The organism is Lysinibacillus sp. A4, assembly GCF_024919535.1.
Classification (GTDB): Bacteria; Bacillota; Bacilli; order Bacillales_A; family Planococcaceae; genus Lysinibacillus; species Lysinibacillus capsici.
In genome coordinates, this window is the sequence record NZ_JANWTB010000002.1 from 173015 (window position 1) to 229731 (window position 56717).

Sequence of the window (56717 nt, forward strand, 5' to 3'; positions counted from 1 at the left end):
TACTGCAATGATGGAAGCGTGATAAAAAATAGACACCGTACGAGACATAAACATGCTCCTTTTCTATCAAGGTTTGTACAGCTTATGCTCGTCCGTCTCTATTATGCTAAAAGATTATTTTCTAAATTTGCAGCTAGCCATAGCACTGCGAATGCTGTTTTAGCATCATATATACGCTGGTCAGCCACCATTACTTGTGCTTCTTCCAACGAAACTTCTAATAGTTCGACAAATTCATCCTCATCTAAATCTGCTTTATTGTCTATTGTATATAATCCCTTCGCCACAAACAAATGAATAACTTCATCCGCAAAGCCTGGTGATGTTGCAAATGTTTGTAAAAAAGTAAGTTGATGTGCGCCATAACCTGTCTCTTCCTCTAATTCTCGACGTGCTGTCATCACTGGCTCCTCACCTGGCTCAAGCTTTCCAGCCGGAATTTCAATAATAGAACGCTCCAGCGCTTTGCGATATTGCTCTACTAACACTAGTTTACCCTCGTCCGTAACAGCAATCACTGCTACTGCACCTGGATGCTTTATTATTTCACGTTTTGCAACCTGTCCATTTGGTAAAGTGACATCATCAATTTGTAGTTTTATTATTCTACCGTCATAGATCGGTGTCGTTTTCGTTGTTTTTTCCTCAAACTTTTTCATTGACGATAACCTCGCTTGTTCTTCAGATATGTTCATTGTACCATTACAAGTAGAGAAATCGAAGGAGGTCATTCGTATGAAAAAAAGACAGCTTGGTACAAGTGAATTGTTTATTTCAGAGATTAGTTTAGGAGGCATGTCTCTTTCGACAGATAAAACACAAGCAGCTGCCATTGTCGATATGGCATTAGATGCTGGCATTAACTATATTGATACAGCGGATTTATATGATTATGGTGCAAATGAAGAGATTATCGGCGCAACATTAAGTAAGCGTCGTCATGATATCATTCTAGCAACAAAGGTAGGTAATCGGTGGGCAGAAGGGATAGATGGCTGGCATTGGGATGCATCACCATCCTATATAAAAGAAGCTGTCCATGCTAGCTTACGACGTTTAGGAACAGACTACATTGATGTATATCAATTACACGGTGGCACAATCGAAGATGATTGGGACGGGATAATTCACACATTTGAAGGACTGAAAAAAGAAGGGCTTATTCGTGAATATGGTATATCCTCCATACGTCCTAATGTATTGCAGCGATTTTTACCTGCAAGCTCCGCTAGAAGCGTCATGATGCAATACAGTGCCCTCGATCGCCGCCCTGAAGAATGGTTTAACTTTATTGCGAAACAGGGTGCATCTGTTGTCACACGTGGCACAGTGGCAAAGGGCTTATTAACGAATAGCTGGCAACAACGTTTACAACATGTAAATGGTTTTAACACCTATACTGCTGAGGAGTTAACATCAACGTTAACAGACTTAGCTTTACACTATGATGATTTGCATGCTTTGGCTATCGCTTTTAATCTGAAAGAGCCAACAATCGCTTCTACGGTCATTGGTGCAAGCTCACAACAACAACTAGCACAAACGCTTGCTTCCTACGAGAAAATTAATTCAATAACAGATTTCAAGGTAGCTAATGAGCTAACAAAAAATGAGTACTATCAAGAACATCGATGAAAAAATGGCTAATTTTACTTATTTGTCTAGTTGTACTAGTAATCTCCTCTAGTATGACCTATGAGCAACAGAGTATACTACCAGAATTAGAAGATTTGCTCGCCAATAAACCTTTTGAAGAACAACTATCTATTTTAAAAATTCCCTATTGGGGAATCATCGTTTCAGTGGAAGAACGAGGTTATTTTCCATTTGTAGAGTTTTTAATTCGTAAATTGACACACTTCATGGGATTTGGATGCATCGCACTTGGCCTTTACTTTGCCTGGGGAAAAAGACGTTTTGCAGCAAGTATTGCTATCGGTGGAACAGCTATAATTGCGGTGCTTGATGAATTTCGTCAAAGCTTTACGCCAGGTCGTACAATGAGTGCTCAAGATGTGCTTGTCGATACAGCTGGAGCCATTGTTTTTGTTAGTCTCGTTGTTGCAGTAAGAAAAATACTCAAAAATAAAAGACAAAAGGCTCAATTATAGCCTTTTGTCTTTTATTTTAAAGGTGGAACCGCCAAAAATAGAGGGACTTCGTTTCTTTAAACAAGACAGCCCCTGCTTTCTCCAAAACTCGATGGGAAGCCATATTTTCTTTTTCCGTGTCAGCGATAACGTATTTTACATTTGGCTGATGGAGTAACCAGTCTTTAAGAGCTATGATTGATTCTGTCATATAGCCCTGCCCCCAATAAGGAGGCAAAGTATAATACCCGATCACAACTTCCTCTTGCTCATTTGGCGTACCTTTTAGCATTATGCCACCAACAGCACAATTTTTTTCTTTTAACACAAGTAACCAATTCGTGTGCCACAGTTAATTTTGCTCATATTCTAATACTTTGGAAAGTCTAAAATACAACGCTTGTTTAAGCTCTTCATCTAAACTCCCTACACCCTTACTTAATGACAACTTCGCCGCCATTTGCTCCTCATGCTCTATTAGTAAATTAAGATACTTAGCGTTTAAAGGAATTAATCTTATTCTTTCTGTTTGTAATTCTACCATGTTGGTCTCCTAACATAATTTAATTGATACTAAACTACAATTAGGTATATGTTATTGGCAGCGTCTCCCGTTCCATTAATTTCAAAAATCTCTCCTTATATATCGACCACAACCATATAAATGTTATGCTGTAAATATAAAACAGTGAACCCACCTATGTGAATTCACTGTTCTCTCTTAATATTTAGTACCTTTATCGCCGTATTCGTTCAAAAGTTCTTCAAACGATTTGTTTTTTTCTCGTTGTTTACGTTCAAAGGCCAGTTTTGCTTGACGTTCTTCTTCTGCCGCCTGCTCTTTGGCAGTTAAATCTTGCTTCGCTGCTTTTAATTTTGCTAGCACATCGCCACCTAGCTGATCTGCTAATGTAACGGCCTCTTGCTTAGGTAGACTAGCTGTTACACTATTGTCCATATGTTGTTGCTGTTTTCGTTTCTTTCCCATTTCTATTCACCTTCTTATTGACATCAAGGGCGCTTCACAACTGTTGCTACGCCTTGTCCACCGCCGATACATAATGTAGCTAAGCCCGTTTTCACATCACGCTTTTCCATCTCATGTAATAGCGTTACCAAAATCCGAGCCCCACTAGCACCGATTGGGTGACCAAGAGCAATGGCACCCCCGTTAACATTTAGTTTATCATGATTAAAGCTTAATTCACGATCTACAGCAATTGATTGTGCTGCAAATGCTTCATTTGCTTCAATTAAATCGATATCGTTTAAAGTAATCTCAGCCTTTGTCAGCGCTTTTTGTACTGCTTTTACAGGACCTGTACCCATAATGGCAGGATCTACACCAGCACTAGCATTCGCTGTAATGATCGCCATTGGTTGAATGCCTAGCTCTTGTGCTTTTTCCATTGCCATCACCACTACCGCTGCCGCACCATCATTAATACCAGACGCGTTCGCTGCTGTGACAGAGCCATCCTTTTTAAATGCTGGTCGTAGCTTACCTAATGATTCTGCTGTCACACCTGCTCGTGGAAATTCATCTTTATTGAAAAGCAGTGGCTCTCCCTTGCGCTGTGGAATCTCGACAGCAACGATTTCATTTTCAAACTTGCCCGCTGCAATTGCTGCCTCTGCGCGTTGCTGAGAACGGGCTGCAAAAGCATCCTGCTCTTCTCGAGAAATTTGATACATATCACATAAATTTTCAGCTGTAATGCCCATATGATAATCGTTAAAAGCACACCATAGGCCATCATGAATCATTGTATCTACTACCTTTTGGTCGCCCATTCGGAAGCCTTCTCGTGCATTTTTTAATACGTATGGAGCCTGGCTCATATTTTCAAATCCACCTGCAACAACAATCTCTGCATCTCCCGCTAAAATCGCCTGTGTTGCTAAATGAACAGCCTTTAAACCCGATCCACATACTTTATTAATTGTTAAGGCTGATACCTCTTGTGGTAACCCCGCTTTAATTGCCGCTTGTCGCGCTGGATTTTGTCCAAGTCCAGCCGATAAAACATTCCCCATAATGACCTCATCAACCTGTTCTCCTGCTACGCCAGCACGCGCTAATGCTTCTTTAATGACAATGCTACCTAACGTTGTCGCTGGTACATCTTTTAATGTCCCCTGAAATGAGCCGATTGCAGTACGCATCGCACTCACGATTACTACCTCGTTTGTCATAATCTTTCTCCCCTTTTCCCCGTTCAAGAATCAACACTGCATGCATATGCTACTAGCAGATATGTATATTTTAACAAATATTATGACGATTTTCGATAATAGAAATAATCGCAGTTTTGCCAAAGATATTGTAAAATGTTGACGTGTTTTAAACAATCTTAGTTGGGAACATTACAAATAAGAAACAGCATGTGGAGGTGTTTTATGATGAAAAAGAAGATGCTTTTATTCTCTGGTATTACAACAACGCTAGCCGCCGCTGCAACAGGTCTGTTCGGCTTCGCGCTTTCCAATAAATTAATGTATATCCAACAAAAAGACCCTGAATTTATACGGGAACGAGAAACGACCGCAAAACGCTTTGATGAGGCTTGGTACAATAAAAACTTGAAATGTGAACTGAATATTGATTCTCCAAATGGCTATACAATTCGAGGCATTATGTTTCAGCCATTGCAAACAAATAACACGATCATCATTTGCCACGGTGTCACCGAAAATAAAATAAATTCCGTGAAATATGCTCGCCTTTTTGAAAGACTTGGCTATAATTCTGTTATATTTGACCACCGTCGCCATGGTGAATCTGGAGGCAAGACTACAAGCTATGGCTACTATGAGAAAAACGATCTTGATGCCGTGGTGAAAACAGTCAAAGCAATGATTGGAGAGGATGCTATACTTGGCATTCACGGTGAATCGATGGGTGCTGCAACCATGCTCCTCTATGCAGGAACAGTCGAGGATGGCGCTGATTTTTATATCTCAGATTGCGCGTTCTCCGACTTTTCTATGTTACTCAAACAAATTGCGAAAACTGAATTTAAATATGGCTCCATTATTCCTATTCGTTTTGCTGACTTTTTTGTTCGTCTTAGAGATGGTTACTCATTTAAAAGTGTAACACCTGCCGAAGCCGTCACACATATTGAAAAACCTGTGCTCTTTATCCATAGTATTCCAGATACGTTTATTCCAGCTTCCATGTCACTCGATCTCTACAATAAAAAAACCGGTCCAAAAAAATTAAAACTTTTTGATACGGGGGCACATGCACAATCCTTTAATGAAAATATGGATGAATATGAGGATTTAATTCATGATTTTTTAGACAATTTTATTTATCAAAAAATCAATCGGGATTCTTCTTCTTCGAATGTCATTCCATTCCATTTTTAGGGCAATGAAAAACCTTGCGTTATTTTACTCGCAAGGTTTTTATTTTATTTAATCTTCAAAAATAATATGCCATTCATCACGTTTCGCTAAAAACTCTTTCGCTAATGCTTGGGCCCCTTCTAAACTATGGCTAGCAGCCCAGCCACATTGCACTTCATTGCATGCAGGCACTGTGGTTGCCTTTGTCACATCTGTAAATGTGTTCTCTAAAATAGCTAATAAATCCTCATAGTCATTATGATTGATCAAGGACACATAGAAGCCTGTTTGACAACCCATTGGACTGAAATCAACAATATGATCAGAGTAATTACGGATAATGTCAGCAGATAAATGCTCCAAAGAATGCAATGCAGGCATTTCCATATGCTCCTTATTTGGCTGTTTAAAGCGAATATCGTATTTATATACCTCATCGCCATTTTTGCCCGTTTTCACACCTGCTAAACGAACATAAGGTGCCTTTACTTTTGTATGATCTAGATCAAAACTTTCTACATTTGTTTTTTCTTTTTGCAATATACACAACTCCCTTCCGTATAGTAACTCCATTATACATAGTTTCCCGATAGAGTTGTATGATTTTTAAGAATTATTTAAATACTATTAAAAATAAAAAAACAACTAGTTAAGCTTGAACTAGTTGCTCGGAACATTCCAAATTACTTCTGGAATTTATTCATTTGCGCCATCATTTGACGTACTTGCTTTTCAGACGGCGTACGACCCATTTGCGCCATCATCATACGAATCATTTGCTCATTAATAGGTGGGTTTTCTTTCAAATATTTCATCATAGCTTGACGAGCGAAATAGAAACCAAGTGCTGCGCCCGCTGCTAATGCGATAATTACGATAATAATCCAGCCCCATGTAGGCATACAACCAACCTCCTCCACTACAATATACCGAGAAAAACTCTCCACGCTCCATTATACACCAAATAATAGCGTGTTACTATATATTGTAGTGAATTTTCCTAGTGCATTGTATACTTCATCGGCTTTAACCACCCACACTCATTATCCTGTTTATTAAAAGCAATAAAACGTTCACTCATTTTAGCAAGCATTTGAAATAAATCTAAATCTAGCATTCGCGAACCTTCACAGTAAACACAAATTTTACGATCTACTAAATAAATAGCCATTTTACCTTTGATCGGATGTTCTAAAAACAAAGCATTTCGAGCTCTTTCTAGGTGTGCATATTTGGAATCAAGTTGATGCTCTAACATGGCTGCAATCTCCTCAAAACGAACGGATTCACATATATATGCAAGCTCTTTTAAGGATTTCTCATTGGCATCTTCACAACCTTGCATCATCTCTAACAACTTACGCTCTCTGCCAAAAATAAACGTTAAATGCTCTTCTTTTATCTTATATATAGAATAGGTTCTCACCAGAAATCCTCCTTCGCTCAGTTTCTTTTTCATAAGTATAGCTCATTCAATCTTGTTTATTTGTCAAACGAAGGAGGGATCTCTCTTCTATTTTTGTCGAAAAAATTCTAGTTTCGGGTCTATAAATGACTTTATGACAAATGGTATTTTCAACCAAAAATAATTAATATTTTTCCAAAAACAAGCAAAAAGCTTGTTAAACATGGCCAAAAACCTTCTATTATGGCTGCTTAGATGAATCTCAGCCTCAAGACCTAGTTCAAAATCAATTTCGAGTCCGTTTTAGACAATCTTGTAAATAGGTATCATAAAGGTACAAACGAAAGGAGCTAAAACAAATGAAAAAATTTCTTTTATTAACTGGAGGCGTCATTGCAGCATGTGTTGCACTAGCGTTAATTGGACCACTGGCGGGGTTATTATTCTCTGGATTATTTGTAGCACTGGGCATGCACTTCTACATTGCTAGTAAGTCATCTTTCGGTAAAATTTTCTGGTTTACAGTTGGTCTAATCGGTGTCCTATCAGCAGTGTCTAACATTCCAGCAATGGTAGGTCTTGCTGCAATCGCCATTATCTATGTTATCTATAAAAAATGGAATGGCGAAGATGTAAAAATCCCTACAATTGAAGGAAAAAAAGAAGAAGATCCGTTTACAAACTTTGAAAAAGAATGGTCAAATTTAACAAAATAAAAGGAGCGAATTTAAATGAACTTATTTCAACGTTTTAGATATACAGTAGAGGCAGACTTACACCAATTATTTGATAAGAAGGAACAAAAAAATCCGATTGCGATGTTAAATCAATACATTCGTGAAGCAGAAAAACAAACAGAACAAACAGGCAAATTATTAGAGCGACAAGGGCAATTAAAAGAAAAGCTAGAGCAAGAATATAAAGAAAACGCAGATTTACTAGCGAAACGTGAATCTCAATTAGCATTAGCAAAATCTAGCGGAGAGCAGGACTTAATTGATTTCGCTACGGATGAAGTAACAGCTTATTCAGCTCGTAACCTTACATTACAAGCTAGTATTGAAGCAAGTACTCGTGAATACTTCGAGCTCGAGCGTAAATTTGAAACAATGAAGCATAAAATTAAAGATATGAAAGTGCGTCAATTACAGCTGATGGGGAAAGAAAATGTAACTCGTGCCCATCATCAAATGGATGGAATGATTGCCAAAAATAATAAAACAAACTTTGAAGATTTAGAAGCATATATCGATAAATTAGCTTATCAAATCGATAAAGACCATGAGCTTACAACTTTTGAGGCAAGACTGGCAGAATTAGAAAAAAAAGCAGTAGAAGAAAGCTCACCACTGCTAATTGAAAATAAATAACATGGTATAATATAAAGAGATAAGGGATGCCTCTATTTAGGAAGCATCCCATTTCTTTGAAGAAAAACAGTATAGTTTATAGAGTTTATAGGAGCTTTTCTCTTCCAAATCCTTAATATGTGATTTTACTTGCGATTAATACTGGAAAAGGAATTAACTAAGATGAAAATTAAAAAGTGGGTCCATTATATGATTAAAATCTGCCTTTTTGTTTTAATTTTTCTCCTCGTACTTTCAATCTGTTTATTGTGTTATCGTTCCATTGTTCAACAGCAGATAAAGCAACAAAGCACGGCCATTATTGAAAATGGTGGTATTAGTGAACTAAAAGAAATAACTGTCAATGGAGATAAACAATTTATACTAGTAGAGGGGCAAGATAAAGAAAGACCATTTTGTTTATTCCTTCATGGTGGCCCTGGCTCCCCATTTCCATATGGGGTAAGTGCTAGAACGCTGTTTCCTGAGATTACCGAGAACTGCGTAGCTGTATTTTATGATCAACGAGGGTCTGGTAAAAGTTATAATAAAAACTTATCATTAAACACAATGAACTTAGCTCAATTCACAGAAGATGCTAATAGTATTGTGGATTTTATAAGAGTACATTACAAACAGGAAAAGATCTTTATCATTGGGCAATCTTTTGGAACAGTAATCGGAACACAATTAATAGCTAAATATCCCGAAAAGTTTCACGCTTATTTAGGCATTTCTCAATTAACGAATCCAACAAAGGGACAGGAACTTGGTTATGAGTGGCTAAAGAACGAAGCCCAAGCAATTGGCGATGAGAAAACTCTTAGAATTTTGGAGAGTTTTGATAAAAAACCCTATCTTGAAGAAGATGAAGACCAGTTTAGTGAACTTATCAATCAATATAAAGGAATGAATTATTCTGATGATACCATAGAAAAGGTGAACCTTTTTAATTTAATCAAAGGGGCTTTCACTTCACCTGACTATTCTTTACAAGATATTTATCATGCATTTATTTCTGGTCCCCAATTTAGTCTTATCGAAAGCAAGGAATTAAAAAAAGAAATTATCCTTACTAATTTTTTTGAAACTGTTAAAACTATAGAAATCCCTGTTTATCTTATTCATGGAATATATGATAAACAGGCAAATTATGAATTATCTAAACAATATTACGAGGTTTTAGATGCACCAAATGGCAAGGAGTTTATCACATTACAACACTCTGCTCACTATCCAAACAAACTTGATGTCACACTAATAAATGACACATTGAAAAAAATGCTTGAAAGGTATTAAAGCATGTAGAGAAGTTCAGCTTCTCACATCAATTTCTAGAAGGAAGGGTGACCCTCATGCAAAATTTCACAACAAATAAGCTCACATTTTGGGTTCTTTGCTTCTTTTTACTCGTCTTTGTGGAGCTAACTATATTTAATAATGGTGGTGCCTTCTGTTTATTGATTGGGGCTGTACTTCTTTATTTAAGTTTTTCCAAAAAAGTTCGATTTTTTAAATGGACAGGAATTTTCTTTATTGCCATTGCTTTGTTCACGATGTGGAGCTTACGTTTATTTATCGTCATCATGCTCTTATATATGCTCTATCAATACTTGCAAAGAGAAAACGAGCCAAAAGTAGTTGGTGCAGAGCTTTTTGAAAAGCTTCCTGCAATTAAAAATGACCTAATTGGCACAATGCCAGCGCCTACAGAAGCTTATAAATGGCAAGATGTACAAATTCAGCGCCTTGCAGGAGATATTACCATTGATACAACGCAAACGATTTTACCAGCTGGCACTAGTCTTATTACAATTCGACAAGGTATCGGTAAAGTTCAAATCTATGTTCCTTATGAAATTCCATTCCGTTTACAGTATACGACTTTATTTGGTGAGCTCTCCTGCTTACACGTAGGGCCGCAACGTATAGTAAATGAAAGTATTACTTTCTCAGACGGCAACCCTGAGGATGCTAAACGTGTACTGATTATTCATGTCGCAACCTGGCTTGGAGATTTGGAGGTGCTACGAAAATGATAGCCTTTATCTCAAGATTATTTACATTATTTTTTATTTTAATGAGTGCTGTTTTCGGTCTTCTTGTTGCACTATGGGGCAATCCTGATGAAAAAACATGGGAGCCCTTATGGCAGCAGAATTACGATAATATCCCTCTAGGTGGCATCATCATAGTTAGCCTGTTTATACTTAGCTTCCTGTTTGCCAGCTGGATCAGTATGACTGCAAGGGCACGAGAAGCGCAGGCAACACGAATAGTGAAACAATTAATCGAGCCTGATTTTGTTTTTCCTAAAAAACAAGCTCTTCCGAAATCGTTAAAAAAGGCACTTGTCCAAACGAGTGAATTAATCGATACGCAACGTAAAAGTTTACAGCGTTTGTCCAATGAACGGGCTGAGGCCAATGATAAAATTATTCAGGAGCGTATTATTGCTGAACGCCAACGACTAGCTAGAGAACTCCATGATTCTGTGTCACAGCAACTATTTGCTGCCTCTATGTTACTATCTGCATTAACTGAAAATGACGAACATGCTACTAGCTTAAAACAGGTGGAGAAAATCGTTCAGCAGGCACAGCTAGAAATGCGTGCATTACTGCTACACTTACGGCCTGTTGCTTTACACAATAAAACATTGGCACAAGGCTTAGAGGAATTGATTATTGAACTTCAGCAAAAAGTTTATTTCCATATAGAATATGAATTAGAAGAAATGGCCTTAACTAAAGCAGAGGAAGATCATTTATTTCGTATTGCACAGGAGGCACTCTCCAATACGCTGCGTCATGCCAAAGCAAGTGAGGTGGAATTACTTCTTGTGGCACGAGACGACTTAGCTATTTTAAGAATTCAAGATAATGGTTTAGGCTTTGATGTGGAAGAAAATAAATCCACATCATACGGTTTACAAAATATAGCTGAACGAGCAGTTGAAATTGGCTGCACCTATAAAATTGTATCAGTGCCTGGTGAAGGAACAATTGTAGAGGTTAAAATTCCTTTACAAAAGGAGGAGGTCAATGTCGATGATACAAGTGCTCATAGTGGATGATCATGAAATGGTACGGATTGGTGTGTCAGCCTATCTTTCAGCACAGCCGGATATTACGGTTGTAGGTGAGGCTGAGAACGGTAAAGAGGCAGTGGAACGTGCCCTAACGCTAAGGCCTGATATTATTTTAATGGATAATGTGATGCCTGTTATGACAGGAGCAGAGGCAACAGTGGAAATATTAGCAGCATGGCCTGAGGCAAAAATCATGATGGTGACTAGCTTTTTAGATGATGATAAAGTATATCCTGCCTTAGAGGCTGGCGCGGTAAGCTATATTTTAAAAACATCTAATGCCAAACAAATTGCAGATGCTATTCGAAAAACGATGGGTGGCGAAACGGTATTAGAGCCAGAGGTCACTTCCAAAATGATGCACCGCATGCGCCACGGCAATAGTACGCCACTATACGAACAATTGACTGAACGTGAAATGGAAGTATTATTGCTAATGGCCCAGGGTAAAGCCAATCAGGAAATCGCTGATGAGCTATATATTGCCTTGAAAACAGTAAAAACACATGTTAGTAATATTTTAGCAAAGCTAGAAGTTCAAGATCGTACTCAAGCCGTCGTCTACGCCTTCCAAAATGGGCTAGCGAAATAACCATCTATCCATTACGCTTTGAGGACATGGCGATCTTTCAACAGAAATCTTACCAACTAATCATCCATTTATTTTAGTATGAGCCAAAATAAATGGATGATCCTGCGTAGAAAACGTCCTTGCAACAGACACCCATTGATTTATCTTATCCTATACTCCCCCCAAGATGAAAAGGGATTAAAGCAGTAGGTCTTTGCGCTTCAATACTTCTAAACTTACTATATAGAGAACAAGACGAATCCCAAGTGGTCAGACTAGCAACTAAATCGTACTCTCCTCACCACCAATAAATTTGATCGCAATACTCGTAAAATTTTTTAGGCTTCTTACCATATACTAGTTTTACCATGCCTATATATATTCGATGAGATTTAGCAAAATTGATACTATGAAATGAGAAGTCAAAATAATCTTGATAGTACGTTTTGTTAGATAGAACTTTTTATCGTTTGGTACGTTAGTATTTATAAAAGGGGAGCTTTCATGGATAGTCGTTTTACGTATCAGCACTTTATTAAAAATAATGCTTTTGCATTATTGGACCCTGTTTTTATTGTATTGCTGCTGTTCTCCATTGTACTGCTTATCATCGTTTTGCTGAAAAAAGTGCCTGTTTGGGTATGTACTCTTTTTGGTACTTTAACTAGTATTGTAGCCGCACAGCTTCTTTGGTTTTCTGGCATTATTGCTGATGAGCTAGGGATTGGTGGTAGTGCAAAAAGCTTTAATCTTTTTATTAGTATCGTGATAGTGCAGTGTCTTAGTTTATGGGTAACTAGCAAGAAAAACAATAAAAAAATACCGCAACATAGCAGCGTGATGTAAAGTCACGCTGTGTTGCGGTATTTTTATGTAGCTTATAGTGCTTTTACTTTTGCTACAACGTTTTCGACTGTAAAGCCATATTTCTCGATGACTAATTCACCTGGTGCGGATGCGCCGAATTTATTGATTAACTATACAGCTTCTTATGGACTGCACCCTGCTTTTCAACAGGAGATACTATGTAAGCTCCCCCTTCGCTACACCCTTATATACGATTTCAATAGAAGCGTGATTGCTAATTAGCCGTTACTAAAATCTCATTTTCTTCATGTTTTGCTTCAACAAACTGTCTATGATTTGGGGCAACAACTAAACTATATGAATGCATTATCGCTTGCTGTTGCATAACCCCCTTTAAAATAAAGCCATCCGTGACACCTGTTGCAGTAAATAAACAATCATCTGTTTGAACAAGTTCATCCAATGTCCAAATTTGATGAGGGTCTTTGATACCCATTTTGACACAGCGGGCATATTCCTCCTCTGTCTCTGGCATCAATTGACCTAAAAAGTCACCACCAAATCCTTTTTGTGCCGCTGCAGCAATAACCCCTTCTGGTGCACCACCAATACCAATAAACAAATCAACGTCACATTGCTCTAATGATGTTGCTAAAACGCCTGTAATATCGACTTCTGCAAAAAGCTTGACCTTAGCTCCTTCCTCTAATACATCCTCAATCCATTGCTGATGACGTGGACGATCTTGAATCATCACCGTTAATGCACGTACAGGCTTATGTAATGCCTTTGCTACACGATGCATATTTTCTTTTAAAGAATCCGTTAAACAAATCGCCCCTTTCGCTTGAGGTCCGCAAGCCATTTTTTTCATATACATATCAGGTGCATGAAGTAATGTTCCTTGTGGTGCTACAGCCATCACTGCCATTGCATCATTCATACCTTTTGCTACTAATGTAGTGCCTTCAATTGGATCTACTGCAATATCAACATGCAAAGCTTCTCCTGTTCCAAGCTTTTCTCCAATATAAAGCATCGGTGCTTCATCCATTTCACCTTCACCAATGACAACTGTAATATCCAATGGTAATTGGTTCAGTTCATTTCGCATCGCATTTGTTCCTGCACCATCAGCCGCTATCTTATTGCCACGTCCAATCCACGGATAGGCGTTCAGCGCTGCCATCTGTGTTACTTTCATAAAATCATTTGCAAAATGCTTAATTTGTACAGTCATTTTCATCATTCCTTTCAAAAAAGGCAATAAAAAACACTCACCCTAAAAAAGGCATGTCCGAAAACATCATTTAAAGCCGATGAGTGCTATTTTTAGTTATACACGCATCGTATTTTGTGCGATGTATAAAAATTGCTCCATAATTAATGCTGCTGATGTAGCACCAGGATCTTGAACGCCAATGGAACGTTCACCTAAGCGGCTTGAACGACCTCGTTTTGACAATAAATCTTTCGTTGATTCAGCACCTTCTTTAGCAGCAGCAACAGCTTTTTCAAAGGCTACAGGAAAATCTCCATCCTTATTAAATTCAGCAATTAATGTTTCACGCGCTGGAATAAGTGCATCCATCATCGTTTTATCGCCTAACTCTGCTTGCCCACGCTCCTGTACTCCATCTACAAAGGCAACCCAAAAATCTTTCCATGCTTCATCATTTAACATATCTTTACCTTTTATGGCTTTCGCCCCACGCATAAAGCCTGTTGCATATAATGGACCAACGGATGAACCAACCGCACTTAAAAATGTACGACCAGCAGTTGAACTTACTTTGACACAGTCCTCTTCCTCAGCTAAAGGCCCTTCTAGTTGTTCTTTAACAGCTTGCCAGCCAATAGACATTGTGACACCATGATCACCATCACCTAATTTACGGTCAAGCTCACATAAATAATCTTTTTGTTCTTCAATCATATCCACTATTTTCAATAAAAACTGTTTAAATTGTGTTACCGTGACTTCCATCTCGCTTCCTCCCTATCGCTGTACATACATTGGACAATCTGCTGCAAAATCAATGACTTCCATCAGCTCGTCATCTAATTGTGCAATGGATATAGATGCACCACCCATTTCTAAAGATGTGCTATAATTTCCCACAAATGAACGATGAATGTGAATATTTTTTGCTGTTAAAATTTGTTCAACACGACGGAATAAAATATATAGTTCCATATTCGTTGTTGAGCCTAAACCATTTACTAATACAGCTACTTTGTTACCGCTTTCAATTGGCATATCTTCTAAAATAGCATCTACCAATCTATCTACAACCTCGTCAGCCGTTTGAAGTTTACCTTTTTCAATACCTGGTTCTCCATGATGTCCTAAACCAATTTCCATCTCATCCGCTTCTAATTCAAAGCTTGGCTGACCTGTTTGTGGTAGTGAACACGGTGAAAGACCAACACCCATTGTACGTGTCACATCGTTCATTTTATTCGCAACACGCACAACCTCTTCTATACTATAGCCCTTTTCAGAGGCAGCCCCAGCAGCTTTCGTCACGAAAAACTCACCTGCAATACCTCGACGTTTGTGCTGTTCTTCCTTTGGTGCGGATGCAACATCATCTGTTACAATGACACATTCTACAGTAATATCTTCCTCTAAATCGGCAAGCTCTGCTGCCATTCCGAAATTCATTAAATCACCTGCATAATTTCCATAAATATAGACAACACCTTGTCCATTATCAATTTTTTTCGTTACCTCAACAATTGGATCTGGGGAAGGAGAAGCAAAAATATTCCCTACAGCTACACCATCTGCCATCCCATATCCTACATAACCCATAAAAGCAGGCTCATGACCTGAGCCACCACCAATTAAAACACCCACTTTTTGGCTTTCTTCACGAACAGCAACTAAAGCACGTTTATTTTCTGCTAATTGCTGTACATAATTTGGAAAGGCTTTTACATAGCCTTCAATCATTTCATCCACAACATTTGCAGGATCATTCATTAATTTTTTCATTATCTATGTACACCCCCATCAATATAACTTTGTTCTTGGTTCATAATTTGTTGTACTTTACGCGCGGAATTACCACCTGGAAAAGCCGAATTCAAATAGATTTCTACTACTTTTTTTGCTGCTTCTATGCCAATTACTTTTTCACCTAAAGTAATAATTTGTGCGTCGTTACTTTTACAAGCTCGTTCCGCTGAATAAACATCATGTGTTGTTGCTGCACGAATCCCTGGTACTTTACATGCCGCAATCGCCATACCTAGCCCTGTACCACACACTAAAATACCTCGATCTAATTGATTGTTCATAATAGCTGTGCCTACTGTGAACGCAACACCTGGGTAATCAATTTCTGTACAATTGTCTTTTGAACCATAATCAATCACTTCATGACCTAATTCTTCGGTAATATATTGTTGCAAAACTTGTTTCAAATGATGTGCATTATGGTCTGAACCTAAACCAATTTTCATTATACAATTTCCTCCTACTTGTCATCTATATATATTTGGTATTTTCTGATAAATATAATATTATTCTCACACACAGATTTTCGTTTGTCAATTTTTATTTTCGTTCATTTTCGTTTATTTTCGTTTTTAATTATATAAAAAGGATATTCTTTTCGAATATCCTTTTTATCAATGTCCTGTTACTACCTCTTTCGGTATATCGGTTTGTTTAGAGCCTTTTGGCAGACGAACAAATATCATCAACCCAGCACTTATAATATGCATAGTAACATATGCCCAAATAACACCAACAGCACCAAAACCACCGATTAAAGCACCTGCAACTGCTGGACCGAGAAATGTGCTTAAACCAGCACCCAAGTTAAGAATAGACATTGCTGCTCCACGGTTTTCTGGTGCTAATGATGGCACTAATGCAGAAAGTGGGACATACGCCGCTAAACAGGAGCCGAAGCACATAGCCACAATAATTGTCATCAGATAGTTAGCACCAAGGAAATACGGCACATAATAAAGACCTGCCATAAACACTGCACAACCTAAACCACCGATCCACATAACAGTACGCTGCCAGCCAATTTTATCGGCCACTGCACCCCAAATTAAATTGAAAATAACATTGCTTGCCCATAGAGCCCCATAAATTTGTAGCCATTGTGACATCGTAAATCCAGCATCAATCATATAGGCAGGCAAAAAGACTACTAATCCATATGCACCAGATGTATTAATAGCACGAACAATGCCACCAAGACCTACACGTGGCTTTTCAAATGCAATCGTGATGCCTTTTGTCATTTGCTTCATTGCTTCTTTAATTGTTAAATTTGTTTTTTGTACTTCAGGTTTGCAAAGGATAATACCAAAAACTGCACCGATTGCTGTAAAAATCAATGCACTCCAAAGCGTCATCATCTCGCCTAAAAATGGTAGTGCAAAACTTGAATAATAGGCCCCTAGCATATTTAGACCACCTGCAAATGATACCCAGAACCAACCAACTGCTGTTCCTAATCGCTCAATTGGCGCATAGTACGTAATCCATACTAAAAATGAATACGCAAATAATGGATAGCCTAGCCCACGTAATGCATATGTAGGAAGCATAATAGATAAATTCATCGTTGTAATACCTATTAATAAGAAAATCAACGTTCCTAAAACAAATAAACTCAATCCTATAATCATCATTTTTCTAGGACCATAAATTTCTGCTAACACACCTGAAAGCCAAGAAGCTATAGCTACAGCAATACCATAAAAACTAAGTAATGTAGCGACCTCCTGTACAGTCATTCCATTTTGGGTTAAATAGGTTGAAAGCCAACCTTGTTCTAAACCATCCCCAATCATAAATATCAGGACGCCTAAATAACCCATAAACATTTTTTTATCCATTCCTAGCTTACCAACTGATGTCGCCTGTAAATTTGATTGCATAATATCCCCCCTTGTCTAGCGTTTATCGGCCTATAAATTTGGGTTTAGTACTACTTTTAATGATTCCCGTCCATTTTTCACTAGCTCAAACCCTTTTTCAAACTCTTCAAGAGGTAGCATATGTGTAACAACGCCCTCTGTTGGTAAATCTCCATTCATAATTCCTTTGATAACAGGCTCATAGCAGTACGGCCCTAAATGTGAACCTAATACATCCAACTCTTTACGGTCTGAAATAATAGACCAATCCACTGTTACTGGGTCTTTAAACACACTAAATTCAACGAAACGCCCTAATTTACGAATTAATTTTAAACCCTGCTCGACAGATTTTTGTGCACCTGTTGCTTCAATATATACATCACAACCATAGCCATCGGTTAATTCATCAATAATGCCATAAACATCATCTTTCGCAGGATTTAGTACTATATCTGCACCAAATTGTTTTGCTAATGCTAAACGATCCTCAAATAAATCAAGAACAATTAATTTTCCTGGACCTGATTTTTTTATCGCACCAATCATGCCAAGCCCTAATGTTCCAGCACCTGCTAATACAACAACATCTTCTAATTCAATTTGTGCACGTTGAACAGCATGATATGAACAGGCATATGGCTCAATAAGAATGGCTTTTTCAATTGGTAACTCATTTGGAACATGGTAATTAATACCCTCCTTTGTAAATTTCATATACTCAGCCATACCACCATTAACATTGTTTTGGAAACCATATAGATCATGCTTTTGACACATCCAATATTGACCACGCTTACAAAAGCGACATTTCTCACAAGGAACTATTTGTTCTGAAATTACACGATCACCGAGTTCAAAATCACCATCTACATTTTCACCAATTGCTACAATATGACCGATAAACTCATGACCAGGAATCATTGGTGCTTTAATGTATGCGGGCTGATCTTCATCGCCCCAAAAGCTTGGCGCACCGTCAAATGCTTTTACATCACCTGCACAAATGCCACATGCTTCTACCTTTATTAAAATTTCACCTTCCCCAATCTTTGGAACAGCTACTTCCTCTAAACGATAATCACCAGGTTCATAGGCAACAACTGCTTTCATTTTTGTTGGGATATTGTCAATAGATTTTGTCACTTTGTCTACTACTTGATTTGAACACATGTATTTCATCCTCCCATTATAAAAAAGCGTTTTCATTTTTCAGATTGTTTTTGTTTTTCTGTTTTTATCGTACCACCCAAACTTTCGAATTTCAATTTTTATTTTTATTTAATTTCGTTATCTATTTTTTACTTTCATTTCATTTATTTTTACGCTACTATGTAAAAGCAATATTTTTTCTGACTTTCTTAATTATCATATTGCTTGTAATTGTAATTTTCTAAATCCTATTGTTTTTACACTATCTAGGTATGATATGATAGTGAAAATAACGAAAAACAATAACAATATGCTCATCACTAAAAGATATGGTTGATATTTTTTTAAATAGTAATTAAAAGATAAGATCCTGGTCACAAAGGCGTTGCTACTATCGCATAGATATAATGTCATAGAACAACCTGATGTGCTTAGCGTGTGTTGCAAGCAAACACTTTCTTTTAGAGCCTTTACTTGTTCAGTGGCGTGGAGGGTACGACTTCAGCGGAAAGCGTCTCCCGCAACGGAAATGGACAAGGTTTTCGTATCATCTGTAAAATAAAGGCTAATCAACACACCTGAGTTCAAAGGAAACTTTACTCTATGTAAAAGAAGCAGCACTTACAAAGTATGCTAGCAGGGTGGCAGTCAACCCCACTTTATGGTGAAAAGCAAAAAATAATATTATAGAAAATTTATAGGTGATGTGATGAAAAAAATGTTTGCACAGGAACGTCAAAAAATAATTTTGGATAAATTAGTTCAACAGAATAGTATTACGATTAAGGAATTGGCTACTTCTTTAAATGTGTCGGAAGCTACTTTACGCACTGATTTAACAAAGCTTGAACAACAAAATCTGTTACGCCGAACGCATGGTGGTGCTATTTTAGTCGATACAGATGAACATGAAACAAGCTTTTCTACGCGTCAGCTCAAAAATAAAACTGAAAAAAATGCGATTGCACGTGCAGCTTTGCAAACGATTTCAGATAATCAATCTATCATGCTTGATGCCAGTTCAACTGCTTTGGAACTAGCCCACTGTTTAAAGGACTTTAATCATCGTCTAACAGTTGTGACAAGTGGCTTAAAAGTGGCAATGGAATTAAGTGATTCTCCTAATATTACTGTTATTTTAATCGGTGGAATCGTGAAGCAAGGTTCAAATTCATTAGAGGGAACACTTGGCGCAGAGATTTTAGATAAGATTCATGTAGATCGCTTATTTACATCTGCCAATGGTTTTAGTAAAGATGCAGGATTTACGGATTTTAGTGTTTATGAAGTTGAACTGAAAAAGCGCATGGTTCAAGCAGCTAAAAAAGTGACAGCCTTGCTCGATCATACAAAAATAAACCGTAGTTCTATTGCAGCCTTTGCCTCCATTGCAGATATTGATACATTCATTACAGATGAACCAGTTTCTGAAGACTATTTCGACCTTTTCCAAACGTATAATGTTGAACTGATTGTGGCAAAAAAATAACAAAAGGTGGGATTCACTTGAAGTTCAAAGGTTTTGATACAAATTTCGGCATTGAAAATAAAGTGGCAGTAATTACAGGCGGTGCAAACGGGATTGGCTATGCTATCGCTCAGCTATTTATTGAAAAAGGGGCATCTGTTGCACTTTTTGATTTAAAAGAAGATGTAGCAGCTATTGCAAAGGAGTTGCACCAGGAGCGAGCAATTGGTGTTCTATGTAATGTAACAGATAATGCAAGTATGGATGATGCCATCAAACAAGCCCATACTCATTATGGAAAAATTGATATTTTGGTAAACTGTGCAGGCATTGCTCTACTCGATGATGCTGAAAATATTTCTGATGACTATTGGCAAAAAACCATGGATATTAATGTAACAGGTACATTTAAAATGGCACAGAAGGTTGGCAATATTTTCATCGAACAAGGCACTGGAGGCAAAATTATTAACTTAGCCTCTCAAGCAGCCATTATTGCACTGGATAATCATGTTGCCTATTGTGCAAGTAAAGCGGCTGTGCTTGGTATTACACGTTCTCTTGCATTGGAGTGGGCACAATTTGATATTAACGTCAATGCAATTTCACCAACCGTTATTTTAACAGAGCTTGGAAAAAAAGCTTGGGCTGGTGAAGTGGGCGAACAAGCTATGAAAGAAATTCCACTTGGACGCTTCGGCTATCCAGAGGAAGTTGCAGCCATTGCTCTTTTCCTTGCATGTGATGCTTCCAATTTAATCACAGGTGAAAATATTGTGATTGATGGTGGAAATACCATTAAATAAAATTGCATAAAAAATACCTCTATCGTTAATTTAAATGAGGCAGTGGGAAGCTCGAATATATCGAGCTTCCCACTGCCTTTTTACTTTATAATGAAGATGTTTTTGCTTGTCTTCTTAATATTATTTGTTTAATGCTTTCACTTTTGCTACTACGTTTTCAACAGTGAAGCCGTATTTTTCCATTACTAATTCACCTGGAGCAGATGCACCGAACTTATCAATTGCTAGAACATCGCCTTCAAAGCCAGTATATTTATGCCAGCCGAAAGATGCCCCCATTTCAATTGCAAGACGTTTTGTAACAGCTTTTGGTAGAACAGATTCTTTGTAAGCGGCGTCTTGTTTTTCGAAGCGATCCATAGATGGCATAGAAACAACTGCTACATCTATACCGTCTGCTTTTAATGCTTTTTGTGCTTCGACAGCAAGCGAAACCTCAGAGCCTGTTGCAATTAAAATAGCATCTGCCACTTCTTTTGCAGCTGGAGACACTGTGTAAGCACCCTTTGCTACGCCCTCACGTACTGTTTCAATAGAAGCGTCAAGAACAGGTAAGTTTTGACGAGATAATACAAGAACAGTTGGTGTTTTTTCTGCTGCTACTGCAAGCTCCCACGCAACTGCTGATTCATTTGCATCCGCAGGGCGAATAACAGATAGGTTTGGCATTGCACGTAATGATGCAAGGTGTTCGATTGGTTCATGTGTTGGACCATCTTCCCCTACTGCAATCGAATCATGTGTGAATACATATGTTACAGGAAGACCCATTAATGCAGATAGACGAATTGCAGGACGAACGTAATCAGAGAATACGAAGAATGTACCACCGAATACATTTAAACCACCGTGAAGAGCCATTCCGTTCATAGCAGCACCCATTGCAAATTCACGAACACCGAACCAGATGTTACGTCCAGCATAGTCGTCTGCTGAGAAATCTCCTGCACCCTTCATCGTTGTTTTATTGGAGCCAGCAAGGTCAGCTGAACCACCAAAGAATGAAGGTGTTTTCTTCGCAATAGCATTAATTGCATCGCCTGAAGAAGAACGAGTTGCTACAGATTTACCAGCTTCATATACAGGTAACTCAGAAGCAAAGTCTTCTGGTAATTCACCATTCATCGCTTTCTCGAATTGAGCTGCTAACGCTGGGAATTCTTCTTTGTATGCAGCAAATTTTGCATTCCAAGCTTCCTCTGGTTGTGCGCCTTGCACTTCAGCAGCCGCATTAAATGTATCGTAAACTTCTGCAGGAATTTGGAATGGTTCATGTGCCCACTCATAGGCAGCCTTCGTTAAGACAACTTCATCTGTACCAAGTGGTGCACCGTGAGAATCTGCTTTACCAGATTTATTTGGAGAACCAAAACCAATCACTGTTTTCACTTCAATTAATGTTGGCTTGCCAGTAGATTTTTTGGCTTCTTCAATGGCTGCATTAATAGCATCTACATCTGTACCATCTGCCACTTTTAAATAATTCCAACCATAAGATTCAAAGCGTTTTTGAACGTTTTCTGAAAATGACTTTTCTAAGTCACCATCTAAAGAAATATCATTAGAATCGTAAAGTACGATTAATTTTTCAAGTTTTAAGTGACCAGCTAATGAAATCGCCTCTGCTGCTACACCTTCCATTAAGTCCCCATCGCCACATAACGCAAATGTGTAGTGGTCAACAATGTCATGACCTGGTTTATTGTAAGTAGCGGCTAAATGGCGCTCAGCCATTGCCATACCAACAGTCATAGCGATTCCTTGTCCAAGAGGACCAGTTGTTGCCTCTACCCCTACTGTATGACCATATTCAGGATGTCCTGGTGTTAATGAATCCCATTGGCGGAAGTTTTGAATTTCTTCCATTGGTAAACCATAGCCTCCAAGGTGAAGTAAGCTGTATAAAAGCATTGAACCATGACCTGCTGATAGTACAAAACGATCACGGTTAAACCATTTTGGATTTGCTGGATTATGGCGTAATTGTTTTGTCCAAAGCGTATAAGCCATTGGCGCTGCTCCCATTGGTAAACCTGGGTGACCAGAATTTGCTTTTTCAATAGCATCGATTGACAAAGTTCGGATAGCATTAATTGCTAAAAGATCCGCGTGTTGAGTCATTATATTGTGACATCCTTTCTCGTCCTATATATTGTTCTTTTACAGTTTAGTCAACATTGCTTTAGAAAACAATGCTTTTTGTTATACTATTTGCGTTTTCATACATACTTTATTGAATTGTGTCACATTAATTTAGAAATTTATTTTTTTGTGCTTGTTTTACCTTCTCAGGAGTTACATCATTTCCTTCTGCATCTACCACTTTAACGTTTTCAATCGTATCTCGCATAGTTGCTCTAAACGTATCTAAATACTCCTTGCGAAGCGCTGTTCGCTCCTTTGCTTCTTCCTCTGTTAATTGTCCGCTTTTTGCTTTAGCAGATAATTCATTAATTCGGTTAATTTTTTCCTTTGATAACATGGTTACACACCTTTCAGTACCTAGCTTAATGACCTCAGTATGCAAAGTATAGCATGGTTTCCCTTAAAATGCAGTTATACCAACCCTTAAAAACACTTCTTAGCCATTATTTACATGACTTCCAGAAGTTAGAGGTGTATAACTAATAATAAAAGGAAAAATTTGATAGATATTAGGAGGAGCTATCATGAACATCACAACACCTAGATTACTTATTCGAACATTTGAAGCCTCAGATTGGCAGGCCGTTTATAGCTATATGTCCGACAAAACGGTCATGCACTATATGCCAGAGGGTGTGTTGAATGAAGATCAGGTTCAAAATTTCATAACAGAGAATAGCAACGAGCAAGTAAAACATTTCGCCATTGTTTTACGTGAACAACAGCGAGTCATTGGTCATCTTGTTTTCCACAAATACTTTGGCGATCATACGTATGAAATTGGATGGGTTATGAATCCTGCCTATCATTATCATGGCTATGCTTCTGAAGCTGCTCAGGCCCTATTAGATCACGGCTTTAATAAAATGAAACTTCATCGAATTATTGCCACATGCCAGCCAGAAAATATCGCTTCTTACCGAGTCATGGAAAAAATCGGGATGCGCCAGGAAGGATTTTTTAAAAAATGCATACCTCATGGAGAGACTTGGTGGGATGAATACTATTACGCTATTTTAGAGGAAGAATGGAACGATTTAAAGGTAAGAGGTGTATGAAATGAAGAAAACTGCGGTGTTATTATACCCACAATTTAGTGAATATGAATTGAGTGTTGCTTTGTCCATATTAATGCAAGGCGGTAAACCCATCATCACACTAGGATCGAATACCAAACCTATCAGAGGAGAATCTGGTTTAAATTGTATAGCTGATTTATCCGTGAATGAAGTAGAGCTTGACGATATTGATAGTCTACTATTACCAGGCTGTATGGATATTTCTACATTACAACTTGAAGAGAGCTTACTAGATTTCATTCGCCATCTATCTGCAAAAGGAGGAATGATTGCCAGTATTTCTAGCTCCCCTTACCTCTTGGCAAAAGCAGGTGTCTTAAAAAACAAAAAATATACAGTAGGACTACCTTTTGATGGCATGAAGCAGTTAGGGTGCTTTGAGCTTCATAACTATTCAGATGAACTAGTGGTACAAGATGGAAATATCATTACAGCAAGAGGAAGAGGTTTTATTCCTTTCGGTATTTGTTTCGGGCATGCGTTAAAGCTAAATTTTGATGAAAATTGGTATTAAGTGATGATTTAAAACCCAAATGTCCAATTAATCGGGCATTTCATGTTGTTGAAAAAGATGATGTCATTAGTAGAATGAGAATTTTTAACAAGGCTGTGGGGTGATTTCCGTTCCGTCAGTGTGCTACAAGAAAGCAAGCAGCCTGCAATGGAAATCCATTTCTCCCCTTCAATTGACTGTTTTGTTTTTCACACCAAAAAATGTCCAATTAGTTGGATATTTTTTAATTCTTATCTTACGATATATGTCTAATACTTTGGACAAAATGGAGGGATAATTCTGAAGAACATCATCAAAATTTTAAGAAAAAAATTAGGCATAACACAAGCTGCTCTTGCAAAAGAGTGTGGAGTTGTGAGACAGACCATTAATAGTATTGAAAATGATAAATATGATCCGACCCTAGAATTAGCTTTTAAGATTGCTAAGGTTCTCAATAGCCGAATTGATGAGGTGTTTATCTATGACTAAATTTCACCCAAATTATATGATTACAATGAAGGACTTCGTGAAAGAACACTCAGCAATTTTAAGAAAACAAACTCAAGAAGTATCGATACCCGTGACCAATGAGGACCGAAATACCCTCCTAGCCATGCTACAATATCTGAAAAATAGCCAAAATCCAACGCTAGCAAAAAAATATAAGCTTCGCCCTGGGAGTGGGCTCTCTGCTAATCAAATTGGCGTAGATAAACGAATGTTTGTTGTACTCTTTGATGACCAAGAAATGATGCTGATTAACCCTAAAATAATGAGTCATTCCCTTAATATGATTTATCTACCGGAGGGAGAAGGCTGTCTATCTGTAAATCGACCTGTCCCTGGTTTTGTACCGAGATATGAGAGAATTAAAGTCAAAGCTTACGACATCGATGGACATGAAATCATTGTACAGTTACAGGGCTATGGGGCCATCGTTGTACAGCATGAAATCGATCATTTAAATGGCATCATGTTTTATGATCGAATAAATAAAGAGCACCCTTTCCAACTGCCTAATCATGTTATCATCGAAAGCTTTTCTTCGCTTCAGTAGTTTTTTACAGAAAAAAAATTAGCAGGAATATTATTTTCCTGCTAATCTTTCTTGGTGCTCTTGGAAACGACGATGTACAGTCGCCTTACTTACCTCAAAGCCTAACCCTCTAAGCGTTATAGAAATTTCTTCAAAGGTAAATCCACGTTTGCGGAGCTTCACAATTTCCTCTACAGGTAGATCTTTTCGCTCCTGCCCCTGCGGATTACCTCGGTTCGATAAATTATTTTCTGGACGATAGCCGTTTTCTACAGCACGTCGCATACCTCGTCGAATTTTAGCATTATGGATTCTACGCTGATACTCCTCTACAATCGCTAAAATTTCAAGCAGCATCGTATCCATTTCATTTAATTGAACTGGGCCTGCATCACGCATCGAAAAAACGTCAGTTGCTGACTTTTGTAATAAATGTAATACAGCCATCCTTGCATTGCCTCGTCCTAAACGAGTTTCATCTTGGACAAAAAGAGCATTAATGTTCTTATCTTTTATAAAATCAAGCATTTCTAGTAAGCCTTCACGTTCTACATCATAGCCACTATGTTGATCTTTAAACACGCCCTTCACCGCATAGCCTTGCTCTTTAGCATAGCGCAGCAACTCTTCCTGCTGGCGCTCTAATGAGGAGCTTTGTGTTTCTTTTTCAGTACTTACGCGACAATAGACAACAGCCGATAGTTGATTATTTATCATTGTTCATTTCTCGCAATTTCGATAGTATTGATGGGACTGGCTTGATCACTCACTACAGGAATAACTAGAGATTTTCCCGCTACAATTTTAATATCTGCTAGTTCATTTTCCGTTTTTACAAGCTTTATCCAATCATCAGTACTCATTTTACCACGATATTGCTCAGCTAACGACCACAAGCTATCTCCATGTTCAATTTGAATTTCTGCGTAACTAACTTTTCCTGGATCAGTAATGTAAAGGTATGCTGCAAATAGTAAACAAGCTCCTATTAAAATTGAGATATGTGTGTTTTTCTTCAACCATGTCATAATCATTACCCCTTTTTAAGAATGTTTGTTCGGAATGTATGTTCCCATAATAAAGCGAACAAACGTTTTTGTCAAACACTTTTCGAACCTATGTTTGCATACATGTTCGCATTCTGTTATACTATCAAATAAGAAGAATGATATTAGAAAAAAGAGGTGAGCACTCATGAAAAAAGTTTCGAAAAGACAAGAGGACATTTTAGCTTTCATTAAGGAAGAGGTACGAGCTAAAGGATATCCACCATCAGTACGTGAAATTGGTGAAGCAGTTGGACTTGCTTCCAGTTCAACTGTTCATGGACATTTAGCTCGATTAGAACAAAAAGGCTTTATTCGTCGAGATCCAACAAAGCCACGCGCAATTGAAATTTTAGAGCCTGAAGAATCCATTCAAAAGCAACAGGTGATCCATGTCCCACTTGTCGGGAAGGTTACAGCTGGTTCTCCAATTACAGCAATTGAAAATATTGAAGAATACTTCCCATTACCCGATACGTATGGCACAAGTGAAGATCAATTGTTCATGCTAGAAATCATGGGGGAATCAATGATTGAAGCTGGGATTTTAGATGGAGATTTAGTCATTGTCAAACAAAAGGCAACAGCTAATAATGGGGATATTGTTGTAGCTATGACAGCTGAGGATGAAGCAACTGTAAAACGTTTCTTTAAAGAGAAAAACCATTTCCGTTTACAGCCTGAAAATTCTTCTATGGAACCTATTATTGTCGATCAAGTTTCTATTTTAGGACAAGTTGTAGGTCTTTACAGACGTGTACATTAACGATTAAAGCAGGTTTTGAGGATTATGTTCCTTCTAAGAGCATGTATCCTCTTTTTTACGCAAAAAAGAATCCATATACGATTGGATTCTTTGTATAATGCCCCTTCTAAGCTTCCTTCTTAAATTTTAAGCTCGCTTCAATAAAGGCTGAAAATAGCTTTTGAGCACTCTCATCTCCTGCTATGGCTAGTTCCTCAGGATGCCACTGAACAGCTAAGCAAAATGGCATCTCCTCATGAACTACCGCTTCGATAATACCGTCGCTGGATTTTGCTGCTACTTTTAATTTTTCTGCTAACACATTCACCGCTTGATGATGAAATGAATTCACTGCAATCTTCTCTTGTTCAACGATAGTCGCTAATAGATTGTCAGCAATAACCTGAACAGAATGGGTAGCTACAGCTCGACCTGATTGCTGCATATGTTGAAGTAATTTAGTGCTAAAATGATCACTATCAATATCCTGATATAAAGTACCGCCTAAAGCAACATTTAATATTTGAATTCCTCGACAGATCCCGAAAATAGGCATCTTCCGTTGGAATGCGGCTTCAATTAATGCTAACTCGACCGTATCTCGCGCTGGATGAATTTTTCCAAGTTTTAATGAAGGCTCAGCCCCGAATAGAAATGGGTGCACATCATGACCACCAGATAATAATAAACCGTCCGTAAGGGCTAATATCTGTGCTGCCTCTTCTTCTACTCCCATTGGAATAATCAGTGGAATACCACCTGCTTCAATGATGCTTTTGCTGTAAGCGGCATTTAATCGAGAGGACAAATCATCTTCAACAAAGGCTGTAATACCAATAATAGGTTTCACTTGCTTCCCTCCACATTCTTGAAAATTGAACAATTACCAAAAGCCTAGATACCAATTGATTAATCGATCGCCATAGAAATAAACAATAACTGCGGCCAATGCAATAGATGGCCCAAACGGAATGGGTGTTTTTCTCCCCTGTTTGTTTTTCGATAACATGGTAATCCCGACAATCATACCAATCACTGCAGCTAAAAATAGCGTTAACAGTGTATCAATCGTACCCAGAACGAGACCAATTAAAAAGAATAATTTAATATCGCCTCCACCCATGCCACCGTTTGATAGCACAGCTATGATATATAATATGCCAAAACCAATCACTGCACCCACAAGAGAGTCCCACCACGGTGTTAATGGTGACAGCACTCGTCCAATAGCTAGCAAAGGTAAAAAGAATACTAACACCTTATCTGGAATTAGCATATAGGCCAAATCTGACACAACGATAATAACTAATAAGGAGATAAAAAGGAACGCTACTATCAATTCTATGCCCAAGCCTAGCTGCCAATAAGCAAAGGCAAATAATACACCTGTCATTAATTCTATGACTGGGTAAACCCAAGAAATTTTATTGCCACAACCCCGACATTTTCCTCCTAAAAATACATAAGACAAAACTGGTACTAAATCAAGCGCCGTTAGTCGTCTCTGGCATTTTGGACAATGTGAAGGAGGATGTACAATCGACTCCTTCTGTGGTACACGTAAGCCAACTACATTATAAAAAGAGCCAAAGACAAGTCCAAATAAAAAAATAAAGATCGTATAAGCCATTTCCAATTTTATGTCCTCCTAAACCAATAGGCGCCCATACAAATGAAGTATGGTGCGCCTATCAATAAAGTTTTATTGTTGTTCTTCGTAATAGAACGTCGTCACTTGCACTGTTGCCTTTAACGTAAGATCTGCATCTTTCTCAAGCTGTGCCTGCTCTCCTGGCAATTTAAATTCAATCTTATCGGTTTTCATGACACGCTCTAATTGTTCAACCTCCTGTAAAAAGCTTTCAAGCGAATTAAAATCAAGCGCACCCACCTCTAATATAAAAGTAATAAGCTTTAGATTAGTTGGTAAAGAGTCCTCCGAAAGAGATGCAATCGGTGTAGTACTCTCCTTGTTCTGCTGATCACCATTGACCTCTGCTTCAGCCTGCTCCAACATATTGAGATCATTCGATACATCAGAAGGTGTCACAGTGCCGTCTTCACCTTGAACCGTTAAAGACAGTATACGAGTTCCTGTCACCTCTTCAATCTCAGCTAAATCAAGAATAATCTTTTCAACGGCTCTTGTTGCAGGTAGCTTTTGTCTTAAGGCTAATATATTGATAGTAGGCTGTCCCTGCTCCTTGTCTAATTGTGCTAGTTGTTCTTTGACATTAGCTACTTCTTGCTGCACCTGCAATACATTACTCTCTTTTTCATTCACCTCATCCAATTTTGGTGACAGCAAATAATAATACAGCGCAAATAAAATAGCAGCTATCAACGCCAGTAACAAGATCATAGATGAATTTTTACTACTCGTTAATTTATTCATGAGCGTCGTCCTCCAGCTAAATACATAAAATCGATTGTTGCTGTGATGGACACTGAATATCGCGGTACTTCTTTAAATTTTTGTTGGGGTGTTAACGCCCTTTGTTCACCTAGCTCTATTTCAAAGTTTGAGACAGTGTTAATTTGAGCATCTGTAAAATAGCTACTCATTAAAAGTCGCTCCACATATTTCGATATATCTGTCATCGTTTCAAAATCCACTTCAATATTCACTGTGTTCTCTCCGAAAACGTAGCTACGTAAATAGGAATGAGTTGGTAATAAAGTTTTTGTTTCATCAATTAACGGTGTTACAGGATAAGAAACGCTTTGAATAAAAGTCACAGACTCTTCCAACGAACCCTGATCGACACTTTGTCGTGCGTCTAGCTCTTGCTGCAATTGATTAAGCTGTGTTGTTAATGCCTGTTCCTCTGCAGTCAATCGAGACAATTCACTTTTGGATGTAAAAAATAAAAAAAGTAAATAAGCTACAATAAGTCCCACAATGACAATCACCAAGCTATAAAAAAGCTTGGGAGAGGTTGTTCTTTTTTCAAGTTGTGGTAAGAGGTTTATATCTGGAACCATTAACGAACCTCCTTCAAAGCTAAGCCAAGCAACGTTGAAAATTCTCGCTTAAAGCGAGGAAACGATTTCTCAATTTTTTTCCCATCGACAACCCTCAGTGGTGGTTCTAAATTAGAAGCGAGTAAGTTCCCAATTGATTTCAATAGTGGGTTATCGCCAAGCATGATAATTTCATCCACTGTTTTTTCACCTTTATGTAAAGAAAACTTAAAGAAATTCATCATCCGATCAATCTCTAGAACCTGATCCATTACGACCATTTGATAATTCTCTGATTCGCCATTATAAATAAATTGATAGCTAAACTCATTCTCCTTCTTCCCCTGCCATTGCGTCATATCTACTTCAATGGTTTGATAGCGCAAAAACTCCACTTGGCCATTGGAAAAAATACTGATAGAGAGTTCATTAATCGACCATTCTGCTATTAAATATGTTTTATTAGGCATTAATAAGGACATGTGCTCTAATAAGCGTATATTACAAAGCGCACGAATATCGGCAGCTTCGGGTTCTAATGAAACATCTAACAGCATCCCTACTAGTTTCGTAATCTCTTCAGAAGGCGCAGCAAATAAGATAGCCTTGCCATCCTCGGCATCTGCATCATACACATCAATTAAAGGGTCCTGAAATGGTAAATGAATGGAATGTCCCAATTCCATTTCAGCATATCCTCTTAATTCCTGAGGCTTTACATCTTTAGGGTGCTCAAAGTTTTTTAATAGAACCGTCGTATCAGGGACAAACATGCGAACAGCCTGTTTTTTCCCTGTCCATTTCATTACTTGCTCTTTAATCACCTCAAAAAGAGCTACCTCGTCGATTATTGTCCCATTTTCAACGATTCCAGCTGCTAAAGGGTATTCATAGCCCTGCCACTGATTAGGCTCTGGTCCTTTCGCCACAATCGCACGTAGCACATAATCCTTCAGTTCAATCGAAACATGCGACTTTCTTTTTCTCTTAAACATGTGAAAAGACCCCCTTATCCTATTCAGTATAAATGATTTTTTCAATTAGTCATCCATTTCCCAGCCAGAAACGCAAGAAAATTTGCGTTTCTGAGTGAGTGGGGAGGACTGATTAACCCTCGTCACCTGTTTCATTATTATCTTCAGATCCCTTGCCACCAGCTTTTACTAATTTTTGATTAATCTCTTTTTCTGTTGCTTGTTTATCTGTAACTTTAAATTCTGTTAACTTAATTTGCTCTAATCTAGGATAAGTAATTACCCAACCAGTATCTTTTTTTAATTCAACAACAGTACCATCTAAATCTATTCCATCCACGTACGGTTCTAAAGCTTTTTTCTCACATGTATCATTTTCACATGCCCCATCAATATAAGCAATCTTTGCCCCCGCTAGAATATTTGATGCTTCTGCTAAAATCGCACGGTCCTTGGACTTATTAATAATATTACCAATTGCAGGTACAGCGATTGCTGCGATAATTGCTAGGATAACAATTACAGCTAATAGTTCAACTAATGTTAAACCTTTCTCATTTTTCAATAGTTTTTTATTTTTCCATTTTTTTAACATAATGAAATCCTCCTTAATAGTTTTATATGAAGTGTGTGTACACGCGCTTCTGAACATTATGGCGAAGCTGCACAATCTCGCCCAATACATTTGCCACCAGTTCCCTTGCTGCCCTTACGAATATCGTCTGCAATATGCTGTAAGGTGGCATTATCAAAATTAATATATTTGCCATTGCTGTAATAAATCGCATGTGCATTGAAATAGTAGGTGCCCTCGATAAATTGGACATTGGCATTCTGACCTTCTTTATCTGCCTCTAATATTTTGCCTGCACTGTCTAAATAACCATCAGATACTAATTTTCCCACCTCAACCATCTGCCATTGATCGGCGGTTGGATGCTCCATAAAATAGAACTGCGCGGCATGAATGACATTGATAGCATCTGCCTTTAATGCCTTATAACGTGAATTATCAATGACATTACTTATAGCTGGAATTGCAATGGCAGCAACGATAGCTAGAATAACAATGACTGCCAATAACTCGACTAATGTCAAGCCCTTTTCGTTCATTACCCTCATTTCCATGTCCAGTCTCTCCTTTAATACTTAACCATGAAGATACCTACTTGCCGCTTCCTTTTGTTAGCAAATCTAAGTAGATATTTCCCATTAAGCGGAACAAAAGGGCATCCATATCAATATTGTAAACATTACATATTTTCATATAGTTGGAACATTGGTAAGAATATAGCCGCAACGATCACTCCTACAACTAGAGCCAGTACCACAATCATTAAAGGCTCAATGAGTGACTTCATGGTATCGACAGCACGGTTTACTTCCTCTTCATAAAAATCAGCGATCTTTTCAAGCATGTAATCCAAGGAGCCTGTTTTCTCACCAATTGAGGTCATTTGTGTAACGAGTGGTGGAAATAGCCAGCTTTTTTCAAGTGGCTCTGATAATGTGCCACCCTTTTCTAAATTATCGCGCGCTTCCAGTACTACTTTCCCCATTACAGGATTACCACCAACCTTTTCGACAATCGTTAGGGCTTGTAAGATTGGTACGGAGCTGCTAAAGAGTGTTGACAAGGTTCTTGTCATTCTCGCGATAATATCCTTTTGCAAAAGCTGTCCAAAGATTGGCATACGCAGTAAAAATACATTGACGGCATAATGAAACTCTTTATTATTTTTATAGAAATAGTGTAGACCCACTACTAATACCAATAGCCCTAAAATCACAAGGTACCAAAACTGAATGAGCCAATCACTAATACCCACTACAATGACCGTTATTAACGGCATTTCCAAATTCATTTCCTTAAATGCATCCATAAAGGTTGGCACAATGAACACCATTAAAAACATACCAACCACTAGTGTTAAAAGCGATAAAATCGCTGGATAGGTCATCGCAGATTGAATTTTTTTCTTAATGTTGTATTGCTTCTCAAGTGTGCTTGCAAGACGATCTAATGTATCGTCGACATTCCCTGTAGCCTCACCAGCACGCATCATATTGACAAATAGCAATGGGAACACTTTGGGGTGTTTGCCTGCTGCATCTGAAAATGCCATACCATTTCGAATATCCTCTTCAACCTGCATTAATGCTCGCTTTAGTGGTTTACTCCGTGTTTGCTCACCCAAAATATGGGTTGCTTCAACGACAGGAACGCCCGCACGAATTAATGTCGCATATTGCCGACAATAAATAACAAATTCCTGGTGCTTCACTTTTGTCCCAAAAGCAATATCTTTATGTAAAATGCTATTTGATTCTTGAAGTTCTCTTGCATTAATTCCTTGTGCTCGAAGCTTTTCCATGGCCACCTTTTTATTCGGTGCCTCGATAATGCCCTTTTTAGGTGCTCCTGTTTTGGTACGACCACTATAACGAAATATCGTCAACTATAATCACCAGCGTTCATATATGGTCTTGCATCCTCTAGTGAAATCTTACCTGTCGTAATTAGGTGCTGCATCGAATATTCCAATGTGTGCATACCCAAAGCTTTACTTGTCTGCATCACACTTGGAATTTGGTGAATTTTTTCGTTACGAATTAAATTTGAAATAGCAGGTGCCTGTACTAAAATTTCTGTCGCAGCAATACGCCCTTTTACATCCTTACGTACAAATAAACGCTGAGAAACAATCCCTTGTAGTACATTCGCAAGCTGCACACGAATTTGACTCTGCTGATGCGGTGGAAATACATCGATAATACGGTCGATCGTCGTTGGTGCACTACTTGTATGCAGTGTAGCCATAACTAAATGCCCTGTTTCAGCAGCCGTAATAGCCGTTGAAATGGTTTCATAATCTCGCATCTCCCCAACTAAAATAATATCTGGATCCTGACGTAATGATGCACGTAAACCATTGGCAAAGCTCATTGTATCGACACCAATTTCCCGTTGATTGATGACAGACTTCTTATGTGTATGCAAATATTCAATTGGATCCTCTAACGTAATAATATGTTTAGATCTTGTTTCATTGATATGATCTATCATGGCTGCCAAGGTAGTTGATTTCCCTGAGCCTGTTGGGCCTGTCACTAATATTAAGCCTTGTGGTTTTTCTGCAAGCTTATATAACACCTGTGGCATATTGAGCGCTTCAATAGAAGGAATTTTAGCCTCAATTAAACGAGCTGCAATCGTTACTTCATTTCGTTGATGGTATGCATTGACACGGAATCGACATTTCCCAGGCAATGAAAAGTTAAAGTCCGTTTCTCCCTTGTCCTCAAATTCCTGTTGTTTATGGACAGGAAGAATGACCTTTACCATTTCCTTTAAATCCTCTGTTTCAAGTGGGACTGTGCCGTAATGCTCCAGTTGCCCATGGATACGATATACCGGTGGAATACCTTTCGTTAAATGAAGGTCAGATGCTTTTTCTTCAAATGCACGTGTTAATAATTCAACGATTGAATATGCTGTCATTTTTTCACCCCTAGTCTGCACTTGCAACACGTAATATTTCTGATGTGGTTGTTTGGCCTGCTACAACCTTTTGTAATCCATCCACTAATAGGGTATGGTAGCCTTTTTCTTTCATATAATCACGGAGGACGCGATCACCAACACGATTTAAAATCATATCCTTTATTTGGCGATCAACAGGGAGGATTTCATGAATCGCCATCCGTCCTCTGTAGCCTGTTTGATTGCAGGCAGGACATCCACGCCCTTTTTTACCATGTGTTACGCCTTCCACCCCATTTTCCTCAAGTATTTCAAGCTCACGAGAAGTGAATATATATGGTTCAGCACAATCACGACAAACTTTTCGTACAAGACGTTGCGCCATGATTCCTACCAGGGAAGAGGATAATAAAAATGGCTCGATCCCCATATCATGGAGCCGTGAGATAGATTCGATGGCACTATTAGTATGCAGTGTACTTAATACTAAATGGCCTGTTAGTGAAGCACGTATAGCAATTTGAGCTGTTTCAAGATCCCGAATTTCCCCTACCATTACAATGTCGGGGTCCTGTCGTAAAATCGATCGTAACCCTACCGCAAATGTTAAGCCGACTTCTTCTTTTACTTGAATCTGATTGATACCATCTAACTGATATTCCACTGGGTCCTCAACCGTAATAATATTGACGCCTTCTTCATTTAAATGAGAAAGTGCTGCATATAACGTAGAGGACTTACCTGAGCCTGTTGGACCAGTAATTAGCATCATACCGTTTGGATGGGCTATCATTTTCCTGAATAGTGCTTCATTACTTGCACTAAAGCCTAATTTATCAATATCATTGGCTGAATTGGTTAAATCTAAAATACGCATCACTACCTTTTCACCATAGACTGTTGGTAGTGTCGCTAAACGGATATCGACAGGTCTAAAATTAACATTAGTTTTAATACGTCCATCCTGAGGAATACGATTTTCTGTAATATTTAAATTACCCATAATTTTAATACGAGCCAATACGACATTTTGCATGTGCTTTGGCAAGGATCGCTCAGTACGTAGCACACCATCAACTCGATAGCGGACACGTAGTTCTGTTTCTTGTGGATCAAAATGGATATCACTTGCGCGCTGTGCGACACCATTGGCTATAATTTGATTCACTAAACGAACAATAGGTGAATCCTCATTCTCGATTTCCTCTTGTGTTTCCGTACTAGTAGCAGCCAAATCCAACATGGCCGCATCCATTGATTCCTGTAAATCATAGTACTTTGTTATCGTCCGATATAAATCATCTTTTGCCGCAATACTTGTCTCGATTTGACAGCCTGTTGTCATACGAACTTCCTCAATGGCGAAATAATCCATCGGGTCTTCCATTGCAATAAATAATTTATTTTTTTCTTTGCGAATCGGCATAATATTTGTCCGCTTCGCCAGCTCCGCGGGAATAAGCTGTAATAATTCGGGACTAATAGAAAACTGATTCAGGCTGATATGAGGGATACCAAGCTGGAATTCTAAGACTTCAATAAGCTGCTGCTCTGTTAAGAAATTTTCTTTGATAAGGAAATCTCCAAGCTTCTCATTTTTCATCTTAGTCGTTAATGCGTACTCAAGCTGGTCAGCAGTAATAACACCTGATTCAACCAGTAAATCCCCTAAACGTTTACGCCCTGGCTTCATTGCCATAAACATACCTCCAATCGTTATGGACTTGTTTGTACAAAATTACCACCCTTATCATAGTAGCCATAGACAATTTCTGGTCCTTCTTGCTTTGTTTCCTCTGGTTTTGAAGGTTTCACATCAGGCAAGCCATTACCATCTAAATCCACTTCTAAATCAGGATCTGATGCAGCAGCCCCTACGTTCTGAGTAGGCGTTGTGTTAATAACAGGCTCCTGCGAAGAACGCGTAACAATTCGATTTTGAGGTACATAATAATCTCTACTAATGAATTGTTCTTCTGTTGCTCCGTTCTCTACAATGGAACGATAAACTTCCACTCTTGAACCCTCTTTCCCCTCTTGCTCCACTCGTTCTTGTCCAGCCTTTAACTCCTCCGAATAGCGATAAATAATGCGTGGCTTTACAATTTTATCCTTGCTAACACGTACTGTAATGTCCTTGTCTTTCGCGGCTGCAAAAACTTCTATCTTTAATTGATTACCCTCTATAGATGCTTTCAGTTTACCGAGCTGCTCAGACCGATTAATAAATTGTAAGTCTTTTCCTAAAGCTGCATTGATATCTGCCTCAATTCCCTGTTGCAAATAGCTTGGATTTATTTCCTGAGAGTGTCTTTCTAAAATTTCGTAATCCGTTTGAAGAATAACACTATATAGCATTGATGCCACAAAATCTAAACCTGCATCATTGACAACCCCAGCCTGTTCACCTAAAAGTGTAAGCAACGAGATGGATTGATTTGGAACTAGATGGACATCATTTAATAACGGAATGATTTTTGCTACTCCTTGACTATTTGCTGGTAGCTCGGCAATCTGAAAGGCAATCCTTTCCCCGGTTTGCATGGAATCTTCATTGATAACGGCTTCAACCTTATGCTCCTTCAAATAGCTGGCCTGTAAGATTAGTTTCTGGAGTGTTTTATCTGTATCCCAAACACCTGCTTCATTTATTTGCTGCGTAATCGCTTCATTGACGGTAACAGGAATGGGAATATGAACTACTTTTTCTTTTTGCCAAAAAGCATACCAAGGCTTTTTTGTCAGCATTTCGTACTGAGCAATAGCTGCTGATGGATCAAAAACAAATTGTTTCGAGTCAATGGCTTTGGCTATACCCTCACTAACAATTTCCATTTCAGCATCTTGCCATTCTGAAATTGCATTTTGTAGCGTAGTTGCCAAATCTGCGGTTTTCACATCGTAGATCTCAATACCTCCAATGGTTGAAGATTCAGGACCTTCTTTAGCAAAAACTGTGTCATTTAGCACAAATGATGGAACAAAAAATCCCACAATTAGAACAATTACCAAAAACAAGCTAATTATTTTTATGTATGTTTTCATCCACATCATCCTTTATTTAACTTAGTGTTTTTTCTATTTATATACAAATAATACTACAACTACGGTATTCTGGCACTACTAAAATGCAACTTTGTTCCGATTTTGACTAGATATTTCACATGAAAATTCAAAAATAATTCAACAATTAGTCACAAAGAACTATACATAACCTTAAATTCCTTTCGATACATAGTTTGAATTTGTTATAATAGCCTTAATCAACTATTATAATGCATTATATTTTGAACTTACTTACATAATAAGAAATTTTTATTTTATAATAAATTGAAGATAACTATATCTTTAGCATTAAAAATAATTATGATATTCAGGAGGTTTTACACACCTTATATGATATTTATTTTTATGAACACCAAATGATGAAAGATTTATTAGTCTTCAAACGGCTGAATAAAGCATTGCTCTGAGAAGTCCTCATTATATAGGTATGTGCAAAGAAATCAATAAAATAAAATTGGATACTCAAAACAGATCAAACTATTGATATATCAGTAGTTGTATAGGGAGGGAATTGATTTGATAAAACATCTTAAAAACAATCATGGCATGACGTTGATCGAAGTTGTTGCCGCCCTTTTAATAATAGGCATTGTGTTAATTTCATTTTTCGGCTTACTCGTTCAGTCAAATAAAACAACACATAAGTCAAATGATATTATGGATGCTACTTATGCGGCACAAAAAAAAATGGAGGAGATTTATAATTTGTCTAGCGGTGCTGATTCTTATGATGATTTAACAGGGGGCTATACATTGGATGAAGAAAGCACTAGAACGTCCTTGTCTTCTTTACCTACTAATCAAGTGTATAAATATCTACCACATGAAGAAGATCGTTATACTTACTATTTAACATTAGAAACATTTCCTGAAGATGACACTTATAAAAATGCGATTTATGTGCATCTAAAAGTTATTGAAAACAGCACAAACAGCACAGCCACTATGGAAAATGTGTATATACTAGGGGGGGCAAAATAAAATGAAATGGCTTCGAAATAGCAAAGGTCTTACATTATTCGAAGTGCTTACAGTCGTTGTTATTCTTGCCATCGTATCCATGCTGAGTATTAGTATTGTAACATCTGCTACAAAGCAACAACTTGAGCAAAGTACACATAATCGTGATATTAAGGATATATCCTTTGCATTAAAAGTAATTACGCAGGATTTTCGGAAGAGTGATGACCTCGATTCAGAAAAAGATGAAACAACCGACCCTCCGACAGAACTACACACATTATTGTTAGGTGATGAAATTATATCAACTTATAGATTAGAAAATAATCAAATTATTCGAAATTCAAACGGCAAGGATGAAGTCATTGCATATAGAATATCATCATTTACGATCAGTGGAGGCGCTATTGAAATTATAAGTGAAGATGGTCAAACAGTTACAACAGATATTACTCAAAGGAGAGGAAATTAATGAGTAAACAAATTAAAAATCAACGAGGTTCAGCTCTTGCGCTTGCGTTATTTTTAGTTGTGATTATCTCAATCCTTGGTATTTCTTTACTCAGTGTCTCTTCAAACAGTCTAAAACAAGTAGACTATGAGCGAAAAGATCAGGCGGTTTTTTATATTGCTGAGGCGGGGGTTAATTTAGCTAAAGAGGAAGTAAAATTTAAATTAAGAAAAATTGAAGATGACGCAATTCAAGAAATGACGAGCTGGATTACTGAACAAAATATTTATCGCAAAGCTAATAAATTACCAAAATTATCAAAGCAAATGGCAATGGAGCATTATGTAAATGAAGTTCTAAAAAAAGAATTTGATAAAGCAATTGATAATGGAGATTTTTCTGACACATCGTTTACTATCTCTCCAGGTAAAATAGCATCTGTTAATCTACAACCGACAAGTGTAGATTTTAAAGTCAAAATCATTTCATCTGGGACAATTGATTCTACTAGGGAGCGTGTAGTTGATCAAGAAATAAAACTTAGACCTTCCCTATATATTAAATTAGATGAGGATGATGAGGAGGAAGATGGCGACGAAATTGGTACTATACCTGGAGGTTGGGAAAATCATACCGTTCTGACATCTGGAGATATTGTATTTAATAGTAGTGGTGAAATTCATGGAGACACATCTTTAAGGTACGGGAATGTTATTTTTAATAACTATTCTGGAAAAATCCTTACTGAAGATGGTTCAATTGGTGGAAATATTAATATGGATAGTACAAAACAGTCCATTACAACTAAAAATCAACAACAAAAGAATGAGTGGCATTACCCTAAAGCCATATTACCACCACTTGCCATTGACCCAAAAAGCTTTTTACCGAATGATTATTGGAAAAGTACATCAGATAAAACAAATCAATTATCTGAGCTTTATCCATTACAAAAATATACGATAACCAAAAGTGGAAATAAAATAGATTTAGTGTCTAATGGTGTATTATCAACAAGAGAGGGGCAGCCATTCGCTTGGCTAAGAACTGATGTAACATTTAATTTAACAGAAGACACTCATTTAAAAGCTATTGAAATTTACAGTAATAGAACAATTACTATTAATGTAGATAAGGAAGTAAATTTATTAGTAGATGATTTTGATATGAATTATGGCACAATAAATGTCACAGGGAATGGGAAGTTGAATTTATATGTAAAAAAATTCACTGCTCTTAACTCTACTACTGGATTTAACGCAAATACAGCAGACCCTTCAAAAGTTAATTTCTATTACGTAGGCTCATCACAATTCACCTTAAATGGTTCGACACCATTTTATGCAACATTATTTAACCAAAGTGCTAATATGTCATTGGGTGGGAGCTCTAAAGTATATGGTAATATTATTTCTGGAGGAAGTAAAATCACTGTTTCTGGAAGTACACCTACTACAGGTCAATATGTTATTGCACCTAATGCTGAGTTAATTATAGATGGGAGCGCTTCTATTAGAGGTTCCGTTATAGCTGACTCTATAAATTTCACTGGTAATGGTAGAATTTACAAAGGTTCTAATTTACCTCCCCTGCCACCAGGTGTAGGGCCATCGGATGATTTCGAAGAATTACCTAACCCTGATGGTGGAAGATTACCTCTTGAAGAAGGCTCTATTATAGAAAGTTAATAACTACAAAGAAATAAACAATGCGAAACCTAATGATTTTCTAAACAAATGAAACAGCCAAGGAGAAATGCAACTCTCATTTGGCTGTTTTATCATCTTTCCTTTTAACATCGTTACAATAAAAGGTATACGCTTTGGTATTTTGTATTTAATGAGTACCTTTTACTAGCAATTATATCTTTATTCTATTCATTTTTCCTCAACAACCTACCCGACAATAGCATTCCAATACCACCAATGGTAATAAATAGAACAGCTCTAATCAGTAAATCAAGGGCAGATAAGTCAAAGAAAATTAGCTTAATAAATGCGATAACTAAAATAATAAAGCCTGTTGTGCGCAATGTTTTTAAATGATGTGTGGAACTAATCCATAGTGAAACACTAGCAGTTAAGAATAATGTAATAGTTGTAAGGGCGATACTTAGCTTCCAATCAAGAGCGTTGTTAAATGTAAACTGATGGATCAGCCCCCATATCGAAATCATCGTGAGCACAATCCCCGTACTTACAATGGCGTCCACATATTTCCCCAGACGGTCCTCGTACAATCGATAAATAATTCCTTTTACAAGCACATCAGCGACAATCGCTACAACCACTGCTAAATAAATTAATCTAGTGATAGTGTTTAAGCTTTCCAACATTGACACCCTAGTACTAATCATCAAGGAGACTAGAAGGAAAAATGCACCAAGTACTGGCGTTAAAGCACGTCCTTTGTAAGTTTCCTCTACAAATAAAGAACCAGTAAATAAGACAGCTAGTACGATACACACCATATATGGAATGTCATTTGCGGCTGTAAAGTATACGGCATCTAGCTTGCTAATATAGGCTAAGAAATAGCCAGCTGTGACCACTGCTAAAATATCGATTACATACAAATCCTTCATGACCTTTTCAAAAGGTGAGAGTGCCTCTTTAGGACGTCTTGCATATAAATAAATAATGATGAAATAGATGATTGGCATAAATAAGCTTAAATGATCGATGCTGAAAAATGGACTTGGTTCATGGAAAACAAAGTTTAGTGTAAATGTCATCACAAGGGAAAGTGAAGTAACGACCTTCATCATACTTGCACGTATTCGTAAGCTCATCATCACGCCTGCAAATGCAATCAAAGGATACAATAAATCATCCACTTTATTCGGAATATTCAATAGAAGTATCATATTACAGAAGGTGATAAACACAAGTGTCACAGCACTATCCAGTACCTCCTGCCATTTTTGACGATAGCTATAAAACGCTACAGCGCCAAATAAAGCCATTAAAATGAGGAGTAGCATTTCTCCATTTTCAAGAGAACGAATGATTAGGTTCAGCAGTAATAAACTAAATGAGCCTAAAGAAAATTGGAGTCCAATGTGAAGTGGCTTCCATTTGGATTGTGCGTTATACAGTAAACACCATATTGCATAAAGGATTGCTAGAATCACAAGTAAGCCAAGTGCAAAAACTACTTGCTGATCACTATTCATAAATGCTATAACACTCACTGCTAGCACTGAAAAGAATGTGGCGATATAAAGGGCTAGCTTTTGCTTGTGCTGGTAAATCACTAATTGCAATGCAGCAAACAATACGACCACAAATAATAAAATAATGACAGCACTAAAATCCATATATTCTAGTAAGTAAGGTAGTAATAATGATGTAAAGGCAACAAAAACAGTTAGTGCTTCATTTTTCTTCAAATAGCTAATGGCAATACCATAGCCAATATAAAGCAGCGTAATGCCTAGTGCTGGAATAAGACCAATGATTTCATATAATATGGCACTCGCTGCGGTTGTTAAAATACCAACAATAAATGCCCCACCATATAAAGAAATCGTTATAGCTGATGAGCCTACTTTCCTACGCTCTAGTACATAGGCTATAACCGCCAATCCCACCGATAGTACATAGGCAAGGATGATTTTCACGCCATCCGATAAATAGCCATAGTCACTGACAAGTTTTAGACCCCAAAGTACGCCCATTACTAAAATAACCATGAATACTTTTGGAAGTGCCCACATAACACGTTCCTCCATCGATGGCTGTGGTTGCACTTCTTTTTCCGCTACTTTAGTCGGGATAGGCTTCGACTCCAGTACTGGTTTTGGTTTAATTGGTTCTGATTGCTTGATCATCGACTGTCTGGCATCAAGAGTATTAATTTTTTCAGCTCTTTGCGAACCTTTTAATACTGACAACTCCTGACGTAAATCTGCCATTTCCTCCTCAAGCTTTGCAATTCTGCGCTCCAATTCAAGGGACATTCAATCATCCTCCCCACTTTATCAATTTTCTAACATTATAACATATTTATCCTTATTGTAAAATTACACTTTTTGTTCATTTTATCTCGGTCTCCGATACATTAAGGCACGTTCACTATCACTAGTACCCCGTGTGGTTGGATCGACAATGACCCCCATTAACACAAGAATGGATAAGACTGTATTTAAAATAGATGATATTTGCTCACTCATCACCCCTGTAAAATCATAGCCAAAAATTGCAGCCACTTGTTGTGCGAGTAAGAGCAGCAATGAAAATAGCCCTAGTAGAAATGGAATATGTTGAAGACGAACCTTCCAATTAATTCTCATAAAAGCTCACCTCCCCCCCTCTTGCCACAGTATATGCATAGTGGTTATGTGACACATATGCAAAAATGGAATTCTCGCCAAGTTACTAGGATTTTTTGATAATATTTTGTGATGCAAACTATTTTCAAACATAGAAAGTGAAGGAAGCTTTTTCATGAATAACATGTTCATCTATTTAGTTTACTTAGAGCCCTCTCAAAAATGAGAAGGTTTTTTTATGTAAAAATTTTTGTGCATTTTTTCCCAAGTCATTGACAATAGATGCCACAAGTTATATGGTTAGTTACATAAGTAATTAACCAACTAACAAGTGAGGTGGATTGTGATTCATTCTTTAAATAACGAAAAGCCCATTTTCCAACAAATACGTGAAAGAATAGAAGATGCCATTCTAGATGGACAGCTACAGCCTGAAGATCGCATTCCATCTACAAATGAGTTTGCAAAAGAATACCAGATTAATCCTGCAACTGCTGGGAAAGGCGTGAATGAATTAGTGGATAAGGGCGTCATTTATAAAAAGAGAGGTGTCGGTATGTTTGTCCATGAAGACGCCAAAAATATTTTAATTACTGAGCGTAAAGAAAGCTTTGTCCAGCAACATATTGAACCATTGAAAAAGGAAGCAAGACGTCTAGGCATTTCAGATGAAGAGTTACAAAAATTGATACAAGGGGGATCATGAATGAAAATTAATGTGAGTAATGTCACGAAATCCTATAAACAGAAAGCAGCTTTGAAAAATATCTCTTTCACCATGGAGGGACCAAAGATTATTGGCCTTTTAGGTCACAATGGAGCTGGTAAAACAACTTTTTTAAATTTATTATCAGGCCTCATCTCTACAACAAGCGGAGAAATTTTAGTTAACGGAGAAAATGTCTTCAATGCCCCTAACACATTACGTGATATTTGCTTTGTCGCTGAAAGTGGCAACTTTCAAGAAGAAATGACCATTGCCCAAACATTAAAGGCCAATCGCTTCTTTTATCCAAAATGGGATGAGGAGCTAGCTCAAGAACTGCTACAAGTATTTGCCCTGAATCCAAAAGATAAAGTGCGTAATCTTTCAAAAGGGATGGTCTCTGCACTTGGAATTATTACAGGCTTTGCGAGTTGTACAGCTATAACTATATTTGATGAACCTTATATCGGTTTAGATGTAGCAGCGCGTAATATGTTTTATGATTTGTTAATTGAGCAGCAAACAGAAAATCCGCGATTATTTATTCTATCTACACATTTAATCGATGAGGCGAGCGAGCTATTTGAGGAAGTTTTCATTCTACATGAGGGCGAACTTTTGCTCCAAAAGACCACTGATGAATGGCGAGATCATATTGTGGCTGTAAAAGGCAATGCCTCAGATGTTGAGAGAGCAATTGGGGATTTACAAGTAATCTATCAACATACATTTATGCAAGAGATGACAGCTATTGTCTTCGCAAATGGTCAATCCATTGAAGATCAGAACATTACGCTTGAATCTGTTTCTCTTCAAGATATGCTCGTCTATTTAAGTAAACAGAAAGTGAGGCCAGGGCGATGAACACGATGAAAGGCAGTTTTTATATCTTATTTCAAAGCTATAAGAAGCAAAATATTATTTTTTGGAGCATTTTATTTTCGATCGTGCTTTTGTCATTTTTCTTAGATGCATTTTTTGGTCAATATGTATCATTTGCTATGACTATTTCTATTCCTGTTTATATTTTTTACAGTATGATGGCAACAAAACTTCTCAATAAAACCTTACCCTATTTTTTAAAGCTAGGATTAAGTCGTCAGCAATATATGTTGTATGTCGGGCTATTTTTTATCAGCTGGAGTCTGGTCGGTGCCTTGATTATTGCGTGTGCTCATCAAATCATTTCTTATGTTTCTACCCTATTCAATATCAAAGATATTATTATCATCCACCCTATCTTATTTTTTGATATTACCCATTCATTTTTACAAACAGTAGTATTGGATACGGTCTTGCTTTTATTTTGTCTAAGTTCTGGCCTTCTCCTTAACGTTGTTTTTTATCGTTTAGGCATACTAGGAGGCTATAGCTTAATTGGTTTCCTAGCATTAATACCTATATTAATGGTGATCTTTGAATGGTATTCTCCGTTGTATCAACTATTAGCCAATTCATCTATATTAGCGATTTTAGGGAGCATGTTTGTTTTTAGTATTTTCCTCTATCTAGTTATTTCAGCTAGTATGCGAAAGGTTTCTGTAAATCCTGTATAAATAGAATAGGAGGAAGATAATAACATGAACCCAAAAATGTTGATAAAAATAATTGGTTTAGAGTCTCTACTCCTATTTTTCTATGTTTTAAATGGTGCCTTTGTTTCTATCAAACAACCTTTAAGCCCTTTTCTACAGTTTGCGCTGTTAATCCCATTTGCATTAGGTCTCTTCATATATATAGCGACGAAAAAGAAATGGAGAGAATATTTCTTTTATCCTATTAAAAAGAATCATTTCTTCATCACCTTACCGCTTCTTCTTATTTTCGGCATCATCTTAGTAAGCACAAAAGGATTGAATATGACATCTATTAGTGATTTAGTTGTCATGTTTATCATGCAAATTTTCATTGTAGCGTTTATTGAGGAGTCTGTATTTAGAGGCATTATGCTACGCATGCTATTAGCAAAAGGGGCTTTTTCTGCTGTCTGGATTTCTAGTATATTGTTTGGCGTCACACATGCGTTACAATTACTAGGTGGCCAATCTCTAGAAGATACGATTCTTCAAATCATCTATGCTCTTTTAGTTGGCCTTGTTCTAGCTTTACTTGTATTGGAAGGTCAATCAATTATCGTAACAATTATTTTCCATGGACTGAATAATTTCTTTAACATTATGGGAAATACGGCAGGCTCCATGTTAAGTGCCTATCTTATCATTTTAGTACTCTTTATCTACATGCTGACGTTATGGAGACGTCTAAAGAAAATCGATCACAATCTGTTTATGAAAAATGCCAAGTCCATTTAAGACTTGGCATTTTAGTTAGAAGAGTAGGTGACCAACCAATGCGGCAATTGGAAGAGAAATAAGCGTACGTAGTATAAATAAGACGACTAAATCCAAAAATTTCAATGGAATTTTTGTACCTAAAATAAGTCCACCTACCTCAGACATATAGATTAGCTGTGACACAGAAACAACTGCAATAACAAATCTAGTAACATCCGATTCAATCCCTGCCCCTAAAATAGAAGGTAGAAACATATCGGCAAAGCCAACAACCATTGTTTGCGCTGCTTCAGCCGCTTCAGGTAAGCCAAGGACGGTTAAAATTGGCTCGAATGGTTTTCCTAAAATCACAAAAATACTTGTAAATTCAGCAAGCATTAAGGCAATTGTCCCAAAAGCCATAACGATAGGGGCAACACCCACCCATAAATCAATTACATTTCTAGAGCCATCTTTGAAAAATTGTCGAGGATCACGATTTGCATGCGCAATAGCAAGTGCATTTTCTAAGCCATGTGAGACAGAATTATAGCCCTCTGGTAATTTCTCACGTGAATAATCTACTGGTGTCCCATCTATATATGTATCTTCTTTTTTCGCAAGTGGATAGATTCGAGGCATAATAATGGCTAATACAATTCCACAAAGGACTACTGTCAAATAATAAGGAATAAAATAGCGTGCCAAATGCACAGTATCCAACACAACGATACAGAATGTGATGGACACTACTGAGAAACTTGTGGCAATAATCGCAGCTTCTTTTTTTGTATAGTTCCCCATCTCATATTGTTTACTTGTCATTAACACACCTATTGTGCCATCACCAACCCATGAAGTAAGAGCATCAATGGAAGAACGCCCTGGACTTTTAAACAGTGGCCGCATAATTTTCACCATCATTGTCCCGAAAAATTCAAGTAAACCAAAGTTTGTTAAAAATGGTAAAAGGAAACCAGCAAACAAAAAAATGGTAAATAAAAACGTCACAAGTCCCTCATTTGGATCCATTAGGAGTCCACCTGTATTTTCATTATTAATGGCAGAAGGTCCAAAATTAAAGACCACCATTGAAGCAAAGGCTAAACCGATAAAACGAGTAATGGTCCAAAACCAATTAACATAAAACAATGAATCTAAAATACTAGGTTCTTTAGCATTTTTACGAGGGATAAATTTCGCTATCAGTGCACCAATCGCAGAGATGGCAAACATTATAATTGTAAAATAGCTAATGACCGGAGCCACAATCCCCGCTAAAACATTGGCTAGTATGGCAATGGGCACTTTCCAGCCCTCTTCTGTTAAAAGGGGGGTCATAAATAGAAAGATACCAATTAAAGACGGAATAATGAAGTAAAAATATGTAGCAACAGAATACTTTTTCATTTTTTTATAAAACCTCATCTCTTTTAATCTCAATAATTTATGTATTTTGCATTACAACAATTAAAATAGTGTTTATAAGAAACATTTATTTATCCATCGTTGTACTACTATACAAGCAAATATATGTTGTGTTCATTCACTATCTCATCCCTCCTTCTGTTATAGGACTATTTTAAAAGCTTTGAAGTATTGAGCATTAAATAGAATAACACTCACATTATTCATGTTTTTATACCATTAACGTGTTATAAAACTATTGTAAACGCTACAACACATTTGGTTCAACCTCACAATATTCTGAATTTTTATACATCCATAAATAAAAGAGTCTAACTTCTTAATTCGAAATTAGACTCCTGTGAATGAGCTAGCAATTCTAGTATGCATCAGCATTTTTTTAATTGTTTTACTGGACCTTTCGTGACTTCAGTCAGTTTTGAATTGATCGCAAAGATTTTTGCGTTGATAGTAGTAATCCCAAATTCAGCTAGCCTTTTGGAATGCATTTCTATATATTGTTCAGCTGTGCGTTTAGATTCGAATAGATAGATGCCGCCTGCTTCGTTTGTTTCAGGGCTCTCTGTCCAAATTTTCCACAAAAGTCCTTCCTCTTCATAAATACTTTTGGCTAAATCAGAAAACGCTTCTGTCATCTCATCACCAAATGGTCCATCCAATTTAAAATCTACCTGTAATACGTATGTCATTGCCATTCTCCTCATTATTTAGTAGTAATATAACATTCACCGAGTATTTCTTTCATTTCATATTGCTCTGATGAAAGCTCTTTTTTCACATAAGATATAACCTCTGACTTTTCCAAATCATACATGACTTCAATTTCTTTCGAAAATAGAAGCTTTTCTTTTTTAAGCAAGCTTAAAAGAGATGGCTGTTGCTTTGGTTGCAGCTCTTCCAAATTGAGAACCTGTTTTAGTCCTTCCACATAGTTTACAAATGGACGCCCACCAACAATTTTCAACCCTTTATTATCTTCATTCATCATAATAATAGTTGGAAATCCTCTTACGCCTAGATTTCTTGCAAGGTCAAAATCTTCATTTAATAACGGTTGCCCGTTTGTTTGTTCTGATTCGTTTACAATAGCCGCTCCATCAAGCCCCAGTCTATTTACAATGTCAATCATAACGGATGTATCTGCAATATTTTGATTGAATACGAATAGCGCTTCTCTTGCTCTGCGCAAATATTCAAATGCTATAGCATCATGCTGATTTTTTTGAATCACTTTAAAAACACGAGATGGTGGATAGGATGATTGCACTGGATTGTTCATCATCACTGTTCCATCTATTGGCATGCGATAATTTTCTCCCACTTCTCTCCAGTGTCCTACAACGTCGGCAGGTCCAGATATTCCATTAGCAGGGTCTACTGGACCATCACCCCATTTTTCTAGTAATCCTCCCATAATCGTATGAAAGTTAAAATAGTGTCCGTACTGCTCGATAAAACGTCGAAGAACGGGTTCGAGTGCCCAACAATGAGAACATATTGGATCAGTTACATAGTATACTTCAATGGATTTCTTTGGTTGATTAAAATCAATTATCCCCAATTCCTCCTCGCCAGCTACTCCACATACACCTGTCTCTAAATCACAAACCATTGGATGATTCTTCAATTGACTATCCCCTTTTCTTACTTTCATTAAAAATAAATATATAACACTCTTATTTGCCTTACAGTTGTATTTTATTCATAATAAAATCATCAATAAACCAATAATCTATTTGAATTGTTGTATATACAACACTTTGAAGAAATTGTTTAAAAAGGAGTGCTAAGTAATGACCTCATCTAAGACAGATCTTCGTGTTATACGGACTCGTAAATTAATCATGGATTCTTTCATTGCACTTTCTAGTAAAAAAGAGTTCAAGGATATAACGGTTAAGGATATTACGACAGAGGCCATGATTAATCGTGCAACTTTTTATTATCACTTTGAAGATATATATGATTTGTTAGAGAAGGTCCTATCAGAAGTATTATTAGTTAATTTGAATGATGACTTTCTACAACATAACGAACTTAATGAAGGAGCTTTCCTTATTCTCTTTAAAGCGATAACTAATTTTCAAAAGTCATTGTCTAATCGTTGTCATCGAGGCTATGAAGAGACAATTGCTCGAATTATTAGAGAGCAGCTTGAAATTATCTTTTACAAAATGTTATTGAAACAAAATGCAGCGACAGGGAACGAAGCGCTAAAAATGACTGCTGTAATATTAAGCTGGGGAATCTATGGCGCTTCTATAGAATGGAGAACTAGCAATCAGGAGATACAGCCTGAAGAATTTATCAAACCTGCAATTCCTTATTTATTGGCAGGTATTGACAACCAACATAAAAGTGAATAAACACTTATGAAATGATAAGTGTTTACTCACTTTTGGTGGTTAGAGATTTTGTTGTTATGATCATCTTTTTATTTTTGGACAGGAGATACAAAAATCATTTGCTTCTTCAGAGGTATGATAATAGAAACAACATGTTTTTCTCAAGCGTACAGGTTGCTCCGATTCCATAATCGTCACTTTAGGACCACAATAGTCCGTCAAAGGATTTTTTCTCTCTCCAAAAATGGAGCCTGGTGCTAGGTTTACAATATAGTGATAATCCTCTTGTATACGAGCCTTTTCTTGCTCACTGGCTCCTTCCCCTATTTTCGTTTCATAGAGCCAATTCACATAAATAGCTGTGTTTTCCCATAAGATTGTTTTTGGAATTTTACTTATTTTTGCTAATGACTGCCAAACCTTCGCTAAATTATTCGCAAAGATTTCTCTAAGAACCTCATCTCGCCATTTTTCACGGTCTTCAGTAGGTATTGACACTGTGCGATCAATTAGCCGAATAGTAGGAAGCCAAGGTTTTGAAGATTCCGCTTCTACCCACATATTTTCAATTCTGCAATGTAGTCCTTTATCGTATCTGGACATAGCATAGAAGGCTGAAGCTATCGTTAAGACGCTATAGCGCTTCGCAAACAACGATGCCGTAACTAGGATAGAAGGCGATTGAAAGAAATGGGCAATTTTTTGTAAATAATCTAGAGCTTGTTCATTGTCCAATAAATTTTTGGCATATAAAGAGTATGTAGCATCTACTGCAGGCTCTATCGACAATCGATACTCTCTTAGTAACACGGATGTTTCTTCAGCTGACAGTGATAGGCTCAACAGACCCCTACCTCCTCTAATTCCACTGTTTGAACTGTTCGCCCCTTGCCATGTGGCACACATAAAGGTGTCCCAAAGAGCGGATCTTTAATAACGGTACAATCCATACGAAAAACAGCCTGGACCATCTCTGCTGTCACCACTTCCTCTGGCTTGCCTTGGGCATAAACCTGTTTATTACGTACCGCCACAATATGATGGGCATAGCGACAGGCTAAGTTTAAATCGTGTAATACCATAACGACGGTACGCCCTTCCTTGTCATTTAAATCAAATAGTAAATCTAAAATTTCTACTTGATGAGCCATATCTAAATAAGTTGTAGGTTCATCTAGTAAAATAAGATCTGTTTTTTGCGCTAATGTCATAGCAATCCATACACGTTGTCGCTGACCACCTGATAATGCATCTACTGGACGATCGGCAAATTCAGTCATCTGCGTTACTGCAAGCGCATTGTTTACAATTTTTTCATCCTCCATAGACCATTGCTTTAACCAACTTTGGTGTGGATAACGACCTTGCTTAATCAATTGCTGAACAGTTAATCCTTCTGGTGCAACAGGGCCCTGCGGCAGAATAGCTAAACGTTTCGCTACCTCTTTCGTTGAAATGGCATCTAGTTTATTCTCATCTAAAAAAATTTCACCCGACTTCGCTTTTTGTAATCGTGCAAATGTCCGAAGTAGTGTAGATTTTCCACAACCGTTGGCCCCAACTAGTACTGTAATTTTTCCTTTTGGTATTTGAAGATTCAAATCCTCTAAAATAAGATTTTCTCCATAGCTTACATGTAAATTTTGTGCTTCTAAGACATGTTTCAAATTCCTGTCACCTTCTTCTCCGGCTTTTAACTTTTTTATCATGAAGCTTTATTGATTGCGCGTTCTAAATAATAAATAAATAAAGAATGGTGCGCCAATTGCAGCAGTAAAGACTCCTGTAGGTAAATCCTTCGGTAAAAAGGCTGTGCGTGCCACCATATCAGCCACAATGACAATGATTCCACCTATAATAGCTGTCACAGGAATTAATCCTGCAAAGGAACGCCCAACAAGCATTCTGCTCATATGAGGGGCCACTAATCCAACAAAGGCAATGCCACCGGCAAAAGCTACTGCAGAACCAGCTAGCATGACACTAATGAGTAGAAAAAGTAAACGATACACTTGTACTTTTACTCCTAGCCCTATCGCTATTTCATCGCCTAATTCCTTCACATTCACCGTTCTTGCTAAAATAAATGTTAGTGGCACTAAAATGACTAGCCACGGTAATAGCAAATAGACATCCTGCATATTGGCCCCATACAAACTACCTGTCAGCCATAAATAGGCTTTCGTTGTAGCGGCTACATTACTGATTACAAGCAGCATCGTCACAACCGCCTTTGCTAAAGCTGAGATGCCAATTCCAATTAGTACCATTCGAATTGGTGTGACTCCTTTTCTCCATGATAGTAGGTAAATGATGAAGGAGACAATACCAGCACCTAATATAGCAGCTAACGGTAAAAATTGAATGCTGACTGATCCCATAAAGTACACGATAAAAATAATTGCCCCCATCGATGCTCCGCTCGTTATACCAATAATATCTGGGGCAGCAAGAGGATTACGGATAATTCCTTGTAAAATTAAACCGGCAACTCCCAGCGCAGCACCAACTAATAAGGCCATCAACACACGCGGGAGCCTTAATGTATGTAAGACAAAATCGTAATCTCCATTGCCATAGCCTAATAATTCTTTCACCACTGTGACAGGATGGATAAACTCGCTCCCCGCAGATAAACCAAGAACCGTAATGAGGACTAATAATAAGCTTAAAAGTAGTAGAATCCAAGCCGTTCTTTTAGCAATTTGAAAAGATATACGATTAGTTTTCGTTCTAACCGACACATAATTAGGCATTTTTTGCTAACCCCTTTCGTGCAATATAAATAAAGAAAGGAGCTCCGATTAAGGCAGTCATGACACCAATCGGCATTTCCAATGGCATAATCACATATCTTGCCGCAATATCAGCCAACAGTAGCAATATTGCTCCCAATACGGCACTGTAGGGAATAATCCAGCGATAATCTGTGCCAACAAGTTGGATCGCCATATGAGGGACAATCAAGCCAATAAACCCTATTGAACCTGCAACAGCTACTGAACTGCCTGCCAGTATGATAATAATTATGCCTAGTGTGATTTTCGTGAGCATTGTTCGTTGTCCTAATCCTTTGGCAATATCATCTCCTGATTGTAAAATATTGATTGAACGCCCCATAAATATTGCCACAACTGTCACTCCTAAAATAAACGGTAGGACAGGCACGAGCATTTCAATACTACGCCCCGATACAGAACCCGCTAACCAAAACAGGACACTTTGTAAACCTTGTTCATCGATGACTAAAAGCCCCTGCGTAAACGAGACAAATAGAGCTGTAATCGCTGCACCAGCTAATACTATTTTTATCGGTGTTAACCCATCTCTTCCTAATGAGCCTAGGAAAAAAACCATCGCCCCCGCTGCACCTGCCCCTAAAAAGGCAATCCACATATAGCTCATTAAAGATTGAACGGAAAAAAAAGTAATAGCACTGACAATAAAAAATATGGCCCCTGCATTAATACCTAAAATATCAGGAGCTGCTAAAGGATTTCTTGTTAATGCTCGCATTAATGCGCCCGCAATGGCAAGGCTTGCGCCAACTACTGTAGCGATCACAGCTCTTGTAAATCTAGATGTTCGAATAATGACATGCTCCTTGTTAGCAGCATCAAAATGAAAAATAGCATCATAGATTGACGAAAAAGGTATGGACGTTTGACCAATAGCTATGCTGAATATAAATGCCAGCAAAAGAATCAAACAGCTGATGAATAAACCTATTTGTTTCATCGGTGTACTGGAAAGAATAATTCTCATGTTATGCCAACTTTCTTGATCCACAATTTAGCTTATGTAGGTTTCAATTATGCTCAAACACTACAATGAGAGGGCTGTTATTCAAGTATTCTCTAACACTTTTAACAGCCCATCCTTCATTCACTATTTTTCTAATTCAAACTTGTCATAAATATCATCTAGCATTAAATTAGCACTAGTAATACCACCTGCTAGATTCCAATTAATTTCATCTACCTGATAAACCTGATTCGCTTTCACTGCGTCAAGCTCTTTCCAAAGTGGATGGTTTGTCCAATCTTCATAAGTTTTTTTCACTGTCTCATCATTTTCCATAAACATATAAATAACATCAGCATTCATTTGTGTGATGCTTTCCTTGTCAGTTAGCTTCACAATTTCTAAAGAATCATCTGTTAAATTTTTAGGACCTTGGAATCCAAGCTCAGATAAAATAGAACCCGCATAACCTGTCACATAAATACGAGCATGGTCTGCTCTGAAGTTGACAACAGAAACATGGAATGGCCATTTATCGCCAAGCTTCTCTTTGATTTTTTTTTGGAAATCAGCTACTCGTGTAGCCCAATCGCCAAGTAATTCATCCACCTTATCTTCTTGATTCATTGCTTGACCCATCATTTCAGCTGTTCCTTTGAAATCGAAAACCGTTTCATGAGCAACTGTTGGTGCAATCTGCGATAACTGATCATAAATTTCTTCATGACGTACTTTAGAAGCAATAATTAAATCTGGTTTAAGCTTTGCAATTTCTTCAAGGTTTGGTTGTGTTTCTTGTCCTACAATCGCAACGCCATCAAGCTCATTCTTCATATAATTATAAACAGGCGCTTCTGCCCAAGATTCTACTACCCCAACTGGTTTAATGCCCATAGCAACTGCAACATCTGTTGCGCCTTGATATAGTGTAACGATTTTTGTAGGTGTGCCTTCAATCGTTGTAGTACCCATTGCATGTGTAATCTCACGACTAGAAGATGCTGATTCAGTGTTGCTTTCTTCTGCTTTGTCGTTCTCTTGTGAACTACTGGAGTTCGATGTTTTCTCCCCACACCCAACTAATAATAACGCGAAGGTTAATAGTAGTGTGAAAAGTACAAAAAAGTTCTTTTTTTGCAGTGATAATTTTGGCATACATTTCCTCCTAAGAAATAATCGACAACGATAATCATTATCAATTAAAGAGTATACTGTACGATTGTTTTATTGACAATATCTATTTTTTCAAAAAACATACTTTTTTAATAAAAATTTATTTTACATTATGACGCTAGGAAGAACATTATTTGAAAAACCTATTCATCGTGTTGAAAACCAAGCATTTGGATGGTTGTTAGACTCATTATCTTCACTTTGAAAATATGTGCTATTTTGTTCACTACTGTTAGAAATGAAAGAAGTTTTGCAGCATGATCGAGGGGGAGGAACATCGCCCTTTGGAAAGGACGATGATGGAACGGAAAACGCCTCGCCCTGCGAAATTGGTTTTCCTGCCGTTAACATCATCTTTTTTCAACAATATGTCATGCTTTCATTTCACTCAAAGACGTAGGCAAATTGATTATAGATTTTCTACTATTTTAGTTACTTGTTAGATTTACCTATGCATTAATAGGCAAATAAATAGACCCTATCGACGTATATCTCATATCTTAATAATGAACTACAACTTATCAAAACAGGAGGTAATAACATGTTTCAACGAAGACGCCATCCGGCAAAAGGTCCACACTGCTGTCCGCCACAAATGATGCCCATGCAATATGATCCACCACAATTTTTACCACCAGAGCAATATGTACGCACAAATTATATCCATACAGTTGTTCCACACGTACAACCTGCACATGTTACAACAGTGAACAAACATATGATTGATCATCAGTATTATTTCCCATGCACAGAATCTGTCGTGAATGAATGCTGTGAAACACATACAATGTGCGGTATGCCACCTAACCCTTGCCATATGCCACACCATCATAAACATATGCGCTAATACTAAAATAACGATGGGGTTATCATATGACCCCATCGTTCCTAATATGTTCAGAAAAAAACCGAGTACCCTTTATCAGGCACTCGGTATCTTTATGATTAATACATTTTTAAATATTGATCGCGTTCCCATTGATGAACAGTTGTACGGTACATATCGAACTCGATTTCTTTTGCTTCTTTAAAGTTTGCATAAATATGCTCACCTAATGCTTCCTGTGCTACTTGATCTTTAGCAAGTAATGTTAGTGCATCATCAAGTGCTGCAGGTAGGTTTTCAATACCATTTGCTTGACGCTCTTCTTCCGACATCACATAGATGTTGCGGTTAATAGCAGCAGGTGGTGTTAGGCTTTGACGAATACCTTCAAGACCTGCTTCTAAAATAACTGCCATCGCTAAATATGGGTTTGCAGAAGGGTCTACAGAGCGTACTTCAACACGAGTTGAAAGGCCACGTGCAGATGGAATACGAATTAATGGTGAACGGTTTTGTGCAG

At 37.5% G+C, this 56717-nt stretch carries 67 protein-coding genes (2 of these 67 running past the window's edge); 26 read left to right on the forward strand and 41 right to left on the reverse strand.

Annotation, left to right across the window (positions count from 1 at the left end; genetic code table 11):
• On the reverse strand, positions 1-48 hold the 5' end (the start) of the coding sequence (locus tag NY607_RS04900) for a hypothetical protein (protein WP_004232169.1). The gene continues 465 nt to the left of window position 1, outside the view; only the first 48 of its 513 coding nucleotides appear in the window; the start codon lies at positions 46-48; its stop codon lies beyond the left edge, outside the window.
• A 53-nt stretch (positions 49-101) separates the two neighbouring features.
• Complete coding sequence (locus NY607_RS04905; protein ID WP_004232168.1) at positions 102-659, reverse strand: NUDIX domain-containing protein; 558 nt, start codon at positions 657-659, stop codon at positions 102-104.
• Between the two features lie 76 nt (positions 660-735).
• Between NY607_RS04905 and NY607_RS04910 the strand changes: the two genes are divergently transcribed.
• Both NY607_RS04910 and NY607_RS04915 read left to right on the forward strand, forming a co-directional pair.
• A complete protein-coding gene (locus NY607_RS04910; protein ID WP_259419246.1) occupies positions 736-1635 on the forward strand; it encodes an aldo/keto reductase in 900 nt (299 codons plus the stop codon).
• The gene (locus tag NY607_RS04915) at positions 1632-2111 is read left to right on the forward strand and encodes a VanZ family protein (protein WP_259419247.1); all 480 of its coding nucleotides are present in this window, start codon (positions 1632-1634) and stop codon (positions 2109-2111) included. The genes NY607_RS04910 and NY607_RS04915 overlap by 4 nt, the downstream gene beginning before the upstream one ends.
• A 16-nt stretch (positions 2112-2127) precedes the next feature.
• Here NY607_RS04915 and NY607_RS04920 read toward each other — a convergent pair whose 3' ends face one another.
• From NY607_RS04920 to NY607_RS04935, 4 genes are all read right to left on the reverse strand, one after another.
• Positions 2128-2418: a GNAT family N-acetyltransferase gene (locus NY607_RS04920; RefSeq protein ID WP_259419248.1), complete on the reverse strand. Its 291-nt coding sequence runs from the start codon at positions 2416-2418 to the stop codon at positions 2128-2130.
• A 24-nt stretch (positions 2419-2442) separates the two neighbouring features.
• The gene (locus tag NY607_RS04925) at positions 2443-2634 is read right to left on the reverse strand and encodes a hypothetical protein (protein ID WP_259419249.1); all 192 of its coding nucleotides are present in this window, start codon (positions 2632-2634) and stop codon (positions 2443-2445) included.
• Between the two features lie 177 nt (positions 2635-2811).
• Positions 2812-3078, reverse strand: coding sequence for a YqkE family protein (locus NY607_RS04930; protein ID WP_259419250.1), 267 nt, complete (start codon positions 3076-3078; stop codon positions 2812-2814).
• 23 nt (positions 3079-3101) lie between these two features.
• Entirely contained in the window at positions 3102-4286 is a 1185-nt protein-coding gene (locus NY607_RS04935; RefSeq protein ID WP_259419251.1) for an acetyl-CoA C-acetyltransferase, read from the reverse strand.
• A 207-nt stretch (positions 4287-4493) separates the two neighbouring features.
• Here NY607_RS04935 and NY607_RS04940 point away from each other — a divergent pair, with 207 nt between their 5' ends.
• Positions 4494-5465, forward strand: coding sequence for an alpha/beta hydrolase (locus tag NY607_RS04940; protein ID WP_036080551.1), 972 nt, complete (start codon positions 4494-4496; stop codon positions 5463-5465).
• Between the two features lie 48 nt (positions 5466-5513).
• On the opposite strand, the gene NY607_RS04945 is transcribed toward NY607_RS04940, so the two are convergent.
• The 3 genes from NY607_RS04945 to sirA form a co-directional block, all read right to left on the reverse strand.
• Complete coding sequence (locus NY607_RS04945) at positions 5514-6017, reverse strand: S-ribosylhomocysteine lyase (RefSeq protein ID WP_259419252.1); 504 nt, start codon at positions 6015-6017, stop codon at positions 5514-5516.
• A 110-nt stretch (positions 6018-6127) separates the two neighbouring features.
• Entirely contained in the window at positions 6128-6346 is a 219-nt protein-coding gene (locus NY607_RS04950; protein ID WP_004232154.1) for a YneF family protein, read from the reverse strand.
• A gap of 98 nt (positions 6347-6444) precedes the next feature.
• Positions 6445-6870 carry a sporulation inhibitor of replication protein SirA gene (gene sirA / locus NY607_RS04955; RefSeq protein ID WP_004232148.1) on the reverse strand — a complete coding sequence of 142 codons (426 nt, stop codon included), beginning with the start codon at positions 6868-6870 and terminating at the stop codon, positions 6445-6447.
• 338 nt (positions 6871-7208) lie between these two features.
• Between sirA and NY607_RS04960 the strand changes: the two genes are divergently transcribed.
• From NY607_RS04960 to NY607_RS04990, 7 genes are all read left to right on the forward strand, one after another.
• Positions 7209-7565, forward strand: coding sequence for a lmo0954 family membrane protein (locus tag NY607_RS04960; RefSeq protein WP_048391315.1), 357 nt, complete (start codon positions 7209-7211; stop codon positions 7563-7565).
• Positions 7566-7580: 15 nt separating this feature from the next.
• Positions 7581-8219 carry a PspA/IM30 family protein gene (locus NY607_RS04965; protein WP_009370701.1) on the forward strand — a complete coding sequence of 213 codons (639 nt, stop codon included), beginning with the start codon at positions 7581-7583 and terminating at the stop codon, positions 8217-8219.
• Positions 8220-8381: 162 nt separating this feature from the next.
• Positions 8382-9497, forward strand: coding sequence for an alpha/beta fold hydrolase (locus NY607_RS04970; protein ID WP_259419253.1), 1116 nt, complete (start codon positions 8382-8384; stop codon positions 9495-9497).
• Positions 9498-9553: 56 nt separating this feature from the next.
• A complete protein-coding gene (liaF, locus tag NY607_RS04975) occupies positions 9554-10237 on the forward strand; it encodes a cell wall-active antibiotics response protein LiaF (protein WP_225340802.1) in 684 nt (227 codons plus the stop codon).
• A complete protein-coding gene (locus NY607_RS04980; protein WP_259419254.1) occupies positions 10234-11274 on the forward strand; it encodes a sensor histidine kinase in 1041 nt (346 codons plus the stop codon). Before liaF ends, NY607_RS04980 begins: the two co-directional genes overlap by 4 nt.
• On the forward strand, positions 11249-11881 hold the full coding sequence (locus NY607_RS04985; protein ID WP_259419286.1) for a response regulator transcription factor: 633 nt from the start codon (positions 11249-11251) through the stop codon (positions 11879-11881). Before NY607_RS04980 ends, NY607_RS04985 begins: the two co-directional genes overlap by 26 nt.
• Before the next feature lie 483 nt (positions 11882-12364).
• Positions 12365-12706, forward strand: a complete 342-nt coding sequence (locus tag NY607_RS04990; RefSeq protein ID WP_259419255.1) for a hypothetical protein — start codon at positions 12365-12367, stop codon at positions 12704-12706.
• Between the two features lie 235 nt (positions 12707-12941).
• On the opposite strand, the gene glpX is transcribed toward NY607_RS04990, so the two are convergent.
• The 6 genes from glpX to NY607_RS05020 all read right to left on the reverse strand — a co-directional run bounded on the left by glpX (position 12942) and on the right by NY607_RS05020 (position 18730).
• Complete coding sequence (gene glpX, locus NY607_RS04995; protein WP_259419256.1) at positions 12942-13907, reverse strand: class II fructose-bisphosphatase; 966 nt, start codon at positions 13905-13907, stop codon at positions 12942-12944.
• A 96-nt stretch (positions 13908-14003) separates the two neighbouring features.
• Positions 14004-14654 (reverse strand): dihydroxyacetone kinase subunit DhaL, encoded by a 651-nt coding sequence (gene dhaL, locus NY607_RS05000; protein WP_259419257.1) that lies wholly within the window; start codon positions 14652-14654, stop codon positions 14004-14006.
• A 12-nt stretch (positions 14655-14666) separates the two neighbouring features.
• On the reverse strand, positions 14667-15668 hold the full coding sequence (locus NY607_RS05005; protein WP_259419258.1) for a dihydroxyacetone kinase subunit DhaK: 1002 nt from the start codon (positions 15666-15668) through the stop codon (positions 14667-14669).
• The gene (locus NY607_RS05010) at positions 15668-16138 is read right to left on the reverse strand and encodes an RpiB/LacA/LacB family sugar-phosphate isomerase (protein WP_259419259.1); all 471 of its coding nucleotides are present in this window, start codon (positions 16136-16138) and stop codon (positions 15668-15670) included. The genes NY607_RS05005 and NY607_RS05010 overlap by 1 nt, the downstream gene beginning before the upstream one ends.
• Positions 16139-16306: 168 nt before the next feature.
• Positions 16307-17578 (reverse strand): MFS transporter, encoded by a 1272-nt coding sequence (locus NY607_RS05015; protein WP_259419260.1) that lies wholly within the window; start codon positions 17576-17578, stop codon positions 16307-16309.
• Between the two features lie 30 nt (positions 17579-17608).
• Complete coding sequence (locus NY607_RS05020) at positions 17609-18730, reverse strand: MDR/zinc-dependent alcohol dehydrogenase-like family protein (protein ID WP_259419261.1); 1122 nt, start codon at positions 18728-18730, stop codon at positions 17609-17611.
• 688 nt (positions 18731-19418) lie between these two features.
• Here NY607_RS05020 and NY607_RS05025 point away from each other — a divergent pair.
• Together NY607_RS05025 and NY607_RS05030 are read left to right on the forward strand one after the other, a co-directional pair.
• On the forward strand, positions 19419-20198 hold the full coding sequence (locus NY607_RS05025; RefSeq protein ID WP_259419262.1) for a DeoR/GlpR family DNA-binding transcription regulator: 780 nt from the start codon (positions 19419-19421) through the stop codon (positions 20196-20198).
• Between the two features lie 17 nt (positions 20199-20215).
• Entirely contained in the window at positions 20216-20983 is a 768-nt protein-coding gene (locus NY607_RS05030; RefSeq protein WP_259419263.1) for a GolD/DthD family dehydrogenase, read from the forward strand.
• Between the two features lie 120 nt (positions 20984-21103).
• Here the strand turns inward: NY607_RS05030 and tkt are convergent, their stop codons facing one another.
• Entirely contained in the window at positions 21104-23104 is a 2001-nt protein-coding gene (tkt, locus tag NY607_RS05035) for a transketolase (protein WP_259419264.1), read from the reverse strand.
• Positions 23105-23231: 127 nt separating this feature from the next.
• Complete coding sequence (locus NY607_RS05040; protein WP_004232132.1) at positions 23232-23465, reverse strand: DUF896 domain-containing protein; 234 nt, start codon at positions 23463-23465, stop codon at positions 23232-23234.
• Positions 23466-23652: 187 nt separating this feature from the next.
• On the opposite strand from NY607_RS05040, the gene NY607_RS05045 reads away from it, so the two are divergent.
• The 4 genes from NY607_RS05045 to def all read left to right on the forward strand — a co-directional run bounded on the left by NY607_RS05045 (position 23653) and on the right by def (position 25760).
• On the forward strand, positions 23653-24186 hold the full coding sequence (locus NY607_RS05045; protein ID WP_259419265.1) for a GNAT family N-acetyltransferase: 534 nt from the start codon (positions 23653-23655) through the stop codon (positions 24184-24186).
• A 1-nt stretch (position 24187) separates the two neighbouring features.
• The gene (locus tag NY607_RS05050; RefSeq protein WP_259419266.1) at positions 24188-24721 is read left to right on the forward strand and encodes a DJ-1/PfpI family protein; all 534 of its coding nucleotides are present in this window, start codon (positions 24188-24190) and stop codon (positions 24719-24721) included.
• Positions 24722-25000: 279 nt separating this feature from the next.
• Entirely contained in the window at positions 25001-25192 is a 192-nt protein-coding gene (locus NY607_RS05055) for a helix-turn-helix transcriptional regulator (RefSeq protein WP_066036592.1), read from the forward strand.
• Positions 25185-25760, forward strand: coding sequence for a peptide deformylase (def, locus tag NY607_RS05060; RefSeq protein WP_259419267.1), 576 nt, complete (start codon positions 25185-25187; stop codon positions 25758-25760). Before NY607_RS05055 ends, def begins: the two co-directional genes overlap by 8 nt.
• A 30-nt stretch (positions 25761-25790) precedes the next feature.
• Here def and NY607_RS05065 read toward each other — a convergent pair whose 3' ends face one another.
• Together NY607_RS05065 and yneA are read right to left on the reverse strand one after the other, a co-directional pair.
• Positions 25791-26456 carry a YneB family resolvase-like protein gene (locus tag NY607_RS05065; RefSeq protein ID WP_004232122.1) on the reverse strand — a complete coding sequence of 222 codons (666 nt, stop codon included), beginning with the start codon at positions 26454-26456 and terminating at the stop codon, positions 25791-25793.
• Positions 26453-26767, reverse strand: coding sequence for a cell division suppressor protein YneA (gene yneA / locus NY607_RS05070; RefSeq protein WP_066036589.1), 315 nt, complete (start codon positions 26765-26767; stop codon positions 26453-26455). The genes NY607_RS05065 and yneA overlap by 4 nt, the downstream gene beginning before the upstream one ends.
• 166 nt (positions 26768-26933) lie before the next feature.
• Between yneA and lexA the strand changes: the two genes are divergently transcribed.
• Positions 26934-27551, forward strand: a complete 618-nt coding sequence (lexA, locus tag NY607_RS05075; protein WP_004232118.1) for a transcriptional repressor LexA — start codon at positions 26934-26936, stop codon at positions 27549-27551.
• 106 nt (positions 27552-27657) lie between these two features.
• Here the strand turns inward: lexA and NY607_RS05080 are convergent, their stop codons facing one another.
• The 11 genes from NY607_RS05080 to NY607_RS05130 form a co-directional block, all read right to left on the reverse strand.
• Positions 27658-28380: a gamma-glutamyl-gamma-aminobutyrate hydrolase family protein gene (locus NY607_RS05080; RefSeq protein WP_237899801.1), complete on the reverse strand. Its 723-nt coding sequence runs from the start codon at positions 28378-28380 to the stop codon at positions 27658-27660.
• Between the two features lie 33 nt (positions 28381-28413).
• Positions 28414-29166 carry a prepilin peptidase gene (locus NY607_RS05085; RefSeq protein WP_237899799.1) on the reverse strand — a complete coding sequence of 251 codons (753 nt, stop codon included), beginning with the start codon at positions 29164-29166 and terminating at the stop codon, positions 28414-28416.
• A gap of 66 nt (positions 29167-29232) precedes the next feature.
• On the reverse strand, positions 29233-29925 hold the full coding sequence (locus NY607_RS05090; protein WP_259419268.1) for a hypothetical protein: 693 nt from the start codon (positions 29923-29925) through the stop codon (positions 29233-29235).
• Complete coding sequence (locus tag NY607_RS05095; protein ID WP_131519507.1) at positions 29922-30515, reverse strand: PilN domain-containing protein; 594 nt, start codon at positions 30513-30515, stop codon at positions 29922-29924. The genes NY607_RS05090 and NY607_RS05095 overlap by 4 nt, the downstream gene beginning before the upstream one ends.
• On the reverse strand, positions 30515-31489 hold the full coding sequence (gene pilM, locus NY607_RS05100) for a type IV pilus biogenesis protein PilM (protein ID WP_131519506.1): 975 nt from the start codon (positions 31487-31489) through the stop codon (positions 30515-30517). Before pilM ends, NY607_RS05095 begins: the two co-directional genes overlap by 1 nt.
• 112 nt (positions 31490-31601) lie before the next feature.
• Positions 31602-32063, reverse strand: a complete 462-nt coding sequence (locus NY607_RS05105) for a prepilin-type N-terminal cleavage/methylation domain-containing protein (RefSeq protein ID WP_259419269.1) — start codon at positions 32061-32063, stop codon at positions 31602-31604.
• 56 nt (positions 32064-32119) lie between these two features.
• Positions 32120-32596 carry a prepilin-type N-terminal cleavage/methylation domain-containing protein gene (locus tag NY607_RS05110; protein WP_259419270.1) on the reverse strand — a complete coding sequence of 159 codons (477 nt, stop codon included), beginning with the start codon at positions 32594-32596 and terminating at the stop codon, positions 32120-32122.
• Between the two features lie 125 nt (positions 32597-32721).
• Positions 32722-33927 carry a type II secretion system F family protein gene (locus NY607_RS05115; RefSeq protein WP_036080216.1) on the reverse strand — a complete coding sequence of 402 codons (1206 nt, stop codon included), beginning with the start codon at positions 33925-33927 and terminating at the stop codon, positions 32722-32724.
• Positions 33924-34970: a type IV pilus twitching motility protein PilT gene (locus tag NY607_RS05120; protein WP_016991992.1), complete on the reverse strand. Its 1047-nt coding sequence runs from the start codon at positions 34968-34970 to the stop codon at positions 33924-33926. The genes NY607_RS05115 and NY607_RS05120 overlap by 4 nt, the downstream gene beginning before the upstream one ends.
• Positions 34971-34980: 10 nt before the next feature.
• A complete protein-coding gene (locus NY607_RS05125; protein WP_369823970.1) occupies positions 34981-36651 on the reverse strand; it encodes a GspE/PulE family protein in 1671 nt (556 codons plus the stop codon).
• A gap of 17 nt (positions 36652-36668) precedes the next feature.
• Complete coding sequence (locus tag NY607_RS05130) at positions 36669-37997, reverse strand: G5 domain-containing protein (RefSeq protein ID WP_259419271.1); 1329 nt, start codon at positions 37995-37997, stop codon at positions 36669-36671.
• A gap of 537 nt (positions 37998-38534) precedes the next feature.
• Here NY607_RS05130 and NY607_RS05135 point away from each other — a divergent pair.
• Genes NY607_RS05135 through NY607_RS05145 form a run of 3 tightly spaced genes read left to right on the forward strand, consistent with a single transcriptional unit; the run spans position 38535 to position 41117 of the window.
• On the forward strand, positions 38535-38999 hold the full coding sequence (locus NY607_RS05135; RefSeq protein WP_259419272.1) for a type IV pilus modification PilV family protein: 465 nt from the start codon (positions 38535-38537) through the stop codon (positions 38997-38999).
• Position 39000: 1 nt separating this feature from the next.
• Positions 39001-39450 carry a PulJ/GspJ family protein gene (locus NY607_RS05140; RefSeq protein ID WP_131519501.1) on the forward strand — a complete coding sequence of 150 codons (450 nt, stop codon included), beginning with the start codon at positions 39001-39003 and terminating at the stop codon, positions 39448-39450.
• Positions 39450-41117: a pilus assembly PilX N-terminal domain-containing protein gene (locus NY607_RS05145; protein ID WP_259419273.1), complete on the forward strand. Its 1668-nt coding sequence runs from the start codon at positions 39450-39452 to the stop codon at positions 41115-41117. Before NY607_RS05140 ends, NY607_RS05145 begins: the two co-directional genes overlap by 1 nt.
• 185 nt (positions 41118-41302) lie before the next feature.
• Here NY607_RS05145 and NY607_RS05150 read toward each other — a convergent pair whose 3' ends face one another.
• Together NY607_RS05150 and NY607_RS05155 are read right to left on the reverse strand one after the other, a co-directional pair.
• Positions 41303-43390 (reverse strand): ABC transporter C-terminal domain-containing protein, encoded by a 2088-nt coding sequence (locus NY607_RS05150; protein WP_259419274.1) that lies wholly within the window; start codon positions 43388-43390, stop codon positions 41303-41305.
• A gap of 81 nt (positions 43391-43471) precedes the next feature.
• On the reverse strand, positions 43472-43723 hold the full coding sequence (locus NY607_RS05155) for a phage holin (RefSeq protein WP_131519498.1): 252 nt from the start codon (positions 43721-43723) through the stop codon (positions 43472-43474).
• 322 nt (positions 43724-44045) lie between these two features.
• Between NY607_RS05155 and NY607_RS05160 the strand changes: the two genes are divergently transcribed.
• Genes NY607_RS05160 through NY607_RS05175 form a run of 4 tightly spaced genes read left to right on the forward strand, consistent with a single transcriptional unit; the run spans position 44046 to position 46720 of the window.
• Positions 44046-44408 carry a GntR family transcriptional regulator gene (locus NY607_RS05160; protein ID WP_237899766.1) on the forward strand — a complete coding sequence of 121 codons (363 nt, stop codon included), beginning with the start codon at positions 44046-44048 and terminating at the stop codon, positions 44406-44408.
• Positions 44409-45272, forward strand: coding sequence for an ABC transporter ATP-binding protein (locus NY607_RS05165; protein WP_259419275.1), 864 nt, complete (start codon positions 44409-44411; stop codon positions 45270-45272).
• Complete coding sequence (locus NY607_RS05170; RefSeq protein ID WP_237899759.1) at positions 45269-45964, forward strand: hypothetical protein; 696 nt, start codon at positions 45269-45271, stop codon at positions 45962-45964. Before NY607_RS05165 ends, NY607_RS05170 begins: the two co-directional genes overlap by 4 nt.
• A 24-nt stretch (positions 45965-45988) precedes the next feature.
• Positions 45989-46720, forward strand: coding sequence for a CPBP family intramembrane glutamic endopeptidase (locus tag NY607_RS05175; protein ID WP_237899757.1), 732 nt, complete (start codon positions 45989-45991; stop codon positions 46718-46720).
• 15 nt (positions 46721-46735) lie between these two features.
• On the opposite strand, the gene NY607_RS05180 is transcribed toward NY607_RS05175, so the two are convergent.
• The 3 genes from NY607_RS05180 to NY607_RS05190 form a co-directional block, all read right to left on the reverse strand.
• The gene (locus NY607_RS05180) at positions 46736-48091 is read right to left on the reverse strand and encodes a YjiH family protein (protein WP_131519494.1); all 1356 of its coding nucleotides are present in this window, start codon (positions 48089-48091) and stop codon (positions 46736-46738) included.
• Between the two features lie 386 nt (positions 48092-48477).
• Positions 48478-48798, reverse strand: a complete 321-nt coding sequence (locus tag NY607_RS05185; RefSeq protein WP_237899755.1) for a monooxygenase — start codon at positions 48796-48798, stop codon at positions 48478-48480.
• Between the two features lie 14 nt (positions 48799-48812).
• A complete protein-coding gene (locus NY607_RS05190) occupies positions 48813-49736 on the reverse strand; it encodes a DsbA family protein (RefSeq protein ID WP_259419276.1) in 924 nt (307 codons plus the stop codon).
• Between the two features lie 166 nt (positions 49737-49902).
• On the opposite strand from NY607_RS05190, the gene NY607_RS05195 reads away from it, so the two are divergent.
• Positions 49903-50475: a TetR/AcrR family transcriptional regulator gene (locus tag NY607_RS05195; protein ID WP_131519491.1), complete on the forward strand. Its 573-nt coding sequence runs from the start codon at positions 49903-49905 to the stop codon at positions 50473-50475.
• Between the two features lie 60 nt (positions 50476-50535).
• Here NY607_RS05195 and NY607_RS05200 read toward each other — a convergent pair whose 3' ends face one another.
• From NY607_RS05200 to NY607_RS05220, 5 genes are all read right to left on the reverse strand, one after another.
• Positions 50536-51297, reverse strand: a complete 762-nt coding sequence (locus tag NY607_RS05200) for an IucA/IucC family C-terminal-domain containing protein (protein ID WP_259419277.1) — start codon at positions 51295-51297, stop codon at positions 50536-50538.
• The gene (locus NY607_RS05205; protein WP_259419278.1) at positions 51294-52163 is read right to left on the reverse strand and encodes an ABC transporter ATP-binding protein; all 870 of its coding nucleotides are present in this window, start codon (positions 52161-52163) and stop codon (positions 51294-51296) included. The genes NY607_RS05200 and NY607_RS05205 overlap by 4 nt, the downstream gene beginning before the upstream one ends.
• A 6-nt stretch (positions 52164-52169) precedes the next feature.
• The gene (locus NY607_RS05210) at positions 52170-53210 is read right to left on the reverse strand and encodes a FecCD family ABC transporter permease (RefSeq protein WP_054550570.1); all 1041 of its coding nucleotides are present in this window, start codon (positions 53208-53210) and stop codon (positions 52170-52172) included.
• Positions 53203-54219: a FecCD family ABC transporter permease gene (locus NY607_RS05215; RefSeq protein WP_259419279.1), complete on the reverse strand. Its 1017-nt coding sequence runs from the start codon at positions 54217-54219 to the stop codon at positions 53203-53205. Before NY607_RS05215 ends, NY607_RS05210 begins: the two co-directional genes overlap by 8 nt.
• Before the next feature lie 123 nt (positions 54220-54342).
• On the reverse strand, positions 54343-55353 hold the full coding sequence (locus NY607_RS05220) for an ABC transporter substrate-binding protein (protein WP_259419280.1): 1011 nt from the start codon (positions 55351-55353) through the stop codon (positions 54343-54345).
• 559 nt (positions 55354-55912) lie between these two features.
• Here NY607_RS05220 and NY607_RS05225 point away from each other — a divergent pair.
• Positions 55913-56218: a CotD family spore coat protein gene (locus NY607_RS05225; protein WP_016991980.1), complete on the forward strand. Its 306-nt coding sequence runs from the start codon at positions 55913-55915 to the stop codon at positions 56216-56218.
• A gap of 98 nt (positions 56219-56316) precedes the next feature.
• On the opposite strand, the gene glnA is transcribed toward NY607_RS05225, so the two are convergent.
• Positions 56317-56717 carry the final stretch of a type I glutamate--ammonia ligase gene (gene glnA, locus NY607_RS05230; RefSeq protein ID WP_004225810.1) on the reverse strand. It continues 934 nt past the right edge of the window, so only the last 401 of its 1335 coding nucleotides appear in the window; its start codon lies off the right edge, out of view; it ends in the stop codon at positions 56317-56319.

What these genes read in the sequence shown, in the direction of transcription:
- NY607_RS05180 (WP_131519494.1), bottom strand. Translation starts at nt 48,091, where the DNA reads ATGAAAAAGTATTCTGTTGCTACATATTTTTACTTCATTATTCCGTCT.
- NY607_RS04970 (WP_259419253.1), top strand. Translation starts at nt 8,382, where the DNA reads ATGAAAATTAAAAAGTGGGTCCATTATATGATTAAAATCTGCCTTTTT.
- NY607_RS04980 (WP_259419254.1), top strand. Translation starts at nt 10,234, where the DNA reads ATGATAGCCTTTATCTCAAGATTATTTACATTATTTTTTATTTTAATG.
- NY607_RS05150 (WP_259419274.1), bottom strand. Translation starts at nt 43,390, where the DNA reads ATGTCCCTTGAATTGGAGCGCAGAATTGCAAAGCTTGAGGAGGAAATG.
- NY607_RS04935 (WP_259419251.1), bottom strand. Translation starts at nt 4,286, where the DNA reads ATGACAAACGAGGTAGTAATCGTGAGTGCGATGCGTACTGCAATCGGC.
- NY607_RS05195 (WP_131519491.1), top strand. Translation starts at nt 49,903, where the DNA reads ATGACCTCATCTAAGACAGATCTTCGTGTTATACGGACTCGTAAATTA.
- NY607_RS05165 (WP_259419275.1), top strand. Translation starts at nt 44,409, where the DNA reads ATGAAAATTAATGTGAGTAATGTCACGAAATCCTATAAACAGAAAGCA.
- NY607_RS05025 (WP_259419262.1), top strand. Translation starts at nt 19,419, where the DNA reads ATGAAAAAAATGTTTGCACAGGAACGTCAAAAAATAATTTTGGATAAA.
- NY607_RS04940 (WP_036080551.1), top strand. Translation starts at nt 4,494, where the DNA reads ATGAAAAAGAAGATGCTTTTATTCTCTGGTATTACAACAACGCTAGCC.
- NY607_RS05065 (WP_004232122.1), bottom strand. Translation starts at nt 26,456, where the DNA reads ATGATAAATAATCAACTATCGGCTGTTGTCTATTGTCGCGTAAGTACT.
- dhaL (WP_259419257.1), bottom strand. Translation starts at nt 14,654, where the DNA reads ATGGAAGTCACGGTAACACAATTTAAACAGTTTTTATTGAAAATAGTG.
- NY607_RS04985 (WP_259419286.1), top strand. Translation starts at nt 11,249, where the DNA reads ATGATACAAGTGCTCATAGTGGATGATCATGAAATGGTACGGATTGGT.
- NY607_RS05010 (WP_259419259.1), bottom strand. Translation starts at nt 16,138, where the DNA reads ATGAAAATTGGTTTAGGTTCAGACCATAATGCACATCATTTGAAACAA.
- NY607_RS05050 (WP_259419266.1), top strand. Translation starts at nt 24,188, where the DNA reads ATGAAGAAAACTGCGGTGTTATTATACCCACAATTTAGTGAATATGAA.
- NY607_RS05045 (WP_259419265.1), top strand. Translation starts at nt 23,653, where the DNA reads ATGAACATCACAACACCTAGATTACTTATTCGAACATTTGAAGCCTCA.
- NY607_RS05020 (WP_259419261.1), bottom strand. Translation starts at nt 18,730, where the DNA reads ATGTGTTCAAATCAAGTAGTAGACAAAGTGACAAAATCTATTGACAAT.
- NY607_RS05105 (WP_259419269.1), bottom strand. Translation starts at nt 32,063, where the DNA reads ATGTTAAAAAAATGGAAAAATAAAAAACTATTGAAAAATGAGAAAGGT.
- NY607_RS05185 (WP_237899755.1), bottom strand. Translation starts at nt 48,798, where the DNA reads ATGACATACGTATTACAGGTAGATTTTAAATTGGATGGACCATTTGGT.
- NY607_RS04925 (WP_259419249.1), bottom strand. Translation starts at nt 2,634, where the DNA reads ATGGTAGAATTACAAACAGAAAGAATAAGATTAATTCCTTTAAACGCT.
- NY607_RS05040 (WP_004232132.1), bottom strand. Translation starts at nt 23,465, where the DNA reads ATGTTATCAAAGGAAAAAATTAACCGAATTAATGAATTATCTGCTAAA.
- NY607_RS05015 (WP_259419260.1), bottom strand. Translation starts at nt 17,578, where the DNA reads ATGCAATCAAATTTACAGGCGACATCAGTTGGTAAGCTAGGAATGGAT.
- NY607_RS05215 (WP_259419279.1), bottom strand. Translation starts at nt 54,219, where the DNA reads ATGAGAATTATTCTTTCCAGTACACCGATGAAACAAATAGGTTTATTC.
- yneA (WP_066036589.1), bottom strand. Translation starts at nt 26,767, where the DNA reads ATGACATGGTTGAAGAAAAACACACATATCTCAATTTTAATAGGAGCT.
- NY607_RS04990 (WP_259419255.1), top strand. Translation starts at nt 12,365, where the DNA reads ATGGATAGTCGTTTTACGTATCAGCACTTTATTAAAAATAATGCTTTT.
- NY607_RS05220 (WP_259419280.1), bottom strand. Translation starts at nt 55,353, where the DNA reads ATGCCAAAATTATCACTGCAAAAAAAGAACTTTTTTGTACTTTTCACA.
- NY607_RS04915 (WP_259419247.1), top strand. Translation starts at nt 1,632, where the DNA reads ATGAAAAAATGGCTAATTTTACTTATTTGTCTAGTTGTACTAGTAATC.
- NY607_RS05225 (WP_016991980.1), top strand. Translation starts at nt 55,913, where the DNA reads ATGTTTCAACGAAGACGCCATCCGGCAAAAGGTCCACACTGCTGTCCG.
- NY607_RS05005 (WP_259419258.1), bottom strand. Translation starts at nt 15,668, where the DNA reads ATGAAAAAATTAATGAATGATCCTGCAAATGTTGTGGATGAAATGATT.
- NY607_RS05140 (WP_131519501.1), top strand. Translation starts at nt 39,001, where the DNA reads ATGAAATGGCTTCGAAATAGCAAAGGTCTTACATTATTCGAAGTGCTT.
- def (WP_259419267.1), top strand. Translation starts at nt 25,185, where the DNA reads ATGACTAAATTTCACCCAAATTATATGATTACAATGAAGGACTTCGTG.
- lexA (WP_004232118.1), top strand. Translation starts at nt 26,934, where the DNA reads ATGAAAAAAGTTTCGAAAAGACAAGAGGACATTTTAGCTTTCATTAAG.
- NY607_RS04910 (WP_259419246.1), top strand. Translation starts at nt 736, where the DNA reads ATGAAAAAAAGACAGCTTGGTACAAGTGAATTGTTTATTTCAGAGATT.
- NY607_RS05090 (WP_259419268.1), bottom strand. Translation starts at nt 29,925, where the DNA reads ATGAATAAATTAACGAGTAGTAAAAATTCATCTATGATCTTGTTACTG.
- NY607_RS05205 (WP_259419278.1), bottom strand. Translation starts at nt 52,163, where the DNA reads ATGATAAAAAAGTTAAAAGCCGGAGAAGAAGGTGACAGGAATTTGAAA.
- NY607_RS05095 (WP_131519507.1), bottom strand. Translation starts at nt 30,515, where the DNA reads ATGGTTCCAGATATAAACCTCTTACCACAACTTGAAAAAAGAACAACC.
- NY607_RS04945 (WP_259419252.1), bottom strand. Translation starts at nt 6,017, where the DNA reads ATGGAGTTACTATACGGAAGGGAGTTGTGTATATTGCAAAAAGAAAAA.
- NY607_RS05130 (WP_259419271.1), bottom strand. Translation starts at nt 37,997, where the DNA reads ATGAAAACATACATAAAAATAATTAGCTTGTTTTTGGTAATTGTTCTA.
- NY607_RS05210 (WP_054550570.1), bottom strand. Translation starts at nt 53,210, where the DNA reads ATGCCTAATTATGTGTCGGTTAGAACGAAAACTAATCGTATATCTTTT.
- NY607_RS05125 (WP_369823970.1), bottom strand. Translation starts at nt 36,651, where the DNA reads ATGGCAATGAAGCCAGGGCGTAAACGTTTAGGGGATTTACTGGTTGAA.
- NY607_RS04905 (WP_004232168.1), bottom strand. Translation starts at nt 659, where the DNA reads ATGAAAAAGTTTGAGGAAAAAACAACGAAAACGACACCGATCTATGAC.
- NY607_RS04960 (WP_048391315.1), top strand. Translation starts at nt 7,209, where the DNA reads ATGAAAAAATTTCTTTTATTAACTGGAGGCGTCATTGCAGCATGTGTT.
- NY607_RS04950 (WP_004232154.1), bottom strand. Translation starts at nt 6,346, where the DNA reads ATGCCTACATGGGGCTGGATTATTATCGTAATTATCGCATTAGCAGCG.
- NY607_RS05110 (WP_259419270.1), bottom strand. Translation starts at nt 32,596, where the DNA reads ATGGAAATGAGGGTAATGAACGAAAAGGGCTTGACATTAGTCGAGTTA.
- NY607_RS04930 (WP_259419250.1), bottom strand. Translation starts at nt 3,078, where the DNA reads ATGGGAAAGAAACGAAAACAGCAACAACATATGGACAATAGTGTAACA.
- NY607_RS05145 (WP_259419273.1), top strand. Translation starts at nt 39,450, where the DNA reads ATGAGTAAACAAATTAAAAATCAACGAGGTTCAGCTCTTGCGCTTGCG.
- NY607_RS05120 (WP_016991992.1), bottom strand. Translation starts at nt 34,970, where the DNA reads ATGACAGCATATTCAATCGTTGAATTATTAACACGTGCATTTGAAGAA.
- pilM (WP_131519506.1), bottom strand. Translation starts at nt 31,489, where the DNA reads ATGTTTAAGAGAAAAAGAAAGTCGCATGTTTCGATTGAACTGAAGGAT.
- NY607_RS05155 (WP_131519498.1), bottom strand. Translation starts at nt 43,723, where the DNA reads ATGAGAATTAATTGGAAGGTTCGTCTTCAACATATTCCATTTCTACTA.
- NY607_RS05170 (WP_237899759.1), top strand. Translation starts at nt 45,269, where the DNA reads ATGAACACGATGAAAGGCAGTTTTTATATCTTATTTCAAAGCTATAAG.
- tkt (WP_259419264.1), bottom strand. Translation starts at nt 23,104, where the DNA reads ATGACTCAACACGCGGATCTTTTAGCAATTAATGCTATCCGAACTTTG.
- glpX (WP_259419256.1), bottom strand. Translation starts at nt 13,907, where the DNA reads ATGACTGTACAAATTAAGCATTTTGCAAATGATTTTATGAAAGTAACA.
- NY607_RS04965 (WP_009370701.1), top strand. Translation starts at nt 7,581, where the DNA reads ATGAACTTATTTCAACGTTTTAGATATACAGTAGAGGCAGACTTACAC.
- liaF (WP_225340802.1), top strand. Translation starts at nt 9,554, where the DNA reads ATGCAAAATTTCACAACAAATAAGCTCACATTTTGGGTTCTTTGCTTC.
- NY607_RS05175 (WP_237899757.1), top strand. Translation starts at nt 45,989, where the DNA reads ATGAACCCAAAAATGTTGATAAAAATAATTGGTTTAGAGTCTCTACTC.